Genomic DNA, 56,637 nt, shown 5'->3' with positions numbered 1-56,637 from the left:
CGCCAGCATCTCGTCCACGCGCCCAGGGTGCTCCTTGAGCAGGTTGCCGAGCGCGATGTACGCCTGCGTGTAATCCGGCTGAATCTCGATCGCGCGACGGTACGCCGCTTCGGCCTCGTCGATGCGTTCGAGCCCGACAAGAGCCGTGATCCGGTAAATGACCTGACCCAGGTTGTAATGCGCGGCGCTGGATTCGGGCAAGTGTTCGGCCAGACGGCGATACACGCTCTCCAACTCCGCGAATCGTCCGTGCGCATCGAGTATCGCCGCCAGCCCCTGATACGCGCTCGTCAGGCGTGGATTCAGTTCGATGGCCGCGCGATAAGCGCGCTCGGCTTCGTCCTCGCGCTGCAACGCGGCAAATGCGGCGCCGAGTCCGGAGTGCGCATCGGCCCAGTGCGTGCGGGCTTCTATCGCGGATCGAAAATGCGTTTGCGCTTCGTCGGCACGCGTTTGCGTCATCAGCAACTTGCCCAGGCTGTAATATGCCGAAGCGAGATCGGGCCGAAGTTCGAGCGCCCTGCGCAACGACTGCTCCGCGTCCACGATGCGTTCCTGCAGCGCCAGCACGTTCCCGAGGTTGTAGTGCGCTTCGGCGAAATCGGCGTTCAGATCGAGCGCGCGCCGATACAGCGCCTCTGCGTCAGGAAGCCGTTTGAGCTGCTCGTACAAGTTGCCGAGGTTGTTGTGGACGCCCGCGTGCCCCGGATGCCCGGCGACCGCGCGTTGCCAATACGCCTGCGCGAGATCCGCGCGATTCATCGCGTAGGCGCATGCGGCCGCGAGATTGAGCGCCTCGGCATCGGCGTCCGGGCGATCGAGCAGCGGCGACAAGACGGCCAGTGCGTCGGCATATTGATTCAGCGAGTAATGCTGCGCTGCGCGTTGATACGAGTCGACAGACATGACGGACTTCAGGAATTGAAAGGATGCTTCCGGGCCGCGATATCGCTTTTCGACGATAGCGGCGATGAAATCATGCAATTTTGAACCGCGCGCGCGCTCGCTGACGTCACAAAGCGTGACCTATGCCGGATCAGTCAGCGAAACGATCTCCTCCGCTTTGCAGCGTGGACGTGCACGAGCGCAGGAATTCGATGCGAAACGCAGCCGCATGGCATCCGATTTGCTAAACATCACCGGTTGCGGGTCGACGAACGTTCGGTTCCCTTACAGTTGCGGACGCTCACGAGCTCGCGCCTCACGCGCCGCCCGTGAACTCGAGCATCGGCGCTCCGCCCGATCCGTCGCAATCGGTCGCGAGCAGAAGCCCACGAAGATTCGAGTCCGACCGGCGCTCTTCCGAACGAGCGAGGAGAACCGATTCCCATGTCCCCAGCCGATAGCCATCCCCACGACGTCAGCGATGCGGCGCAAAAGCCGTCGCGCCGGCGTTTCCTCCAGTCGGCCGCGGCGGCAGCGGCCGTGAGCGCCGCGCCGCTCGCGCACGCGCAACAGCAGAGCGCTGCGACGCCCGCCGTAGCGCCGCCGCCCGCCAGCGTGCCGATGATGCCCGTGAAGCTCACCATCAACGGCCATCCGTATGAATTGCAGGTCGAAGCGCGCACGACGCTGCTCGACGCGCTGCGCGAATACGCGAACCTCACCGGAACGAAGAAAGGCTGCGACCGCGGACAGTGCGGCGCGTGCACGGTGATCGTGGCGGGACGGCGCATCAATTCGTGTCTCACGCTCGCGGTGATGCACGACGGCGAAACCGTCACGACCGTCGAGGGCCTCGCGCCCGATGGCGACACGCTCGCGCCCATTCAGCGCGCGTTCATCGAGAAGGACGCGTTTCAGTGCGGCTACTGTACGCCCGGGCAATTGTGCTCGGCGACGGCGCTCATCGACGAATACCGCAAGGGCGATGCGAGCGCCGTCACCGCAGACGTGCGCTTTCGCCCGGCGCAACTTTCCGACGATGAAATCCGCGAGCGCATGAGCGGCAACATCTGCCGCTGCGGCGCATATCCGAACATCGTTGCGGCGGTGAAAGCCGTCGCGACGGGCAACGCCTAAAGGAGACGCACATGGACGCGATCTCCTACCAACGCGCCGCCGACATCGGCGCGGCGCTCTCGGCGGCGAGCCAGCCGGGCGCGATGTTCATCGGCGGCGGAACGAATCTGCTCGATCTCATGAAAGGCGGCGTGATGCGGCCGATGAAGCTCGTCGACATCACGCACATCGACGCGCTCAACGGCGTCACCGCCCTGCCCGACGGCGGCCTGCGGCTCGGCGCACTCGTGCGCAACAGCGACGCGGCGAATCACGCGTGGGTGCGCGAGCGCTATCCGCTCTTGTCGCAGGCGCTGCTCGCGGGGGCGTCGGCGCAATTGCGCAACATGGCGACGGTCGGCGGCAACCTGATGCAGCGCACGCGCTGCGCGTATTTCTACGACACCGGCTTTCCCCAGTGCAACAAGCGCGCCCCCGGCAGCGGCTGCGCGGCCATCGACGGGAACAATCGCATGCACGCGATTCTCGGCGCGAGCCGTCAATGCATCGCGACGAATCCCTCCGACATGAGCGTCGCGCTCGCCGCGCTCAATGCCGTCGTGCGCGTCACCGGCCCGAACGGCGAGCGCGCGATTCCGTTCGCGGAGTTTCATCGCCTGCCGGGCGACAGGCCCGACCTCGACACCACCTTGCAGGCGGGCGAGCTGATCACATCGGTCGATCTGCCGCCGCCGCTCTTCGCGGATCACTCGAAATATCTGAAGGTGCGCGACCGCGCGAGCTATGCGTTCGCGCTCGTGTCCGTCGCGGCGGCGTTGCAGATGGACGGCGGCACCGTGAAAAGCGCGCGCATCGCGTTGGGCGGCGTCGCGCACAAACCGTGGCGCGCGAACGCGACCGAACAGGCGCTCGTCGGCAAATCGCTCGACAAGGCGACGCTGCAAACCGCCGCCGCCCTCGCCGTGCAGGGCGCGACGCCGCAGCGCGACAACGCGTTCAAGGTCGCGCTCGCGCAGCGTGCGATCGTGCGCGCGCTTCAACAGGCCGGAGGTGTCGCATGACTTTTATCGGAAAACCGCTCGATCGCACCGACGGCGTGCTGAAGGTCACCGGCCAGGCGCGCTATTCGGCCGACAACACCGACGCCAAGCTCGCGCACGCGGTGCTCGTCACGAGCACGGTCGCGAGCGGCCGCATCTCGTCGATCGACACGAGCCGCGCGCAATCGATGCCCGGCGTGCTGCTCGTGATGACCTATCAGAACGCGATGCGTCTGCCCAACGGCGGCGTCCCCGACGCGCAGCCGCCCGCCGTGCGCAAGCTCACGCTGCTGCAAACCAACCAGGTGCGTTACAGCAACGAGCCGGTGGTGGTCGTCGTCGCCGATTCGCTGGAGCACGCGCAGGACGCCGCGCGTTACGTCGATGTGCGCTACGAAGCCGCGATGCCCACAGCCGATTTCGAACGCGCGAAGGCATCCGCGTATCAGCCGGAAAAGATGATGGGCCGCGCGGTCACGACGAAGCGCGGCGACGTCGATGCGGGCTTGCGGCAAGGCCCGACGCGCCTCGACGCCGTCTACACGACGCCCTACGAGCATCACAACCCGATGGAGCCGCACGCGACGGTCGCCCGCTGGGACGGTCCGAAGCTCACGCTCTACGACGCGACTCAAGGCGTGTCCGGCGCGCGCAGCGCGGTGGCGAAGTTCTTCGGCATCTCCGATGACGACGTGCGCGTGATCTGCCCGTTCGTCGGCGGCGGCTTCGGCTGCAAGGGCTCGGTGTGGTCGCATGTCGTGCTGGCGGCGATGGCGTCGAAGCAGACCGGGCGGCCCGTCAAGCTCGCGCTCGAACGCCCGCAGATGTTCGGCATGATCGGCAACCGCCCGTACACCGAGCAGCGCATCCAGGTCAGCGCCCGCGACGACGGCATCATGACCGGCATGCGTCACGACGTCATATCGACGACATCGACATTCGAGGACTGGACCGAAACCTCGGCGATCGTCACGCGCATGCTCTACGCGGTGCCGAATCAGTCGACGTCGCACAGGCTCGTGAAGCTCGACATCGGCACGCCGACCTTCATGCGCGCGCCCGGCGAGACGAGCGGCTCGTTCGCGCTCGAATCGGCGATGGACGAGATGGCGTATCAGTTGAAGATGGACCCGCTCGCTTTTCGCCTCAAGAACTACGCGAACATGGAGCCGCAGGAGAAGAAGCCCTGGTCGAGCAAGGCGCTGATGGAGTGCTACACGCGCGGCGCGGAGAAGTTCGGCTGGGCGCGGCGCAGCGCGGCACCGCGCTCGATGCGCGAAGGCAATACGCTCATCGGCTGGGGCGTCGGCACGGCGACGTATCCGGCGAACCGCAGCGAGGCGTCGGCGGTGGCGCGCATCCTGCCCGACGGCACCGCGATGGTCGCCTCCGGCACGCAGGATCTCGGCACCGGCACCTACACGATCATGACGCAGGTCGCCGCCGACGCGCTCGGCTTTCCGCTCGATTACGTGCGCTTCGCGCTCGGCGATTCGTCGTTGCCGAAAGCGCCTGTGTCGGGCGGCTCGCAATCGGCGGCGAGCGTGTCGCCGGCGGTGCGCGCGGCGTCGATGCAGGCGCGCGATCAGCTCATCGCGATGGCGCTCGCGGATCGCGGATCGCCCGTCGCCGGTCTCGCGCGCGAGGACGTGACGGTGTCCAATGGCTGGGTCGTGAGCCTGTCGAATCCGGACAAGCGCGATCCGGCGGCGGCCGTGATCGCGCGCAACGGCGGCCGCGCGATCGAAGCCGTCGCGACGACGCGCCCCGGCGACGAGAAAAAGCAGTACGCGTTCCACTCGTTCGGCGCGGTGTTCGCGGAAGTGCATGTCGATGCCGATCTCGGGATCATCCGCGTGCCGCGCATCGTCGGGGTGTACGACGTCGGCACGCTTTTCAACGAGAAGACCGCGCACAGCCAGTTGATGGGCGGCATCGTGTGGGGCGTGGGTTCGGCGCTCTTCGAGAAAAGCGAAATGGATGCGCGCTACGGGCGCTATACGAACGCGAATCTCGCGGAGTATCACGTGCCGGTGAACGCGGATATCGGCGCGCTGGATATTTCGTTTGTCGGTCAGCCCGATCCGCATATCAATCCGCACGGCGCACGGGGTATCGGCGAGATCGGGATAACGGGCGTGGCGGGCGCGCTCGGCAACGCGGTGTATCACGCGACAGGCGTGCGCGTGCGCGATTTGCCGATCACGCTCGACAAGGTTTTGCCGCCGACGATGGTGTGACTTGAAACGAAGCACGCGGCTGGCCGTTTGAACGACCGCCGCGTGCTTTTTTATGCTCTTTTTGCGGATTTCCGGCAATCGGCGCTTGTCGACCCATCTCGGTCGGTCGACACCGACAACTCGGACGTCTCTTGATGGCGGCAACCCTGCCCGACGGCCGACAACGGTGCTTCGGCCTAAGTCAACGTTCGTCAAACCCATCAGAACCGCCGTTGCTCTACCGAAACTGTGATGGTCTTGGCAGCAACGCAGATGATGGCCATCACGGTAGCCCTGTCGCGCGTCTCTGGAACGATGACTTCAAATTATCTTCGCGCGGAAACACGAGGGACCTGATCTGTTGTTAGACTGCCGTAATCTCGTAAAAACTATCCGGAGTTGCAATAGGAATGGATTCAGAGCGCAAACCACACCGACAAAAATTCTTCGCAGAAAAAGCGGCTTCGGAAGAAAAACTAAAGGAGCAAATTGAAGCTCAGATCGACTTTGCGCAGCGCGCGATAAGTCAAACCGGGTCGCGAATCGTTGCCCATCGATTGCTGGTTCTTGTTGACCTCCAGGGAATGTACCTCGCACTGCACGAGTGGCTATCAGCGCGCAACTTCCCCATCGACGACGGACTTATTCTTAGCAGATTTGCATATCTTCAGATAAAGCGCACATTTGATGTCGTCACGAATCACGTTCTTGCTTCTCAGCCCGGTGCGTCGAGAGAATATCGAGAATTCGTGAAAAATGTAAAAATAGTCTATCAAGACGGTCGACCAGTTTCGGGAAACGCTGATGTTGTAAAAAATGGCGCCTACCTGAACGTTTCGCCAACCTTCGAACTTTTCTATGCGCCGATCGATTTAACACGCATTGAAAAGGATCTCGCTTATTATTCTAAAATAGGCAGTCCGTTCGCGAAAGATTTGCTCGAAAAGGTGCGGTCGGGGATTGTTGTCAGAGGCCCAATGACCCGTGACTATGCCTCGTATAACGATTTTATTTCCTGCCTGAAACACAATCTTGAGTTCTCAAGGTTTGACGAGGGCTTTTTCGGTCTTAACGTAGGCTGGAAAGGCTTGAATTATTTCGATGAGAAAGAAGTGGATACACGAATTGTCATGAGAGCAATGGATGCTTTCTACAATCGGGAGGCAGACTCTTTGACTATAGTCTCGTCGGATCAAGATTTTATGCCTCTCCACGAACGAGCTTCATATTTTGGAGTCGTCTCTTATCACGCTGATCTCGCCAAAATGTTAGAAAACGATCACATTGGCAGTCGTTTCAAAACCCTGGGGAATAGGTTTTTCCGGGGTGGCATTGACCCTGCATGGCCGCTAGAGATTATGACAGAAGCGATTTCTGCACCGGCGATGAATCACTTTCAGAAATATGTCTTTAGTGAACAGGAACTTCGTGCGCTTTGCGACCTTCACAATGAGATGAATGAAGTCCAGGTTCAATTGAACATCGACGATGTCGGATCCGCAACGCTCAAAATGTTTAGACCAAACTAAATCGACGGTGTAGTAATTTGCGCGCTATTGCATGCGTTGTGACCAATTTTCATAGAGGTATTTTGTATGTTGCACCGGGCAAACTCTGTCATGATGGCGGAGTTTGCATGGATGCTTCATGAGAACAACAAAAACGCTTCATCTGCTGCTAAACACTGTTTTGTTATAAGAAAGCGAGACTACAGATATTTCAAGATATTGGCCGTCTTCCGTAGGGTTCACGAATTTGAGATCGGTGCACATCTCGTGCCAATAGCTGAAACCGACCCGAAACGGACAATCACTTTGAAACTCCGAATGTCCGCACCGGATGCAAAATTGATTATTCAAGAGAATAAATTTTCTTCACGTCGTTCGTGCGGTTCATTGAACTCAATTACGAAAATATCTTTTTCCGAGTTGTTCCGCTGTCGAAATAAATATTTTTTCGTATCCGTAGTACAAAACTCTCCCCGAATTTTTTTGCTGACGCTCAAGAATACCGAGATCTTGGTCTGCTGATTCACCATTAGTCAATCTATTGATCACGAATTCAAGAAATTCCCGTATGTATTGATGAGTCTTTGTCGTATAAAAGGTAGTATAGAGATCTACGTACACAAGAGGTTTGTCGTGGACTAGATATCCAAACTTGTCGAGTATTTGTTCATCCAAGTTACGATCGTAAACTTGAAAAAGCAAAAAATCCTCATAGAGGAAGCTTTTTATACTAAAGCCACCATGCGCAATTCTATTTCTTACTGTGTTGATTGGTTGGTACCAGTCAAATACAATCTCGCGACCTGTGCTGCGACGGTAGTTATCGAACTCTATCTCAAGATGTTCGTGTTTGGATTGTTTTGCTATTTTCTTAGGATCGCAGAGTTTAACGTATATCTGATAACATATTTCAAATATTGTATTAATTTTCAGAAAAAAATATTCGACAGAATTTGTGCAAAGTGCCGCAAGATCCATATAATTCTGGCTCTTGTTGTTTAAATAGAAATTTTGAACTTGCAATAAATTTATCGTGCAGCCGTAAAGTTTTTGAAAATTCGCCGATAGATTCTTGATCGTCCAGTCTAGTTCTCGGTCATTGCATTTTTCTATCGGCAGAGACCAGACGAAGTCATTCACGGGACTCATCAAAAAACCTTCTTCAAACATAATTTTTTATAAAACGAGAATTGGATTTCGGAGTATTTTACTGAAATAAATACCACAGTGCATCATTGATGCAGAAAATAGTTTGATAGCTCGTCAACAGACATTCAGGATGTGGATCTCAAGTGCCTGCTCCTGGCCGATCACCGACTCATGCGTTTTGCATGACCGAGCCGATGGGTGAGAACAGGCGGCCGACTCTGCCCGACCCTGAGTTGCCGCTCGCGCTAGAACGTCTCAACGACTGCTGCCAACTCTGAACAGACGTATCCTCACACCACAGCTAACGTGTGTTCTTTCAATTAACGCAGCCCGAGTGATACCAACCCCAAATTCTTGGCACCTCGGTCGAATCCTCTAGTGAGCACCAATCGCACTCCGTCATGATTGGTCCGCCGGTATGTTACGCGTAGGTGCCGTAGATTGCTTCGCCAATGACACAGGCAATGGCTCCTTTCTTTGTTCTCGCTCCCCGGCCGCAACGCTTGCCGCTTTGTGGACGGGAGGTGTCGTTCCATTACCCCATGTCCACGCTGTAAACCCAAGCCGCACCCTGTCCCCGAGGGCGGTATAAAGGATCTTTTGTCCGGACCTAGTGCCGACTAAGTCCATTCGCGCGCTGTGCACATCGAGTAACTCGGATGCCAATTCTAGTGCTTTCCGAATCACCGTCATTCTGAACAAGTTGAGCTGTGAGATCAGACTGCGCAGAACAGTTGATGTCGCTTAGCACCTTGCTAAGTTGGATTCGGAAAGCTCCAATCTCGCTAATTCCCCAAATGGAATCACATTGGAACGGCGAGCCCTTACTCGGATCGTCCGTCAAGCATGACTCGAAGCGCGGCGCAGGCAAATTCCGGTTCGATAAGGCCTCCAACACTTCCGTCAGCCGCTCGCGAGTAGGAGATTCATATGCGCGGAAATATGCATTTGTGACCGTTTCCTTTGACACTCTGCCGTATGACCATGTGGCATTTCGTAAATCAACCGCCGGAGAAGCCGAGCCCACTAGAGAGGCCGCGTACATTGTCGCGCCTCTCAGGTCAGCTCCTTGTAATTTGACCGACCGCATATCGGCTCCCTCAAGATGAGTTCCTTTCAAGTTGGCCCCTCCCAAAAGCGCTCGATCCATATCGGCGCCTAGTAGATTGGCCCGTTCGAGGTTCGCCGCTTGCAAATTCGCTGCATGAAGATCTGCAAATTCCATACTCGCATTCGCGAAAGACAAGCCGATAAATGATCGGCCTGACAAGTTGGCCCCATCAAGTAACGCGTGTTCGAACACAGCACCTTCAATCAAACCTGCAGGGCGCAGATCGGCCCCTCGCAGGTCAGCTTCTCGAAAATTGGCCCCACGAAGTGTAGCGCCTTCAAAATTAGCACCCAGAAAAACCGATTTTCGGAAGGAGCGATCACTTAGATCGCATTTGGAAAGGTTCGCATTTGTCAACATCGTTCCAGTAAGCGAAACCGGAAATATCGCACCCTGCAAATTGGCGCCAGAGAGATCTGCTCCGTCAAGGTTATTGAAGTATTCGTAGCCGTTACAACTCAGCCTCACGTTCCCTCCCCAAAACCGACGCTCTTCCGTACAGCCGACAACGGCATTGCGAAGGTCGGCTCCCGAAATAGAAGCGCCGCGTAAATCGACGCTCCTAAGATCAGCGCCTACCAAATGCGATCCGGCGAGCACGGCGAATCGAAGATCCGTATTTCCCATCAGAGCGTGTTCCAATATATCGGGGCTTAGCCGAGCATGCCGAAGATTGCGATCTCGTAGATCAAATTGCCGCGTTGGAGAAGTACCTTCCATCAGTGATGCGGTTTCCGAACCCCGTTTAGATGCCGCACCTCTGGAGTATGACAGAGGTTCCGCATGTTAAAGTCGGGCGGGTTTCTGAGTGGATCAGCCATTCGAGGGGCTGACCTATAGCTCGGGCGAACGGCAGAAAGTGGCCGATAACAGCCTATTTGAACGGTCCTCTAAATCCGCAAAACACCCTCTTTACACTTGCGACGATCTTCGATGCGCCGCACAATCCCCATTCAACTCCCACACGAGCAGCTGCGATGACCTATTCGTCGAACGCGACCGGCATCCTGCTGGCGGCGGGTCTCGGCACCCGCTTCGATCCGTCCGGACGCCACAACAAGCTGCTCGCCACGCTGCCCAACGGCACGGCCGTCGTGTTCCAGTCGGCGCGCAAGCTGCTCGCGGTTTCGTCCGAAGTGATCGCCGTGATCCGGCCGGGCGCCGAAAAGCTTGCCGATGTCCTGAACGAAGCCGGTTGCAGCGTCATCTTCAGCACCGACGCCGAACGCGGCATGGGCGCGGCGCTCGCTGCGGCCGTGCGGGCGACGTCCGAAGCCGATGGCTGGCTCGTCGCGCTGGGCGACATGCCGTGGATCGAAGCCTCGACGTATGAAGCCGTCGCTCGGCAACTCGATCAAGGCGCCGAACTCGTCGCGCCGTTTTATCACGGCAAGCGCGGGCATCCGGTGGGATTCGGCATGGCGCATCGGGAGGCGCTTATCGCGCTCGACGGCGATGCGGGCGCGCGCGGCATCTTCTCGACGCACACGCCGTTCGTCATCGAAGTCGATGACCAGCACGTGCTGCTCGATGTCGATTTGCCGAGCGATCTCGGGCAGGTTTGACGATCGGCCGCCTTCACGCCGCAATCGCCACGGAATCCGCTGAATCCGCACCGTCGCTGCCAATCGGCAGATAACGCTTGCCGACTTCGAGCAGCGTCGCGCCGAATCCTTTCTTCGCCCGAAAATCCGTCCTCGCGCTCGTCACCACGCGCGGCGACGCGCTCCATTCGATATTCGCGCCGATCGCCATCAGCGCCTCGACGAGCGCCACGTCCTCGCTCGATTCCAGCGGGGCGAACCCGCCCGCCTGCACATACGCCCTCGCCGACACGCCCAGATTCGCGCCGTGAATATGCCGATGCCCGTCCGCGTCGGTGTAGGTGCGCCCGAAATGCTCGCGCACCGCGCCGAGATGCGGCGACCAGTCGTGCACGCCGATCACGCCGCACACCGCGTCCGCGCAGCAGTCGAGCTGGCGCACGAGCCAGTCTTCGGCGACGGTCGTATCGGCGTCGGTGAATGCGAGCCAGCGCGCGCCCAGCGCCAGCGCCCGCTCCGCGCCATGCGCGCGCGCGATGCCGACGTTGCGCGCATCGATGCACGACACCTCCGCGCCCATCGCCCGCGCGATGCCGGCGGTTTCGTCGGAGCAACTGTCGGCGATGACGATCACGCGCGCCGCCTCGCCGAGCAGTTGATGATGATCCGCCGCGCGACGCGCAGCCGCCACGCACGCGCCGATATGCGCGGCTTCGTTGTGAGCGGGAATGACGATGGCAAGCATGTCGGCTCCGTGTGTGTATGTGTCCGCAGGCAATCGAACGCCGCGATGGATGAATTTCAGCAATGACCGTTCCCATGTTTCTGCGCCCGCCACACCGGCCGTGAAAGGGCACGATCGTCGCCAAATAGTTGCCGGAAGGCAGTTCGCGTCGTTAGAATTACTGTATGGATATACAGTACTTTTCTGATTCCGCCCGCCGATGAAATGCGTCACCATCGATCCGTCGTTCGCTTCCTGGCGTACCGAAGCGCGCACGCTCCTCATGGAGGGCGCGCAGCCCGCGCACGTGCAGTGGCGCGAAACCGATGCCTCGGCCACGGTGTTCGGCTCCCTCTGTCCGCCCGCGCCCGGCTCGGTGGACCCGAACGCGAAGAAGCCGGTCAGGGTCGCGCGCGAATTCCTCGCGATGCTCGAAACGGCGGCGTGCTACCGCGCGCCGGACCGCTGGCCGTTTCTCTACAAGGCGCTGTGGCGCTGGACGCAGGGCGACCGCGCGATCGCATCGGCGGATGACGAGGACGGTCATCGGCTGCGGCGGATGATCGAATCGGTCGAGGCCGAGGAGCGCGAGATGCGCAACAAGCTGCGCTTCCGGCATCGCGATTCGTCGCTCGGGCCGCCCGAGTTCATCAGCTGGTTCGAGCCGGTGCACGACCTGCTGGAGCACGCCGCGATGCATTTCGCCACCCGCATGGGCAACGCCACGTGGATGATCGCCACGCCGCACGGCGCCGCCTTCTGGGACGGCGCGCTGCTGCGCGTGGACCGCACGAGCGAGCCGGAGGAAAAGCCGATGGACTTCGGCGACACCGCGATGAGCGGCGAGGCGGTGAGCGGCGACGCCATCGAGGCGCTCTGGCTCGCGTACTACGAGAGCACCTTCGCGCCCGCGCAGGCGAACGCCGCCGAAATGGCGTCGCATATGCCGGTGCGCTACTGGAAAAGCCCGGCGAACGCGCGCACCGATCCCGCGCTGATCTCCCGCGCCGATCCTTACTCGCGGCGCGACCGCCATCCGCGCAACGTGCCGCCCGAGATGGACGTGACCATCAACACGGATCTGGAGCCGATCAAGGGCACGCTGCTGACGGAGCCGCCGTCGCTCGACGCATGCAAGCGCTGTGCGCTCTGGCGCAACGCGACGCAGCCCGTGCCGGGCGTCGGTCCCGCCGATGCGCGCGTGATGCTGGTCGGCGAGCAGCCGGGCGATCAGGAAGATCGCGAGGGCCAGCCGTTCGTCGGTCCGGCGGGCAAGCTGCTCGACGAAGTGCTCGCCGAGGCCGCGCTCGCCCGCGAATCGCTCTATCTGACGAACGCGGTGAAGCACTTCAAATGGGAGGCGCACGGCGAGGAGCGCGCGCATCTCGCGCCAGCGCAGCGCGAACGCGAGGCCTGCCGCTACTGGCTGGAGGAAGAGCTGAGGCGCATCGCGCCGAAAGTTGTCGTCGCGCTCGGGGCGACGGCGCTCAAGGCGCTCACGGGACATCGCACGGCGCTGTCCGAATATCTCGGCAAGACCATCGAGCACAAGGGGCACATCATCGTGCCGACCTATCACCCGTCGTATCTGATGCGCCTAACCGACGACAAGGTGCGCGCGGAAGTTTTCGGGACGATCGTCGAAGCGCTCGTCTTCGCGCGGCAGATCGCGGACGGCACCGCGACCATCCGCACGCCGGTCGCCAACCGGACGCGCTAAATGCAACAGGAAGCAACAGGGCGAAACAAGAAGAAAGCGCCGTCAACGTTCCTGTAAGCCGCGCGTTATACCGGTGTCGCGCCGCTTTGGCGCTCACCGATGGACCGACGACAAACTCCATGGCCGCTCTCCCGCTCGAAGAACTCCGCCGTCAACAATCTCTCGTCGCGCTCGTGCCGAAAACCGCCGGGCAACTGAAGACCGAACGCGAGCGCATCGTCGCGCGTCTGCAAATCCTGCTGAACGTGACCATCGCGGTGGCGCTCGCGGGCGTCGCGCTCATCGCGTGGCTGCCGTTCTCGCCGGTGCCGCACGAATTCCGCTTCGGCGTCCAGGAAGTGCTCGGCGTCGCGGTGTTCGCGTCGTGCCTGTTCATCCTGCACGAGCGCGCCGAACTCGAACTCGGCCTGTACGACTACGAACCCGTCGAGCAGACGACGCAGGGCGAATTGCGCGCGCTGCTGCATCGGGTGCCGGAAGGCACGTCGTACCAGCAGGCGCTCGCCGCCGACCAGCGCACGTTCGTGACCGGCGAAGTCGACCATATCCGTCGCCGCGCCGAAGCGTTCACGCCGAAGACCCTGCCCGCCGACGACGGCAACGCCGAAACCTGAGCGCCGCGCTAGTCCACGAAAGCAGCACAAAAGCCGCCGCCTCGTCATCGCGAGGCGGCGGCTTTTTTACATCGACGCTGCCTACCTCGCGCCTTGACGAGCGCCGCTGCGCCTCCTTCAATACGTGACAGATGCCGCAACCGACGATCAAACTGTCACGATTGCGGACGCAATCTGTGTCCGCCGCCCGCGCTTCCCAGGCAAAACCCGCCGGACACGTCCCGGGCATGGCGGGTGCTTGCCAAGCGCCCGCCCCCGCGGATTCGCGGAAATCGAACGAGGCCCACGCCAATTGCAGGAGCCAGGATGCGAGCCAACCCCCTTTCGACGTTGAGCGACAACCTCGCGACCGCGCTCGTCCCCGACGAGCCGGGCGCGACGCCATGCGCACACGCCGAGCCGCCCGCCGCCGATCGCGACGAAACCAGCGCCTACGACGAGCTCGCCGCATTCCACGGCATCGAGCGCGAGCGCCTGGTGCTGATTCATCCGGGCAGCCACCACGCCGCGCCCGTGTGGCCCGCGCAACGTTATGCCGATGTCGCCGACCAGCTCGCCGCCGATGGCTGGCAGATCGCCATCGTCGGCGACGCGCCCGATCCCGAGCGCACCGCCGGCGTCCTCGGCGCGATGCAGACGGCCGCGCTCTTTCTCGCGGGCGCCGTCGCGCCGGCCGCGCTGCCGCGCCTGATCGCCAACGCGCGCCTGCTCGTGTCCGACGACGCCGCCGCGTCATCGCCCGTCGCCGCGGCGCGCGCGCTCGGCACGCCGCATATCGTGCTCGACGAGCATCCGCGCGACATCGGCAGCGACGCGATCGTCGCCCGCGCCCGCGCCGCGCTCTCGAACACCGGCGACGCGCATCCGGGCGAGCCGTTCACGCTGCACATGCCGGCGCCGCACGAGTCCGTGTAGCGCCGCTCCACCTTGCGGGGAACATCATGAAATTCGATATGCAGACCAGTCCCGTTCCGGATCCCATCGCGGACCCGAACCGCGATCCGGAAGCCGATCCGCTCACGCCGCCTTCGCCGGGTCATCGCCCGGACGAGCCGCAGCATCCCGACGCGCCGCCCGACAAGGACCCGATCCGCCGTTTCTAAAAGCTACGGGTATTCCCCGCCCTACATCCGCCGCCGTTGCCTGCCGTAAAGCGGGCATGCGGCGGCATGCGCCGTCGCACCAGACAACGCAAAGAGGCGACGGGGCAACATGAACAGAATGACGTTGAACAAGAAGCTCGGCTCGCTGATCGCCGTGCTGTGGATCGGCCTGATTGCGATCGGGATCATCGGGGCGTGGCAGAACCGGACGTCGATGATCGATGACCGCAAGGAGCAGTTGAAGACCCTCGTCAACGAGGCGTACGCCATCACGGCGCACTACGCCGCGCTTGCCGCCGACAAGACGCTCACCGAAGAGGAAGCGAAGAAACGCGCGCTCGACGTGGTCGGCGCGATCCGTTACGGCACGGACGGCTATCTGTCGATCAACGATTCGCATCCGACGATGGTGATGCATCCGATCAAGCCCGCCATGAACGGAAAGGATCTCTCGACCTATACCGATCCGGCGGGCAATCGCCTGTTCGTCGATATCGTGAAGGCGGGCGATCAGCAAGGCGGCGGCTTCATCAGCTATCTGTGGCCGAAGCCCGGCAGCGACAAGCCGGTCGGCAAACTCTCCTATGCGCAGCGCTTCGCGCCGTGGGACTGGTATCTCGTCACCGGTATGTACATGGACGACGTGCAGAGCGCGTTCTGGGCGAGCGCGCTGCGCTGGCTCGCGATCACGGCGGTGCTCGGCGGCATCGCGACGGCGGCGATGCTGATCGTCCTGCGCAGCATCAAACGCAATCTGGGCGGCGAGCTGGAACTGGCGGTCGGCGCGGCGCACCGCATCGCGCGTGGCGACCTGACGAGCACCGTCGACATCCATCCGAACGACACGACGAGTCTCCTGCACGCGCTCAACACGATGCAGCGCGGTCTCGTCGAGACGGTCTCGCGCGTGCGCAACGGCACCGAGAACATCAACGTGGGCGCGTCGGAGATCGCGGCGGGCAATACCGATCTGTCGCAGCGCACCGAGGAACAGGCGGCGGCGCTCGTGCAGACGGCGTCGAGCATGGACCAGATGACCGCCAACGTGAAGAACAACGCGGAAAGCGCGGCGCAGGCGGCCCGGCTCGCGGAGCAGGCGGCGGATGTGGCGACGCGCGGCAGCGGCGTCGTCGATGACGTGATCGACACGATGACGCGCATCACAGCGAGTTCGCAGCAGATCGGCGACATCATCGGCGTGATCGACGGCATCGCGTTCCAGACGAACATCCTCGCGCTCAACGCGGCCGTCGAAGCGGCGCGCGCGGGCGAACAGGGACGCGGCTTCGCGGTCGTGGCGGCCGAAGTGCGCAGCCTCGCGCAACGTTCGGCGACGGCGGCAAAGGAGATCAAGGCGCTCATCGAGACATCGACGCAGACGGTGCAGCAAGGCGCGTCGCTCGTGACGAACGCGGGCGCGACGATGACCGAGATCGTGCAATCGGTGCGTCGCGTGAACGAGATTCTCGACGAGATCAGCCATGCGTCGCACGAGCAGAGCGCGGGCATCGAGCAGGTGAACCGCGCGGTCGTCGAGATGGATCAGGTGACGCAGCAGAACGCCGCGCTCGTCGAAGAGGCGGCGGCTGCCGCGCATTCGCTGAAGGATCAGGTGGATGTGCTGCGCGAGGCGATCGGGAGTTTCAGGCTGCCGGCGTAAGGCTTTCGATCACGCGAGGAAACGTTCGACGAGCCTCGCCCAGTACGCCGCGCCGACCGGCAGATTCTTGTCGTTGAAATCGTAGTGCGGGTTGTGGACCATGCAGCCGTCCTCGCCCGCACCGTTGCCCAGACGCAGGAACGAGCCCGGCCGTTGCTGCAGCATGAACGCGAAATCCTCGCTGCCCATCAGCAGATCCGCGTGCGCGACGACGTTCTGCTCGCCGACCAGTTCGCGCGCGACCTGAATCGCGAACTCCGTTTCCGCGTCCGAATTGACGACGACCGGATAGCCTTCCAGATACTTCACGGTCGCCGTCGCGCCGTAGCTCGCGGCCTGCGACTCGACCAGTTCCTTGATGCGCCGCTTAAGCAGTTCGCGCACTTTCGGATCGAACGAGCGCACCGAGAGTTCGAGCGTCGCGCGACTGGGGATGACGTTGTTCACCGTGCCGGCGTGCATCGAACCGACGGTGACGACGGCGGCCTGCGCCGGATCGACATTGCGCGCGACGATCGTCTGCAGCGCCATCACGATGCTCGCCGTCACGACGACCGGATCGACGGAAAGATGCGGCCGCGCCGCGTGCCCGCCGACGCCTTCGATCGCGATCGACACCTGATCGCCCGCCGCCATGAACGGCCCCTTGCGGAACAGGAACGTGCCGGGCTGCGCGCCGGGATGGTTGTGCACGCCGAACACGGCGTCGCAGTGAAAGCGTTCGAACAGGCCTTCCGCGATCATCTTCTGCGCGCCGCTTGGCACGCCGTGCTCTTCCGCCGGCTGAAAATACAGATGCACCGTGCCGTTGAAGCGTCGCGTGCGCGCGAGATGACGTGCGGCGCCGAGCAGCATCGTCGTGTGGCCGTCGTGGCCGCACGCGTGCATCTTGCCGTGCGTTTCGCTCGCGTAGGGCTTGCCGGTCTGTTCGATGATCGGCAGCGCGTCCATGTCGGCGCGCAGGCCGATGCTCTTCGCGCCGTCGCCCGCTTTCAACGTACCGACGACGCCCGTGCCGCCGATACCGCGCGTCACCTGCCAGCCCCACTCTTCCAGCCGATCCGCGACGAGCGCCGCGGTGCGCGTCTCCTCGTAGGACAGCTCCGGATGACGGTGGATGTCGTGGCGAATGTCGCGCAGCGAGGGCGCGTCGTCGGAGAGGTCGGCGATGACGGTGAAGTGGTGGTTGGAGGGAGTCGTCATGGGGGAGCCTTTGCTGAGGTGATGCGGATACGTGGAAAACGGCGCACATGATCCTCCACATGGGCCGCGCTTTCCAGTTCCCTGAGCGTTTTTTTTGGGTGGACGAAAGCCAATCGTGAAGTTTCGACCGGCTTCTAGCGCAAAAACCGGTCGATCACCCCCGCCAGTTTCGCAAACGCCGGCCCAATCTCCTCATCCGGCACACACGCATAACCGATCAGCAACCCCGATTCCGAATCCGGCCGACGCGCGTAATACCCCGACAGCGGCCGCACCACGATATCCTCCGCAAGCGCCGCCGCAGCAACCGCGCGATCATCGACATGCTGAGGCAGCTTCAATACGAGATGCAGCCCCGCATCGCCACCGGCGATCGCCAGCGCGTTACCGTAGCGCCCGGCGATCGTCGCGAGCATCACATCGCGGCGCTGGCCGTAAAGCGCGCGCATCCGCCGGATATGCGAAGTGAAATGGCCCTGCTCGATGAATTCAGCGAGCACCGCCTGCTGCAATAGCTGCCCTTCACGATAAAGCTCGGCGCTCGCCGTCGCGAAACTGTCCGCCAGCGCTTCCGGCACGACGACATAGCCGATGCGCAGCCCCGGAAACAGCGTCTTGCCGAAGCTCCCCACATAGATCACCTGCCCCGCCGGGTCCATCCCCTGCAGCGACGCGAGCGGCCGGCTGCCGTAGCGGAACTCGCTGTCGTAATCGTCCTCGATGATCCAGCAGCGGTGCTGGCGCGCGTATTCGAGCAGCATGCGGCGGCGCGCGAGGCTCATCACCATGCCGAGCGGATACTGGTGCGACGGCGTGACGAGCATCAGCCTCGGCGGCGACGCGAGATCGTCGGGCGTCGGCGCGATGCCCTCGGCATCGACGGGAATTGCCTTCAGATCGAGCCCCGACACCTGCAACACGCTGCGCACGCCCCAGTAGCACGGATCTTCGGTCCAGATCGTGTCGCCCGAATCGGCGAGCAGGCGCGCGGCGAGGTCGATCGACTGATGAATGCCCGTCGTCACGACGATCTGCTCCGGCGTGCAGCGCACCGAGCGCGACGTGCGCAGATAGTGCGCGAGCGCGTGGCGGAAGCCCGTGTGACCGCCGCCGGGCGCGTAAGTGAGCAGATCGGGCAGCGGCTTGCGCCAGTATTTCGCGTGCAGCCGATTCCACACGCGCGACGGAAAGCGCGACACGTCCGGCACGCCTGGCATGAACGCCCCGCCCTGGCGCTTCGACACGCCCGCGCCCGAAATCAGCCGCGCGCCGCGCGTGGAGAGCGTCGATTGCGTATCGGCGGGAACGATGGCCGCGGGCGGCGCGTCGTCGAAGAGGATTTCATCGGGCGCGCTGTCCGCGACGAACGTGCCGCGCCCCGTTGCCGACGAAACGTAGCCTTCGAGCGCGAGCTGCTCGTAGACCTGCGTCACGGTATTGCGCCCGACGCCCAGTTCGGTCGCGAGCAGCCTCGACGACGGCACTTTCGCGCCCGCCGCGAGCTCGCGCGTCAGGATCGCCTGCTGCAGGAGCCGATGCAGTTGCCGGTAGATCGGCTGGCCGTTCGAGCGGTCGATGCGCTGCGCCAGCCAGTCGGAGAGCACGCTCGCGCGGATGGACATCGGATTGGCTCCTATAGATTTATTGAAATGGCTCTGAACTTAAGGGCCAAATCTTACTATAGTCGTCTATAAATTCAGTCGGCCGATACGGCCACCATCGACATGCGCCCTCGCGCGAAGGAGATTTCCCTGTGAGCACCAACCTCAAGAACGCCGATCTGCACGCCCGCAAGAATGCCGCGACCCCGCGCGGCGTGGGCGTGATGTGCGATTTCTACGCGGCGCGCGCCGAGAATGCGGAACTGTGGGATGTCGAGGGCCGTCGTTTCATCGATTTCGCGGCGGGCATTGCAGTGTGCAACACGGGGCATCGTCATCCGAAGATCGTCGAGGCGATCCGCGCGCAGCTCGACTGCTTCACGCACACCGCGTATCAGATCGTGCCGTACGAATCGTATGTGTCGCTCGCAGAGAAGATCAGCGCGCGCGCGCCGGGCTCGCACGCGAAGAAGACGGCGTTTTTCACGACGGGCGCGGAAGCCGTCGAGAACGCGGTGAAAATCGCGCGCGCGGCGACGGGCCGTCCCGGCGTGATCGCCTTCACGGGCGGCTTCCACGGCCGCACGCTGATGGGCATGGCGCTCACCGGCAAGGTCGCGCCGTACAAGATCGGCTTCGGGCCGTTCCCGTCGGACGTCTATCACGCGCCGTTCCCGAATGCGCTGCACGGCGTGTCGGTCGCGGATTCGCTGCGCGCGATCGAGCATCTGTTCAAGGCGGATATCGAGGCGACGCGCGTCGCCGCGATCATCTTCGAGCCGGTGCAGGGCGAAGGCGGCTTCAATGCGGCGCCGGCGGATTTCGTGCGCGGCCTGCGCAAGATCTGCGACGAGCACGGCATTCTGCTCATCGCCGATGAAGTGCAGACCGGTTTTGCGCGCACCGGCAGGCTCTTCGCGATGGAGCATCACGGCGTCGTGCCGGACCTGATGACGATCGCGAAGTCGCTCGCGGGCGGCATGCCGCTGTCGGGCGTCGTCGGACGCGCGGAGATCATGGATGCGGCCGCGCCCGGCGGGCTGGGCGGCACGTATGCGGGCAATCCGCTCGCGGTGGCGGCGGCGCACGCGGTGCTCGATATCATCGACGATGAAAAGCTCTGCGAGCGCGCTGTTGTTTTGGGCGACAAGCTTAAGGCAAAGCTCGAAGCGCTCAAGGCCGATGTGCCGCAAATCGCCGATGTGCGCGGGCCGGGCGCGATGATCGCCGTCGAGTTCTGCAAGCCCGGTTCGCATGATGCGGATGCGGCTTTCGCCAAGCTCGTGCAGACGCGCGCGTTGGAGCGCGGGTTGTTGCTGCTCGTTTGCGGGGTTTATTCGAACGTCGTTCGCTTCCTGTTTCCGCTCACCATTCAGGAACAGGTTTTCGATGAGGCTATCGGGATTCTCGAAGAGGTACTTGTCGAGACGGTTGGTGTTGCTGTTTGATTTCTGCTGACTTTGATGCGCGAGGCGCGGGTTGTTTGGGTGCCTCGCGGTGTATATTTTTCGTTTGTTTGTTGCTTTGGGTTTCGTGGAGTCCTGATTTCGTGTCGGTCTATTGGCGCTGCCCCTCCCCGGGGCGGGGGTCACTTTCTTTGCTGCTGCAAAGAAAGTAACCAAAGAAAGCAGCTCGTCACCGCCCGCGGTCACACGCAGTTTGGCCATGCTTGCCAGCCTCAAGCGGCACTCGCCTAAGTGTCGCCCTCAAAGGCCCATTTGGGCTTGGCTCGCGCACGGTCTGCCGCCCGAGACGATTCAGCGCGCTGGTTCAGCACGAAAGAGCTTCGGCACAGCGCTACGCGCTGCCGTTGGGTATGCGAGGGAAACCGACGAAGAAGGAGCGCGCGCAAACCCGCTTGACCCATCGGCCGCGAAGCGGGCCGGAGCCATTTGGTGCTGAACCAGTGACGCAAGCGGCGCGGCGCGACAGACCGTGCGCGAGCCAAGCCCGGTAAGTCCTCTGAGGGCGACACTTAGGCGAGTGCCGCCTGCGGCTGGCAAGCATGGTCAAACTGCGTGTGACCGCGGGCGGTGAGAAGCTGTTTCTTTGGTTACTTTCTTTGCAGCAGCAAAGAAAGTGACTGCCGCCCCGCACAGGGGCAACGCTAATAGACCGACACGCCCACGGGATCCAGCAACAACAAAAAGAAGCCCCAAAAAGGAATCGCAAAGACATGAGCCTGAAAGACCAACTGAAAGACCCGACGCTGCTGCGTCACACCGCCTACATCGACGGTGAATGGCAACAATCCGACACCGGCGAAACGTTCGAAGTCACGAACCCCGCCAACGGCGAATCCCTCGGCACAGTACCGAAGATGGGCGCGAACGAAACGCGCCGCGCCATCGATGCGGCAAACGCCGCGTGGCCCGCATGGCGCAAGAAGACCGCAAAAGAACGCGCAATCATCCTGCGCCGCTGGTTCGACCTGATGATGGCAAACGCCGACGATCTCGCCCTCATCCTCACGACCGAGCAAGGCAAGCCGCTCGCCGAGGCAAAAGGCGAAATCACCTATGCTGCCTCGTTCATTGAATGGTTCGCGGAAGAAGGCAAGCGCGTCGCCGGCGATACGCTCGCGACACCCGCCGCCGACAAGCGCATCGTCGTGACGAAGGAACCGATCGGCGTTTGCGCCGCCATCACGCCGTGGAACTTCCCGGCCGCGATGATCACCCGCAAGGTCGGCCCGGCGCTCGCGGCTGGCTGCCCGATCGTCGTGAAGCCCGCCGAAGCGACGCCCTTCTCCGCGTTCGCGATGGCCGTGCTCGCCGAGCGCGCAGGCCTGCCGAAGGGTGTGCTCAACATCCTCACCGGCGATCCGAAAGCGATCGGCGGTGAAATGACCAGCAACCCGATCGTGCGCAAGCTCTCCTTCACCGGTTCGACCGGCGTGGGCCGCTTGCTGATGGCGCAAAGCGCGCCGACGGTCAAGAAAGTGACGCTGGAACTCGGCGGCAACGCACCGTTCATCGTGTTCGACGACGCCGATCTCGACGCCGCCGTGGAAGGCGCGATTGCATCGAAATATCGCAACAGCGGGCAGACCTGCGTGTGCACGAATCGCTTCTACGTGCACGAGCGCGTCTACGATGCGTTCGCGCAAAAGCTGGCGGCGGCGGTCGGCGGCCTCAAGGTCGGGCTCGGCACCGAGAGCGGCGTGGCGCTCGGTCCGCTCATCAACGAAGCGGCCGTGCAGAAAGTGGAATCGCATATCGACGATGCGCTCGCGAAAGGCGCCGCGCTCGCCACGGGCGGCAAGCGTCACGCGCTCGGTCACGGTTTCTTCGAGCCGACCGTGCTGACCGGCGTCACGACCGACATGAAAGTCGCGAAAGAGGAAACCTTCGGCCCGCTCGCGCCGATCTTCAAATTCTCGTCCGACGATGAAGTCGTGCGCCTCGCCAACGACACCGAGTTCGGTCTCGCGGCGTACTTCTACAGCCGCGATATCGGCCGCATCTGGCGCGTGGCAGAAGCGCTCGAATACGGCATGGTGGGCATCAACACCGGCCTGATCTCGAACGAAGTGGCGCCGTTCGGCGGCGTCAAGCAGTCGGGACTCGGGCGCGAAGGCTCGCATTACGGTATCGACGATTACGTCGTCATCAAGTATCTCTGCATGGCGGTCTGATCGCGCGTCGCGCCGGTTAGATAAGAGAAGCCCCGACACTCGTGTGTCGGGGCTTTTTGTTTCCGCTCCGCCGAAAGATCGAATCGTCAAAGGCATGCGCGGCGTCGAACCGTTAGAATCGGCTCCATATCCCGCACGGGCGTGCAGCGCCCGTCTTTCTGCCGCTTCTTCGATCCCCCCAGGAGCGCTATGCGACGCTCGGCATTCTTTCTCCGCTTCATCGGCATCGGCGTTCTGTTTCATATCTATGTCGGCGTGCGGCTCATCCCGGACGCGCCCGTCGGTATGCCGCTCAAGGTGCTGGCGGCGATACTGCTCGCGGTATCGGTCGTCGTCATACCGCTCGGCATGGCGGCGCGGCAGATCGAACCGCAGTCGCTCGCGGATCGCCTCGCATGGCTCGGGCTGACCGCGCTGGGCTTCTTCTCGTCGCTGCTTTTATTGACTTTCGCGCGCGACGTGATTCTGTTCTTCGTGCATCTCGTCGACTGGCTGCGCGGCGTGCCCGTCGGCTCGCCGGTGTTCGTCGCCTATAGCGCGATCGTCGTGCCGTGCCTGGCCGTGCTCTTTTCGGCGATCGGTTTTTACAACGCGCGGCGACGCGCGCCGGTCGTGAGTGTGGATGTGCCCATCGATAATCTGCCGGCCGCGCTCGACGGTTTCACGATCGCGCAGATCAGCGACATTCACGTCGGACCGACGATCAAGCGTCACTATGTGGAACGCATCGTCGCGGCCGTGAACGGGCTCGAACCGGATGTGATCGCCGTGACGGGCGATGTCGTCGACGGCACCGTGCCGAATCTCGCCGATCACACGCGCCCGCTCGCGGGGCTCAGTGCCCGGCACGGGACCTTTCTCGTGACCGGGAATCACGAGTACTACTCGGGCGCGGACAAGTGGATTGCGGAATTCCGGCGTCTGGGTTTGACGGTGCTGCTGAATCAGCATGTCGTGCTGAATCACGACGGCGCACAAGCTGTGGTCGCGGGCGTCACGGATTATGGCGCGGGCAGTTTCGATCCGGCGCATCGCAGCGATCCCGCGAAGGCGATCAGCGGCGCACCTGACGATGCAACCGTGCGCGTGCTGCTCGCGCATCAGCCGCGCAGCGCTACGGCGGCGGCTGAAGCGGGTTTTACGCTGCAGTTGTCGGGGCACACGCATGGGGGGCAGTTCCTGCCGTGGAATTTTTTTGTGCGATTGCAGCAGCCGTTTGTTTCCGGACTTGTGAAGTTCAACGGGCTTTGGGTTTATACGAGCCGGGGTACGGGGTATTGGGGGCCGCCGAAAAGGCTGGGGGCGCCGTCGGAGATTACGTTGGTGCGGCTGGTGGCGGCGAGGGCTGCATAACAGCGGCGGGATAAAAAAGCTTCTTCGCGGATTTTCGGGAACGGCGCTTCTTGACCGTTGCGGCCGGTCAACCAAAGGTTTCCTGCACTCCTCAGCAGCCTAGCCATTCGGACTAACCTTGCCACGGATGACCCTTTGTTTCTGAGTTATGGCAGCCTCCTTGCTGTTCGCGCCGCGCATTGCCGCCATGAGCTACGCCCTCCGCGGCACTGCGCGCCAGCATGAGAAGCCAACCACTGTAAGATTTAGTCTAGTTCATTGCTATCGCATCGACCGGTTGAATCCGCCGCCGAAGTGCGGCTGCGATCTCTTCACTGGACGAATGCAGCATCCCGAACCACACCATCGTTGTCATACATCAATGCTAGGCTCACTTCACCGTCGCCGTGCGTGAGCTGCCGTGTGCTTTGATCCAGTTCCTGCATGAGCCCGACAAAGTTCGATGTCTGAAGTCTTGCCTCCACCACCCATTCATTTACGAGACGATGAATTTCCGTCCTGCGATAGTCCAGTAGCTCGTCGCTCGTAAAGCGAGACTTCCGAAGTAGCGCATCGGCCTTCTCAATGGCTTCGCTGCGAAATATATCGACCAGTTTGATCCACTCCTCGACTTGAGGGCGCATACGCGTATATTTGCGTCCTGCAGGATCAAGGTAGGTAACAATCATGTTCGTCACTGCGACCAGTTGCAATAGAAGGCCATAACGCACAAGCAGCGGCTGGATTTTCTGCACCAGATCCAGAAGTTCCTTGTGCGTGTTCCCTGTGCCGAACGTATCCTTGTCCGTAAGCCCTCTGATCCGCCGCGTCAAATCGGCGAGGTCGCCCTGAACTTTGTCTCGCCACTCAAATCCCATGTGATTGATGCTTTCAATCTTATGAGACTTTTCGCTCGATATTTCGATGGGTCGCCGCAGACCCTTCATGTGTTGTGCGATTTCGCTCAAATAAGCAATGGTGCCAGAAATGCTGGTTCGATCCGTGGTTTCAAGCTTGTCGATAACCTCCGATATGCCGCTCTTGATTTTTCCAAGGCTGCGCTCGATATCCGCAAGATGGGCCTGCGCTACCGCGATACTGACGAGCTGGAATGCCCCTACGGCCAGTTGACGGGCCGAGCCCGCCTGCACAACCCGTCCTTTCCCCGCCACCTGCCCGGTCTTATTGACGGCGTCAGCTAGAACCTCTCCGGACGTTGTCCGCATGAGCGTATAGGTTCCGTCTTTCAGGCCTTGCGCAATTTCAGGCTTGAAGACCAATCGTATGGTCTTGCCTGGGATGCTGACTCCCGCTTCCAGAAAATCGGACGCAAGCTGGCCCAGTCTGTTGACTTCGTCGCTCGACGAATCGAGACGTCGTGCGGTAAATGGTATGCCCGGCATTTGCTCGACGTCCATCACGACGGCGCCCTCTGAATCAACGAGTTCGACGTTGTGAAAAACCTCGTGCATCGGCTGCACAGAGATTGGATCAGCTTCAAATGGCGCGGGCTCGACAGGAGCAGATGCAATGGTGGAAGACTTACTACGTTGAGTAGCTCGCGTCTGTCCAGCCTTGTAAGCAAGAAAAACAGCGGCGAGGGCGATCAGCACGATCGCGACGATTACAGTGATCACAGCGACATCCCCGAAGACTTAATGTGTATCCGTTCTTTTATGATCGTTCTGGATCACACGATACCCACGTTTTGATTAAATTTACAGCTTGCCAGAAGATTCTATTCGTCCGCCAGGGGACCTTTATCACCTCCATCTCGGCGAACGTCCGATATGGCCGAAAAGCTGTCATCATCTCTCCTCGCGCGTTTAATATCCCGTTCAGGCTAGTTTCCGACCCGCGAACATCCAACACTGCTTAGCGGCAACGATCTCCCGTCGACCAACTGAAAACCTATCCAAAATCGCTCCCCTCAAGACTCTGCAAAGCCCCCCAAAAAAAACGCGCGGCCCAACCGCACCGCGCGTCCACCGCTCAGAGACGAGCGCCGCGCCCGAACACGGGGATGAACGGACACTCTCGAACTGGCAGGCGGGGCCCCGCCAGCGAGTGCCTACAAAATAAGAGAACACCGACGCAATAACCACAAGACTTCTCTTAATCACCGCAATCTCACGGACTGCGAACGTTCATCTCCCCTTCACCGACACCGCCGCCGGCGTCGTCGCATAGACGCTCTTGTGCGGAGCCGTACCCTCCCTCGGCCAGTCGGAGCGTTCATCGAAAAACCATTCCGCGCGCTCACGTCCCTTGCGGATCAGCGCATGAATCAGCGCCGGATTTCGATCGAGCTTCGATGCATAATCGAGCGGCCCCGGATAATCCCGGGCGTCGAGATGCATCTGCACGACGCGAACCTTGATCGGCTTGTAACGCTTCTCCAGCGATTTATCGGCTTTCAGCAGTTCGTTCACGCGCGTCGTGAAATAAAGCTCCTGCCCCAGCGCGAGATTGCCGGACAGTTCATTGCGCCGGTCGATGATCTCGTTCGTCGATTCAGGCAACTCGCGACGATATTGCGGATTGATCTGCACGACCCAGATCTCGTCGGGCCGCATATCGAGCGCGAAATCGGTGAACTCGCGCACCGGCGGATTGCTGCTGAAAAGGCCGTCCCAGCACATGCGTCCGTCGGCCTCGACCGCGCGATACAACGGCGGCACCGCGGCCGATGCAACGAGTTGATCCTGATCGAGCTTGTCGCCGGGAAAGATCACGCGATCGCCGGTGCGCACGTCGGTCGCGCCGACGAGAAGCGTGGGCTGTGCGCGTCGCTTCGGGTCCGCCGGCAGCGACGCGAACGGCAGATGCTTGTCGAGCAGCTCGCGCAGGCGCTCCTCCGCGACCGGCGGATAGAGATACGGGCTGATTTCCGCGTTGACGGGCAGCCGCGCGTACCAGGTCCCGACCGCATTCGCGACGATATCCGGCCCGTCGCGCGCCTCCAAATCCTTCCAGAAACCGGCAAGGCGCCGCCTCGCGTCAGGAGGTCCGCCGAGCAAGAGCCCTGCCCACACGAGCGCGCTGCACATCGCGCCGCCCGACGTGCCGGACAGCGCGACGAGTTCGAACTTGTTGAGAAACTCGCCGCTCAACAACCGGTCGAGCACGCCCGCGGCGAACGCCGCATGGCTGCCGCCGCCCTGGCACGCGATCGCTACTTTCGGAATGGCCGCCATCACCGCACCCCTCTCGCGTCCGTCGACATCGGACGTACGCTACAGGATAGGCGACGCGCGCCGCTATGCCAGCGCCGCCAGCACCTGCTGCGTCGAACGAATGCGGCCGATGCGCGGAAAGATGTAGCGGCAGGTCGATTCGTGCGTGTCGGCGTGCAAGTCGCTCATCGCGTCCTCGACGAATATCTGCTGATAGCCGCGCTCGTGCGCGCCGCGTGCGGTCGAATCCACGCCGATGGCCGTCGCGATGCCGCCCAGCACGATCGTCCCGATGCCGCGCCGGCGCAGATGCGAGTCGAGATCCGTGTTGTAGAACGCGCCCCACTGCCGCTTGGTGACGACGATATCGGACGCCTGCACGCCCAGTTCCGCGCTGAGCTCGCTCCAGCCCGCAGGCTCCGGCGCTTCCTGCGCCTGTCCCGCGTCGGTGACCGGACGCAGGCCGCCCGGTCCGTTCGGAAACGCCACCTTGACCAGCACGACCGGTGCGCCGAGCGCGCGGAAGCGATCGGCGAGCGCACGCGCGTTGGCGAGCACGCTCGCGGCGTCGTGAGGTTGCACGGGCAAGGCGGCGATGCCCGCCTGCAGATCGATCAGCACGAGCGCGGTTGTCGCGGGATCGAGCTTGAGTTCGGGAGCGTTCATTTCGAAAGTCGCGAGTAAGGTGGATGAGTGCGCGATCTCAGGCTTCTTGTTGCCGGAATTCGAGCGCCGCGCCGTTCATGCAGTAGCGCAGGCCCGTGGGCTTCGGTCCGTCGTCGAAGACATGGCCGAGATGTCCGCCGCAACGCCGGCAATGCACCTCGTTGCGCATGTGGCCCGTCGCGTCCGCGTGGGTCGCGACCGCGCCATCGACGGGCTTCCAGAAACTCGGCCAGCCTGTCCCGCTGTCGAACTTCGTCCCCGACGAGAACAGTGCGAGCCCGCATCCCGCGCACGCATACGTGCCCTCGCGACGCTCCTTGAGCAGCGGGCTCGCGAACGGCGGCTCGGTGCCGCCGCGCCGGAGCACTCGGAATTGCTCGGACGAGAGTCGGCGGCGCCAGTCCGCGCTGCTGTGATCGATCTCGTACGATCGGGCGGGCGCCGAAGAGCCCGCGCCGCCGGCGAAGGCGGCGGCCATCACACCGAGAAAATTGCGCTTCGTGCGTCTCATGATTTTCATCCGATGACCGCTCTCATGCTTTTATCCGCCACCCGGCGCCGCGCTACGATTTGAGCCGGTATCCCGTCCTGAAGATCCACGCGACGATCGCGATGAATACCGCTAGGAACACCAGCGTCATGCCGAAACTCACGCCGACTTGGACATCGGCGAGACCGTAAAAGCTCCAGCGAAAGCCGCTGATCAGATAGACGACCGGATTGAAGAGCGCCACGGCCTTCCAGAACGGCGGCAGGATATTGATCGAATAGAAGCTGCCGCCGAGAAACGTGAGCGGCGTCACGATCAGGAGTGGAATGATCTGCAACTTCTCGAAGCCGTCCGCCCAGATGCCGATGATGAACCCGAGCAGGCTGAACGTCACGGAGGTGAGCAGCAAAAATACGATCATCCAGACAGGATGATCGATTCTGAGCGGCACGAATAATCGTGCGGTAAGAAGAATGATCAGTCCGAGGATGACGGATTTGGTCGCGGCCGCGCCCACGTAGCTCAGGACGAGCTCGAAGTGCGAAACCGGCGCGGACAGCAGTTCGTAGATCGTGCCCGTGAACTTCGGAAAATAGATGCCGAAGGACGCGTTGGCGATGCTCTGCGTAAGCAGCGACAGCATCACGAGCCCCGGCACGATGAACGCGCCGTAGCTGATGCCGTCGACTTCCGGAATGCGCGAGCCGATGGCCGCCCCGAAAACGACGAAGTAAAGCGATGTCGAAATGACGGGCGACACGATGCTCTGCATCAGCGTACGCCCGGCGCGCGCCATCTCGAAACGGTAGATCGCGCGAACGGCGTATAGATTCATTTGGTTTCCCTGACGAGACTCACGAAGATGTCTTCGAGCGAGCTTTGCGTCGTTTGCAGATCCTTGAAACGCACGCCGGCTTCGTCGACGTGGCGCAACAGCGCGATGATGCGCCCCGGCTCGTCATGCGCGTCATATGTGTAGGTGAGCTCGCCGCCGTCCGCCGAGCGCGTGAGGCCGTAAGGCTCGAGCGGCGCGGGTATTTGCGCGAGCGGCTGTTCGAGCTGCAGCGTGAGTTTCTTCTGCCCGAGCTTGCGCATGAGTTCGCGCTTCTCCTCGACCAGCACGATCTCGCCGCGATTGATCACGCCGATGCGGTCGGCCATCTCCTCCGCTTCCTCGATGTAATGCGTCGTGAGGATGATGGTCACGCCGTTGCTCTGCAGCTCGCGCACGAGGTCCCACATGTCGCGGCGCAACTCGACATCGACGCCGGCCGTGGGTTCGTCGAGAAAGAGAATCTCGGGCTCGTGCGCGAGCGCCTTCGCGATCAGCACGCGCCGCTTCATGCCGCCCGAAAGCGTCATGATCTTGTTGTCCTTCTTCGCCCATAGAGAGAGCGATTTCAACACCTTCTCGACATGCGCCGGATTCTTCGGGCGGCCAAAGAGGCCCCGGCTGAACGACACGGTCGCCCAGACGGTCTCGAACGCGTCGGTGGTGAGTTCCTGCGGCACGAGGCCGATCATCGCGCGGGCGGCGCGATAGTCCGTGACGATATCGTGGCCGGCGACGGTGACCTTGCCCTCGCTCGGATTGACGATGCCGCAGATGGTGCTGATGAGCGTCGTCTTGCCCGCCCCGTTCGGGCCGAGCAGCGCAAAAATTTCGCCGCGACGGATCTCCAGATTCACGTCCTGGAGCGCGCGGAAGCCCGACCCGTAGGTCTTGGACAGATCGGAAACGGTGATGATGGTTGGCATGGCGTGGACGATAGCAGATACCGCGCGATCCGGCTTGGACGAAAGGGGTCGTCCGTTCGGCCGATGTTCGCCGGGCCCGGCGCTGCCTACAATGCACTGCTGAATACCAGGAGCCGACATCATGCTGTTCGAACAGATTCAGACCACATGCCTCAACGACGCGGACCTGCCGTGGGTGCCGTTCACGCCGTACAGCGCGCGCGTGCTCGTCAAGTATTTCAAGCTGGATCCGATTCGCGGCGAGGTCATCGCACTCATGAAGGCGCCGGCGAAAGGCCAGATGCCGCGGCATCGGCATACGGGAACCGTGATCGTCTATACGGTCGAGGGGCGCTGGAAGTATCGCGAGCACGACTGGATCGCGGGGCCGGGAAGCATCGTGTACGAGACGGCGGGGTCGAGCCACACGCCGGAAGCGCTTGCCGCGGATTCGGGCGGCGCGGACATCGTCACGCTCAACATCATTCAGGGCGAACTGCTCTTCGTGAATGACGACGGACAGGTCCTCGCCGCCGAAAACTGGAAGAGCGGCTGGGACCGTTACGCTGCCTTCTGTCATGCAAACGGCATCGCTCCGAGAGATTTGACGGCTTTCGGGTAACGTCGGGGTCGCGGCCACTGGTTAGAATCGATGTCTGGACGCGCCTCGTGCGCTTTCGACCCTTTCCAGTTTGCCGGCCGCTCTCGGCCGGCGCAGATCGAGGAGAAGCAAAAGCATGAAGATTCAGACCGTCGGCATCGTCGGTGCGGGAACCATGGGCAACGGCATCGCGCAGGTCGCGGCCGTCGCGGGCTTCAAGGTCGTGCTGATCGACGTCACCGACGCCGCACTCGCGAAGGGCGTCGCCGCGCTCACGGGCAGCTTGGAGCGGCTCGTGTCGAAGGACAAGCTGGAAGCCTCCGCGCGCGACGCGGCGTTGCAGCGCATCGAAACCTCCACCGATTACGCGCGCCTCTCCGAAGCCGATATCGTGATCGAAGCCGCGACGGAGAACGTCGAGCTCAAGAACCGCATCCTGAAGCAGATCGAAGGGGCGGCCCGTGCGGACGCGATCATCGCGTCGAACACGTCGTCGATCTCGATCACCTCGCTCGCCGCCACGCTCGCCACGCCCGAGCGCTTCATCGGCATGCACTTCTTCAATCCGGTGCCGCTGCTGCAACTCGTCGAAGTGATTCGCGGCGTGCAGACGAGCGATGAAACCGCCGCCGCCGTGCGCGAACTCACCGAGAAGCTCGACAAATCGCCGATCGGCGTGCGCAACTCGCCGGGCTTTGTCGTCAACCGCATTCTCGTGCCGATGATCAACGAAGCGTTCTTCGTGCTCTATGAAGGCGTCGCGAGCGCGGAGGAAATCGACGCGGGCATGAAGCTCGGCGCGAATCATCCGATCGGCCCGCTCGCGCTCGCGGACCTGATCGGCCTCGACGTGTGCCTGTCGGTGATGGACGTTTTCCTCAAGGACTTCGGCGATTCGAAATACCGCGCGTGCCCGCTCTTGCGCGAACTCGTCTCGGCGGGTCGTCTCGGGCGCAAGACGAAACGCGGCGTGTATCGGTACGACTAGGCCGCGTCGAAATCGAGCACCGGTCCGGCGGGCACGACGCCCGTCGGATTGATCGTCCGATGGCTCTCGTAGTAATGCCGCTTGATGTGCTCGAAGTTCACCGTCGCCGCAACACCCGGCATCCGGTAGATCTCGCGTGCGTACTTCGAGAGATGCGGATAATCCGCGATGCGCCGCAGATTGCATTTGAAGTGGCCGACGTACACCGCGTCGAAGCGCACGAGCGTCGTGAAAAGGCGAATGTCCGCTTCGGTGAAGCGCTCGCCCGTCAGATAGCGGCGCGTGCTCAGCCGCTCTTCGAGAAAATCGAGCGTGTCGAAGAGCGGCGTCACCGCTTCCTCGTATGCGGCCTGCGTCGTCGCGAAGCCCGCCTTGTAGACGCCGTTATTGACCGTGTCGTAGATGCGCGCGTTGAGCGCATCGATCTCTTCCCGCAACTCGCGCGGATAGTAATCGCCCGGTTTCGCGCCGATGCCATCGAACGCGGAGTTCAGCATCCGGATGATCTCCGACGACTCGTTGTTGACGATCGTCCCGCGCGCCTTGTCCCACAGGATCGGCACGGTCACGCGGCCGCTGTAACGCGGATCGGCCGCCGTGTAGACCTGATGCAGATAGCGCGCGCCGTTGATCCTGTCGGGCACGACGCCCTGAGCGTCGTCGAAAGTCCAGCCGTTTTCCAGCATCAGCCAGTTCACGACCGATACGTCGATCATCCCTTCCAGCCCCTTCAGCGCGCGCACGATGAGCGTGCGATGCGCCCACGGGCACGCGAGGCTCACATACAGGTGATAGCGCCCGGCTTCGGCCTTGAAGCCGCCCTCGCCGCTCGGCCCCGGCGCGCCATCGGCCGTCACCCAGTTGCGAAACGCCGCGTCCTTGCGCACGAAGCGCCCGCCCGTGGACGCCGTTTCGTACCATTTGTCCTGCCACTTTCCGTCGACGAGAAGGCCCATTTCATTTCTCCTTGAATGCCGCGGCGCAAGACACGCGCCGCGGCGTCGATGCATCTCAGTTGGACGAAGGCGCGTCGATGAAGCGCACGAGTTGCATCATCGTCGCGTCCGGCGCTTCTTCCATCAGCCAGTGGCCCGCGCCCGGCACGACCACGCCCTGCACGTTCGTCGCGACGAGCTTCGCCTGATCGATCAGGAACGTGCCCGACGCGCGTTCGCCGGTGAGCACGAGCATCGGCATCGCGAGCGGCGTTTTGGCGAAGGCGGCGAAATCGTTCGCGTCCTGCGGAAACGCATGGAAATACTCGAAGCCCGCGCGCATACGGCCGTTGCGCGCGTACTGGGCCGAATAGTAACGGCGATCCGCCTCGCTCACCGAATGCGCGGCATCGGCGGCAAAGTCGTTCCAGAAGTGCTCGAAATAGACGCGCTCGCGGCCGCGCACGAGTTTCTCCGGCGTGTCGCCATAGAAGTTGAAGTGCCATTTGTCGCGCAGGAGCCAGACTTTCTGCCAGTCGCCGACGCCGGGCAGGAACGCGTCCATCAGCACGATGCTGTCCACTTCGTCGGGATATTGCGCCGCGTACGCATACGCGACCATCAGCCCGATATCGTGCCCGACGAGCTTCACCTTGCGATAGCCGAGCTTTTGGACCATCGCGTGGATGTCTTGCGCGAGCGTTTTCTTGTCGTAGCCGGACGACGGCATCGCCGAGCCGCCCGCACCCGGCAGATCAGGCGCGATCACGACGCGCTCGCCCGCGAGACGCGTCATCAGCGGCTGCCACATGCGGCTCGTTTCCGTATAGCCGTGCAGCAGCACGACGGGCGTCGCGTCGCCCTGTCCGGCTTGCAGATAGTGAATGTCGACGCCGTTCGCATCGATCGTGCGGGACTGGATCGCGCTCGCGGCGGCGACCGGCTGGGGTGCGCGCGGCGTGTTCGCGGCATGCGCGGCCGGTTGCAGGGCGGCGGCGGCCAGAAGCACGCCGGCGGCGCGGCGCATCGTGTGAAGGAAGGCATTCATCGTTCAGCTCCATCGAAGGTTGGGTTTATCCCGATGACGCTCATGTTGATCCGCCACGCCGCTTTTGCCGTACGATCCGGACGATGAACTCGTTCGATGGAGTCGAACATGTTGTCAGAGGAAGAACTCTCGCTGCTCGACGCGATCCGCGAAACCGGCAGTCTCTCGCGCGCGGCGGCGCGCCTCGGCAAGGCGCCGTCGACGGTATCGCATGCCGCGCGTCAACTGGAAACGCGCTTCGACGCGCTGCTCTTCGACCGGCGCCGCTATCGCCTGCAACTGACGCCCGCCGGCCATCTTCTCGCCGACGAAGCGTCGCGCCTGATGCTCGACGTGTCGCGTCTCGCGCAGCGCGTGAAGCAGATCGCGAGCGGCTGGGAGGACCGGCTGTGGATCGTCTGCGACGAAATCCTCGAATTCGAGACGCTGCTGCCGGTCGTGCAGGCATTCGATGCGCTCGATTCCGGCGTTGCGCTGCGCATCACCCACGAAGTGCTGAGCGGCACCTGGGAAGCATTGCGCGACGGGCGCGCGGATCTGATCGTCGGCGCGACCAACGAGCCGCCGGCGATTCCCGGCCTGCGCTGGTTCGAGCTCGGCGTGATGCAATGGGTGTTCGCGGTGTCGCCACGTCATCCGCTCGCGACGATGAACGGGCCGCTCAAGCGCGATCAGATCGCGGCGCATCGGGCGGTCGTCGTCGCGGATTCGTCGCGCTCGGCGGGGCGCGCGTACGGCGTGCTCGGCGGACAGGCCGCGTTTGCCGTGCCGACGATGCGCGCGAAAATCCTCGCGCAGCGACAAGGGCTCGGCACGGGCTGGGTGCCGCGGCATCGCGTGCAATCGCTGCTTGCGCGCGGCGAACTCGTCGAGAAGGAAACCGCCGATCCGCGCGAGCCGAACGTGCTGTACGTCGCGTGGCGCGGCGATCACGAAGGCCGCGCGCTGCAATGGTGGAACGAGCAATTGCGCCAGCCGCGCCTTGCCGAACGCCTGGTCGTCGGCATCGACGCGTTTGCGTAAAACCCGGTTACAAATTCGCCGTCAAACGCGCGACGGAAATCGCTCCGTCGCGCCGTTCAAGTTCTCGTCGCAACCTGAAACGACGGGACACGTCATGAAAAAAACACCTTCGCCGCTGCGCGCGGCGCTTTCGGCCGCCGTGCTCGCGCCGGTCATCGCGGTTTCGTTTGCTGCCCTGCACAGCACGCCTGCCGATGCGCAGGCCATCATCGTCGCGCCCGCCGCGCCGCCCGCGCCGCGCGTCGAAGCGCCGCCGCCGCCGCGCGCGGGTTATGCATGGGATCCGGGTCACTGGCGCTGGGCGCATGGCGGCTACGTCTGGGCGCCGGGACATTGGCGGCCGGTGCGCGCGGGCTATCGCTGGATACCGGGACACTGGGTGCAGCACGGTCCGAACTGGCGCTGGGTCGAAGGGCATTGGGCATGAGCCGCACCACGTTCGCATCGAGGTAGCCCATCATGATGAAAGCATTGATCGCAGCGGGGCTCGTCGCCGTGATGCTCGCCGGATGCGTCGTGTATCCGGCGCACCCTGTCTACTATCGCGGGCCGGTCGTCGTTTACTGAGCATGCGTACCAACGCGATAACCCGCCCAGCGTCCGGGCAATCCGACACCCGACAACACATTGAAAGAAGAAGATCCGGACACCGCGCTCATTGCCCGCGTCGGCAATCGGGAACCGGGAGCCATCCGCGAGATCGTCGCGAGGAAGCTCCCGCGCATCGTCGCGCTCGCGGCCCGGATGCTCGGCGACCGTGACGAGGCCGACGACGTGGCTCAGGAAGCGTTCCTGCGCATCTGGAATATCGCGCCGAAGTGGCGGCGCGGCGAGGCGCGCTTCGATACATGGCTGCATCGCGTGACGCTCAATCTGTGTTACGACCGCCTGCGCCGTCATCGCGAGACGACAATGTCGGACGATCTGCCCGAACAGGCCGATGTCGCGCCGCTGCCCGACGAGCGGATCGAGGCCGCGCACGCGAACGGGCGCATCGCGGCGGCGCTCGCGAAGCTGCCCGCGCGCCAGCGCGAGGCGCTCGTGCTGCAGTACTACCAGGAATTGCCGAACGCGGACGCGGCGGCGCTGATGGGCGTGAGCGTCGATGCGCTGGAAAGCCTGCTCGCCCGCGCGCGCCGCAATCTCAGGGCCGCGCTCGCGGATCTCGCACAGTCAGGCGGCGACGCCCCGAAGGAACATCGATGACACCCGAACGATTCCGCCACATCACCGAGGCTTACGGCGCGTCGCCGGAACGCTGGCCCGCCCGCGAACGCGACGCGGCGCTCGCGCTCGTGAAGGCCGGAGACGCCGAAGGGCTCGCCGCGCTCGCCGAAGCCCGCGCGCTCGACGGCATGCTCGACGCTCACGCGGTCGCGGCGCCCGGTCCGGAGTTCGTGCGGCGCATCGTCGATTCGGCGCCCACGCGGCCCGCGCGCGCCTTCTGGCGCCGCCCGCGCATCTGGTTCTCGGGCGTGGGCTTCGTCGGCGCGGGCGCGGCGGGCGTCGCGGCGGGCGCGCTGCTGGTTTCGCTGCTGGCGCCCGCGCCCGCGCCGGGCGAGCCCGCGCACGGCGGATGGTTCGAGCAATCCTATTCGGGCACGGCCTTCGGCGGCGCCCCTTACGACTGGAGCGATCAATGAGCCTGCGCACGCTGAAGACGCTCGCGGCGGTATCGCTCGTGCTGAACGTGTTTTTGCTCGGATCGATCGCGGGCGGCGCTTACTGGCTGTCCGGGCCGCTCGCGCAGAAACGCACGGAAGCCGCGCAGCAACGCGGCATCCGTTTCGCCGCCGCCGATCTGTCGGCGGAGCGCCAGAAGGAACTGCGCGACGCCTTGCGCAAGACGCGCCGTGAAAGCCTGCCGCTGATTCGCGATGCGCGCGACGGGCGCATCGATCTCGCGCATGTCCTCGCGGCGCCAGATTTCGATCGCCATGCACTCGACGATGCCCTCGCCCGCACGCGCGAAGCCGACGTCGCGTTGCGCGCGCGCATCGAAGGCACGGTCGCGGATTTCGCATCGACACTCACGCCCGACGAACGGCTGAAGCTCGTCGGCGCGATGGAGCGCTACGGTCCATTGCGCGCCGTTCCGCCCGACGAGCGTCCGCAGCAATGACGCAAAGCGACGGGTTTTCCTCGCGCACACGTTTAACCGGCATCGAGCACTTCGGAGCACGTCATGGCCATCGCGCCGCAACTTTCGCCTGCCGCCATCGCGGTGAATCGTTTCGGGCTCGGCGCGCGTCCGGGCGAGCCGCTGCCCGCCGATCCGCGCGGCTGGCTCATCGAACAGGCCGATCCGCGCGCAAGTGCGTATCAGGCGATGCCGCCCGCGCTGAACGGCCAGCCGTCGAGCGCCGCGCTAGCCGCGCAGTTCGCCGATCGCCAGCGCGCGCTGCGTGATGCAAGCGACGCCGACAAGCCCGCCGTGCGCAAGCAATACGGCGAGCAGATCCGCGACATCTACCGCAATGCCGTCGATGCGCGCGTGACGAGCGCGCTCACGACCAACGCGCCGTTCATCGAACGCCTCGTGCATTTCTGGGCGAACCACTTCGCCGTGTCGATCGAAAAGCCGCCCGTCGCGATGCTCGCCGGATCCTTCGAGAACGAGGCGATCCGCCCGCACGTGCTCGGCCGCTTCGAGGACATGCTGATCGCGGCCGAGCGGCATCCGGCGATGCAGATCTTTCTGGATCAGGCGCGCTCGGTCGGCCCGGACAGTCCCGCCGCCGCGCGCGCCGCGATGCGCAATCCCGACAACAAGCGCGGCCTCAACGAAAACCTCGCGCGCGAGATCATGGAGCTTCATACGCTCGGCGTGCGCAGCGGCTACACGCAGGCCGACGTGACCGAGTTCGCGCGCGCGCTGACCGGCTGGAGCCTCGGCGCGATGACGGCGAACGCCGCGGGCAATCCCAACGATCCGACGCCACCCGGCGCGTTCGTGTTTCGCCCGCGGGTGCACGAGCCGGGCGTGCGCACCGTGATGGGCAAGCAGTACGCGCAGACCGACGAAGCGCAGCCGCTCGCCGTGCTGCACGATCTCGCGAATTCGCCCGCGACCGCGCATCACGTCGCGGAAAAGCTCGCGCGCCACTTCGTCGCGGATACGCCGCCGCCCGCGCTCGTCGACAGGCTCGCGCGCGTCTTCAGCGATACGGGCGGCGATCTGCCGTCGGTGTATCGCGCGCTGGCCGATGCGCCCGAAGCATGGCCAAGCGCGCCCGCCAAGTTCAAGACGCCGTGGGATTGGACGGTGTCGTCGCTGCGCGGGCTCGGCCGTATCGACATGCAAGGCGTGCGCGCCGCGCCGCTTCTGACGCAGCTCGGCCAGCAGGTATGGCGTCCCGGCTCGCCCGCCGGTTACGACGATATCGCCGCGAGCTGGGCCGCGCCCGATGCGCTGGTGCGCCGCGTCGAGCTCGCGCAACGTTTCGCGGCGCGCGCGGGCGACCGGCTCGACGCCCGGACGCTCGGTCCGCAACTGCTTCCCGGTGCGCTGTCCGATGCGACCGCGAGCGCCGTGTCACGCGCCGAGAGCGCGCCGACCGCGCTCGCGCTCCTGCTCGTGTCGCCCGATTTTCTGAGGAGATGAAGCCATGCTGACGCGTCGCCAATTCCTGTGGTGCGCAAGCGCGAGCGCCGGCGCGATGCTCGTCGCGCCGCAACTCGTGTTCGCCTCCGCCGAGACCGACCGGCGTTTCGTCTTCGTGATCCAGCGCGGCGCGGCGGACGGCCTGAACATCGTCGTGCCTTATGGCGATCCCGCGTACGCGACGCTGCGCGGGCCGCTCGCGATCGACGCATCGAGCGCGACGAAGCTCGACGGCACGTTCGCGCTGCATCCGTCGATGAAGCAGGTCGCGCAGATGTATCGCGACAGGCAGGCGCTCTTCGTGCACGCGGTGGCGTCGCCGTATCGCGAGCGCTCGCATTTCGACGGCCAGAACGTGCTCGAAACGGGCGGCAACGCGCCTTATCAAATGAAAGACGGCTGGATGAACCGCCTGCTGTCGATGCTGCCCGCGCCGCGCGCCGATGCCGTCGCGTTTGCGCCGACCGTGCCGCTCGCGCTGCGCGGACGCGCCGAGGTGACGTCCTATGCGCCGTCGTCGTTGCCGCAGGCGCCCGACGATCTCCTCACGCGCGTCTCGCAACTCTATGCGGGCGATGCGCAGCTTCATCCGCTTTGGGATGCCGCGATGCAGGCGCGCGGTCTCGCCGCCGACGCGGGCGCGCGTCAGGATCCGGCGAGCCTCGGCAAGCTCGCGGCGAGCTTTCTCGGCAAGCCCGACGGCCCGCGTATCGCGATGATCGAGACCGGCGGCTGGGACACGCACAGCGCGCAGAACCCGCGCCTCGCCGCGCAACTGAAAGCGCTCGACACGATGCTTGCCGCGCTGCGCGATGGACTCGGAGAGCACTGGGCGAACACGACGGTGCTCGTCGCGACCGAGTTCGGCCGCACGGCGGCGGCGAACGGCACGGGCGGCACGGATCACGGAACGGCGTCGGCGGCGATGATCGTCGGTGGCGCGGTGGCGGGCGGGCGCGTGCTCGCGGACTGGCCGGGGCTTGCGAATGCGTCGCTGTATCAGGCGCGTGATTTGAAGCCGACGATCGGGCTCGATGCGGTTATTGCGAGCGCGGCGGGGGAGACTTTCGGCATCGATCCGCAGCGCGTTGGTGGGACGCTGTTTCCGGATTCTGGCAGTCAGGCATTCGGGCGGCGGATTTTGATCGGTTGAGGCGGTTGTTTTTTCGCCGGATCCCGGTTTCGTGTCGGTTTATTAGCACTGCCCCTCCCCGGGGCGGGGGTCACTTTCTTTGCTGCTGCAAAGAAAGTAACCAAAGAAACAGCTTCTCATCGCCCGCGGTCACACGCACGTTAGCTATGCTTGCCAGCCGCCCGTGGCCCTCGCCTAAGTGTCGCCCTCACAGGCCCACTCGGGCTTGGCTCGCGCACGGTCTGCCACCCCAAATGTTTTGGTGCGCTGGTTCAGCACCGGCACAGCGCTACGCGCTGCCGTTGGGTATGCGAGGGAAACCGTCGAAGAAGAAGCCCACGCGCACCCGATTGACCCATCGGCCGCGAAGCGGGCCGGAGCTATTTGGTGCTGAACCAGTGAAGCAAGCGCCGCGATGTGTCAGACCGTGCGCGGTCCAAGCCCCGCGAGACCTTCGAGGGCACTCGCTATTGCCGGGCCATTCAGCCAATCGTCTGTGCCGCGGCCGGCGTGAAGTGCTTAGGCTGGGGATAGCTGTTTCTTTGGTTACTTTCTTTGCAGCAGCAAAGAAAGTGACTGCCGCCCCGCACAGGGGCAGTGCTAATAGACCGACACGAATACGGGATCCGGCAACAAACCCGACTGCGCCCTCAACCCTTCGAAAGCAGAGCCGCGACATGCGTCGAATGAGTCTGCTCGGCGATATCCCTCGCAGTCATGCCACGATCGTCACGCAGATCGCGTTTCGCGCCGCGCGCGAGCAGCATCGACGCTGTCTCTTCCTGATCGTAGCCCGCCGCCCACATCAGCGCCGTGAGGTGATTACGATAAGCAGCGTTCACATCGACGCCCGCATCGAGCAAACGCTGCACGATAGCCGTATGCCCGCGCCCGGCCGCATATTCGATCGCGGTCTTGCCGACGCGATCGGTCGCGGCGGCATCCGCATGATGCGCGATGAGCAGCGCCGCGATTTCCTCGTTGCCGTCGAAGGCCGCGGCCATCAATGGCGTGATGCCCTGAACGTCCGCCTGGCTCACGTTCGCGCCGCGCTCGATCAGCATGCGCGCCATCGGCGTCAGACCTTTCTTGCACGCGCTGATGAGCGGCGTGTCGCCGATGCGGTTGCGTGAATCGATCGCCGCGCCTTCGTCAATGAGACGCGCGACTGCCGCCTGATCGCCGTCGCGGGTCGCGGCAAGCAGACGCTCGTTGAGCGTGTAGGCGTCCTGCTGCGCGTAAGCCAACGCGCACGTCATCGACAGAACGAGTGTCAGCAAGCGAAGGGGTTTTGTCATCGTTATAAGGGCCTTCGTAAAGCGTCATTGCAGATTCGCGATGTAGTTCGCCAGGTTCTCGATGTCCGCGTCCGTCAGATTCTTCGACACGCTCGTCATGTTGCCCGCGTCGTTGGTGCGCTTCCTGTCGCGGAAGTCCTGCAACTGCTTCACGATGTACGGATACTGCTGCCCCGCGACGCGCGGAATCTCGTTTTGCCCCGAAAAGCCGCCGAGGTGGCACATCGTGCAGAGAATCTCTTCGGACTTCTTCCTGCCCGCCTCCACCTTCACCGCGTCCGCCTTGAAGTCGGTGGCGATCGGCTTTTGCGCGGCGAAGTAATCGGCGAGATCGTGCATGTCGTCGGTTGTGAGGTTCGCGGCCATCGGCGACATGCGCGGATCGCTGCGTCGGCCCGCCTTGAAGTCACGCAATTGCAGATAGAGATAGCGCGATGTCTGCCCCGCGAGCGAGGGATAATCGCCCGTCGTCGAGTTGCCGCCGAGCCCGTGGCACGACGTGCAGACGGCAGCCTTGGCGGCCGCCGTCTGCGCATTCGCGCGGGACAGGGAAGGCAGCGACAGCAGCACGCACGCGACAATCCACAGCACGTAGACGAGCCAGACCCGCATACGTTTCGCGCGCGTCATCATCAAGGCAGCGCGAACACGAGCAGACTGTTGCCGCGCTTGAAGTCGAGCTGCGTGTTGCCGCCCGCCGCGACCGCGATGTATTGCTTGCCGTTCACCATGTACGACACCGCCGGCGCATTGACGCCCGCGCCGCACTGGAACTCCCAGAGCTTGCGGCCGGTGGCGGCGTCGAAGGCGCGGAAGAGCCCGTTGCCTTCGCCGTTGAACACGAGACCGCCCGCGGTCGCGAGCACGCCGCCGATCAATGGCTGATCGGTCTTGTAACCCCACGCGATCTTGCCGGTATCGACATTCACCGCGACGAGCCTGCCCCATTGCTGCTCGGACGGAATCGTCTTGAACGCGCCGCCGAGCCACAGCTTGCCGCCGGGATACGCCGCTTCCTCGACCTGATACGTCATCGGCTGATGCAGGTTCGCCGCGTAAGCCATGCGCGTCTTCGGGCTGAACGCCATCGGCGACCATTCGACGCCGCCGTTCGCGCCGGGCAGCATGCGCGCGCCGGTCGGTGTCGGCAGGGTCCACACGCCTTCCTGCGGAATCATCGCCTCGGAAATGCGGATGAGCTTGCCGTCGCGGCGATCGTGCACGTAGACGAAGCCGGTCTTGCCGCCGTGGAGTATCCCCGGAACCATCTGTCCGTTCTTGTCCTTCACGTCGACGAGGATCGGCGGGCTCACCGCGTCGAGATCCCATACGTCATGCGCGATGTACTGGAAGTGCCACTTGTACTTGCCGGTATCGAGATCGACGGCGACGAGCGAATCCGTATAGAGATTGTCGCCGGGGCGAATCGCGCCATACAGGTCCGGCGACGGATTGCCGACCACGAAGTACACCGTGCGCGTCTTGCGATCGATCGCGGGCGCCATCCACACGCCGCCGCCGAGCGTCTTGTTGAAGTCGCCGCCCTTCTCCGCGAGCGTCTTCTTCTCGGCCGCGATGTCGCGCTTCATGTTGCGGCCGACCGCGTCGTTCTCCGCCCACACGCCTTCGCTGCCCGTGTCGGGAATCGTGTAGAAGGTCCACAGCAACTGCCCGGAGTTCGCATCGAACGCCTTCACGAAGCCGCGTATGCCGTACTCGCCGCCGTTCGTGCCGATCAGCACCTTGTCGTCGACGACCACAGGCGCCATCGTCTCCGAATAGCCCTCTTCCGGATCGGCGATCTGCGTCGACCACAGCACGTTGCCGGTCTTCGCGTCGAGCGCGACGAGCTTCGCATCGAGCGTGCCCATGAAGAGCCGGTCGCCCGAGATCGCCACGCCGCGATTGTTCGGACCGCAGCAGAAGGTCGTGACCGGTCCCATCTTGTGCTTGTAATGCCAGAACTCCTTGCCCGTCACCGCGTCGATCGCATAGACGTGGTTATACGACGTGGTGAGGAACATCACGCCGTTCGAGACGATCGGCGCGGTTTCCATCGACTCCATCACCGCCGTCTGGAAGATGAACGCGGGCTTGAGCTTCGCCACATTCGACGTATTGATCTGCGTCGCGGGCGCATAGCGCGTTTCGGCATACGATCCGTTCGAATGCAGCCAGGACGCACTGTCGCCCGCGGCGCCGTCGAGTTGTTGCTGCGAGATGGGTCGCAGCGAACTCGGAACCGGCGCGGCTTGCGTCGTGTTGGTGTTCTGGATTTCGTCGGCGCCCGAGGCTTCGTGCGATGTCACGATTCCGAAAGCACCGAAGGCAACAATGAGCGGAACGAGCGAGGTACGGGAAAAACCGGCCATGTCAGTCTCCCAAATAGTTTTTGTGTCGTCCTCGTGGTGCGCGGCGGAGCATGACTTGCCCTCTTCTGCGCCCGCAAAAAAGAATAGGCAATTTAAAAAGGCATTTCCAGATTTCGTGCAAAGACTGCGTTCGACGCGTCACGCATCGGACGAAGGGTATTTCAGGGGCAGGCACGCCGCGATTTTTAGTAGTATGGATTGGCGTGCCGTTGTGTTGCGGCCCTCACGCCGGGAACAGCTTGCCGGATCGCCGGCTTTCGCTTATCGCTTGTTCATCTCTCGCTGCGCGCCACGCCCGTACCCGAGCGCCGCATCGACCATCACCATTCATCCGGACGCACCATGCCAATCCCTTACAACGGGCAGCCGAATCCGAATCCACGCCAGCCGGTGGACATCGCGCGCATCCTGCTCGTCATCACGATCCTGACCGCGCTCACGGTCGGCAGCCTCTACGTCCTGCGCCCGTTTCTGCCGGGCCTCATCTGGGCCACGACGATCGTCGTCGCGACCTGGCCGCTCATGGTCGGCGTGCAGCGTCGCGTCGGCAACCGCCGCTGGCTCGCGACGACCGTGATGCTGCTGATCCTGCTGATCGTCATCGTCCTGCCGCTCTACGAAGCGATCTCCACGCTCGCGCTGCACGGCGGCGAGATCATGGCGGCCATCAAGAGCCTGCCTTCCTATGCGCTGCCGCCGCCGCCGGGCTGGGTGCACGACATTCCGCTCGCGGGCGCGCGCGTCGCGACCGAATGGCAGTCGCTCTCCGACGCCGGTCCCGGCGGCCTGCTCGCGAAGCTCGAACCGTACGTGACGATCGCCGCGCGCTGGATGCTGTCGCATGCCGCGGTCGTCGGCGTGTTCGTGATGCACATGGTCATCACCGTCATCATCTCCGGCATTCTGTACATGAACGGCGAGGCGGCCGGACGCTTCGTCACGCGCTTCGCGACGCGCATCGCAGCGCGCCGTGGCGCGGAAGCCGTCAAGCTCGCCGGCCTCGCGATCCGCGCGGTGGCGCTCGGCATCGTCGTGACGGCGGTCACGCAGTCGGCGCTCGGCGGCATCGGGCTCGCGCTCGCGGGCGTGCCGGCCGCGGGCATCATCACGGCCATCATGCTGATGCTGTGCCTCGCGCAGATCGGCCCGCTGCTGCCGCTACTGGGCGGCGTCGCATTTCTTTACTGGCACGGCTCGAACGTCGCCGCGTCGCTGCTGCTCGTGTGGTCGATCATGATCGCGATGCTCGACAATTTCCTGCGGCCCATTCTCATCAAGCGCGGCGTGAATCTCTCGATGTTGCTGATTCTTTCCGGCGTGCTCGGTGGCATGTTTGCATTCGGAATTGTCGGATTATTCATCGGTCCCGTCATTCTCGCGGTGACGTCGACGATTCTTAATGCGTGGATCAACGAGCAGCCGCCGCTGCCGCAAGTCGAAGCGACGAGCAACGAAGAAATCGCGCAAGCCGCGTCCACACGGGATCTCGCGGATGCATCGAGGAGACAGACCTGATTGATAAATATATTCGTATTTTGTTGATTTTATTCCCGCCAATCAGATTGCGCTTAAATCGAGAATTCGGACTCTTACGAAAATGAGATTCTCTCCGAGTTAATGCGCTGTTTTACGATTATTCGACGGTGTGAATCCGTTACAATGCATTCCGTTGCTATTTGCCCGGTTGAGGGCGTAGGGGATTGACCATGTCTTTACGTGACGTGGAAGCCATCGATTACATCGGAGTGAATATCCTTTTCAAGCGCGTATACGTCGGACTCTTCGATGATCTCGACTGGCGCAATGAAAAGGAGCATCAGGATTTGCTCACGAAAAAGATCGACCGATACATCCGTTACATTCGTTCGGGACAATTGCTGCTGAGCTATCCGAAAGTTCGCGGCTATGAGATCGTGATCCAGTATGTGTCGATGCATCCCATGACGCCGTCCGGGGTCGAGTTCTGGAAATCGCGCGAGCGCGTGCTGACCGACGCCGGCTACAAGGCGCACATCCGTGGCGTGGATGTGCGTCGTTCGCTCGGCATCGAGGTCGACAAACCGGAGCACGTACGTACGGAACCCGTCGAGCCGCCCGCGCTCGAAGTGCTCGACGCGGACCCGCGCACGAAGCAACTCGCGGATGTCGCCGATATTTCATATCTTCCGCCCCTGACGCCCAAAACGCGCCGGCAGCAAGCGCTGCCCGTGCTCAGGCGGCTCGTGATGCGACAGGCCGCCAGTCACTGAAGCGAATCATCCTGCGCAATCGAACAAAAAGCGGCGTGGCTCAACTCTGAGCCCGCCGCTTTTCTCTTGCGCGCTGCCGATTACCTCACGCCGCTCAATGCCGACGAAGCGACGGACGGCACCGAGATGCCGTTGGTCTTCGCGTACTGCACCGCCTGCGTGAGCGTCTGCACCAGCGACTGCAACTGTCCCGGCGCGGATTGCGCGATATAGCTCGCAGCCTGCGCGGTCGCCGGATTCGAGCCGGCCTGCAGGAGCGACGACATGTTCATCGAATTGGTCACCGAGCCGAGATTCGACTGCAATCCGGCGTACTGTTTCACGCCCTGCCCGAGCGAGGCGAGGCCGTCGCTGAAGCTTTGCTTGCTCGCGGCCGTCGGCGGCGGCGTCGAGCCGCTCGTGAACGCCTGCATCAACGATTGCGATACGCTCTGCTGCGTGCCGCCGAGTTGCGACAGCACGCTCGTGCTCGGCACGCCGCTCCCGCCCGATGCGCCCGACAACACACCCGCCGCCGATTGCGCCTGACTCGCGACGCTCGACATGCCCATCGCCGATGCGAGATTCGATTGTCCCGAGAGCACTTGCTGGTTTGCGCCGAGATAGCCCTGCACGAGCGAATTCAGCGCGGAAGGCTGCGCCGCGCCGTTCGCGCCGCCCGCCACCTCGGAACTGCCGCTGCCGAAGCCGAATTGCTGGAGATTGAGTTGTGCATACGATGCGGCCGGCGCGATCAACGCGAATGCGATGCCGGCCGACAAAACTGCGAGCCGTGACGTACGGTTCGGCATGGTCGGTTCCCCTCTTGAATTGTCCGATGATCGATAAGCCCCGTTCGACCATCGGTCATTTCGCCGGTTCGCCGCAGAAACATTTGCTTGCGATTTCCGTCAGGAGATTACGCGCCTAGGTCCGCGAGCGGATGCATCTCCCGGCGCCACGGCGACGAGAGAAAGTGCTGCACGCGCTCGGCCCGCACCTGCGCGAGCGTGGTAGGCGCGAAACGCGGCCGCTCGTCCTTGTCGATGATGAGCGCGCGCACGCCTTCGACGAAATCGCCGTCGTCGATTGCGCGGTACACGACGCCCAACTCCATGCGAAAGCAATCCGCGAGCGTCATCTGGCGGCCGCGCAGGAGCGCGTGGTACGTCACTTCGAGCATCGTCGGCGAGTGGCTCTCGAGCGTGGCGAGCGTCGTGCGCGCCCAGTCCGATTCGTCCATCGCCAGCGACGCGGTGATGCGCTCCGCGCCGCCCGTCGCGCAGACGCTGAAATGGCGTTTGATCTGCGCGCGGATATCGTCGAGCGGCGCGTGACGTTCGATGTTCGCGGCCGGCACGAACACGCGCTTCAGTTGCGTCATCGCGTCCTGCGCATCGTCCCAGCGCAGATTGTCGAGTCGCTCGATGAAGCCGCGCAGCCATGTCGACGGCACGCATTCGTCCGCGAGCCCGACGCGCTTCGCATCCGCGCCCGAAAGACGCGCGCCCGTCAGGCCGACATACAGCGCGAGATCGCGCGGCAGCACGCGCAGAAAGTGCGTCGCGCCGACATCGGGCAACAGGCCGATGCGCGTCTCGGGCATTGCCATACGTGTGCGCTCGGTCGCGATGCGCAGCGCCGCGCCCTGCGCGAGCCCCATGCCGCCGCCCATCACGATGCCGTCCATCAGCGCGATCACGGGCTTCGCGAAACGATGCACCGTGAAATCGAGCCGATATTCGTCGATGAAGAATTTCAGCCACGGCGTCTCGTGATGCGGATCGTTGCGCGCCGCGTGGTAGAGCTTGCGCACGTCGCCGCCCGCGCAGAACGCCTTGTCGCCCGCGCCGCGCAGCACGACCGCCGCGATGGCGTCGTCCGCGGCGCATTGCGCGAAGCGTTCGGTGAGAAGCGCGATCATGTCGTGCGACAGCGCGTTCAGTGCGTGCGGCCGGTCGAGCGTGACGATCGCCACGCGGTTGACGATCTCGAAGCCGACCGCCGGCGCGTCGCGCAACAATCCCTGCGTGCTCATGACACGCTCCACTTCGGCTTGCGCTTGTCGAGAAACGCGGCGACGCCTTCGCGCTGATTCGCGCCATCGAAAAGATCGACGAAGCGCTCGCGCTCCAGCGCCAATGCCGCGCGGCGCGGCACGCCTTCGCGCGCGGCGTGAATCAACGGCTTCGAATATGCGACAGCATCCGGGCTCATCGATGCGACGCGAGCCGCGATCGTCAACGCGGCTTCATAAGCGCCGCCGCTCGCGACCACTTCCTCGACGAGACCGATGCGCAATGCGGTCTGCGCATCCACGCGCTCGCCCGTCAGGATGATGCGCTTCGCCCAGCCTTCGCCGACGAGCCACGGCAGCGTCTGCGTACCGCATCCGCACGGCAAGAGCCCGACCGACGCCTCCGGCAGCGCCATCTGCGCATGTTCCTCGGCGATGCGGATATCGCAGGCGAGCGCGCATTCGAGTCCGCCGCCCATCGCATAGCCGTTGATCGCGGCGATGGTCACCGCGCGTGCGTTCTGCAACGCCTCGAATGCCGCGCCGAAGCGCTGCGCGGCGACGCGTGCGTGCGCCTTGTCGCCATCGGCGAACTGATTGAGGTCCGCGCCCGCGCTGAAGAACTTCGGGCCGGCGCCCGTCACGACGATCGCGCGCACGTGCGCATCGCGGTTCAGGCCGTCGATGGTTTCCTGCAGCGTCGCGAGGCCATCGGCCGTGAACGCGTTGGCCGGCGGACGGGCGAGACGTATCGTGACGGTTGCACCGTCGCGCGTGACTTCGATCATCGTGGGGATTCCTTTTTAGTCGGCTTTGCTGGTCTGGCGCAGCTCCGGGAAATCCTCTTCCCAGAACTCGAATTCGCCGCGCGCGCCGTCCTGCGTGCGCGCGATTTCCTGTCTGCGCAGATCGACGCGGCGGATCTTGCCGGAGATCGTCTTCGGCAATTCCGCGAATTCCAGACGGCGAATGCGCTTGTAGGGCGCGAGCCGCTCGCGTGAGAACGCGAACACGCTTTTCGCGAGTTCCGGTCCGATGGCATAGCCGTGGCGCAGCGTGACGAACGCCTTCGGCACCGACAGGCGCAGCGGATCGGGGCTCGGCACGACGGCCGCTTCCGCGATCGCCTCGTGTTCGATCAGCACGCTCTCCAGCTCGAACGGGCTCAATCGATAATCCGACGACTTGAACACGTCGTCCGCGCGGCCGACATAGACGAAATAGCCATCCGCGCCACGCGCCGCGACATCGGACGTGCGATAGAAGCCGCCGCGCATCGCGTTTTCGGTGGCTTTGGGATTGTCGGCGTAACCGGTCATCAGGCCGAGCGGCGGCGGATCGAGCACGAGCGCGATCTCGCCTTCCTCCGCCGCGTTGCCGTCGGGATCGAGCAGCGCCACGCGATAACCCGGCAGCGGACGGCCCATCGAGCCGGGCACGAGCCGCTGACCCGGCGTGTTCGCGATCTGCGCGGTGGTTTCGGTCTGTCCGTAGCCGTCGCGGATCGGCACGCCCCAGGCCGCCTGCACGCGCTCGACGACTTCGGGATTGAGCGGTTCGCCCGCGCCGACGATCTCGCGCAGCTTCACCTCGTACGACGCGAGCGGCTCCTGCACGAGCATGCGCCACACGGTCGGCGGCGCGCAGAGCGTCGTGACTTCGTGCCGGACGAGCACGTCGAGCGCGCGGGTCGCATCGAAACGGCTGAAGTTGTAGATGAACACGCACGCCTGCGCATTCCACGGCGCAAAGAAGCAGCTCCACGCGTGCTTCGCCCAGCCGGGCGAACTGATGTTCCAGTGCACGTCGCCGGGTTGCAGGCCGATCCAGTACATCGTCGACAGATGGCCGACCGGATAGCTCTGATGCGTATGCGCGACGAGCTTCGGCTTCGACGTCGTGCCCGACGTGAAATACAGCAGATAGGGATCGTTCGCGTTCGTTACGGCATCCGAAACGAATTCAGGCGAGGCATCGTAAGCGGCTTCATACGCGAGCCAGCCCTCCTTCGCGCCGCCCACGGCGATGCGCAGGCCAGGCACCTCGATGTCGTGAAACTTTTGCGTCTCCGCCGCATCGACGATCACGTGCTGCACGCCGCCCAACGCGATGCGGTCGCGCAGGTCGGCGGGTGCGAGCTGCGTGGTCGCGGGCAGCACGATCGCGCCGAGCTTCATCGCGGCGAGCATCGTTTCCCATAGCTCGACGCGGTTCGGCAGCATCAGCAGGATGCGCTCGCCGCGCTTCACATCCAGCTCGCGCAAATGATTCGCGACGCGCGCCGAACGCTCGCTCATCTGCGCGAAGGAGAGACGCGTCTCGCCACCGCCTTCATCGACGATATGCAGCGCGGGCGCATCGTTGCCTCGTGCCATCGGGTCGAAATAATCGAGCGCCCAGTTGAAGCGATCGAGCGACGGCCATCTGAAGTCGCGATACGCGGTGTCGTAATCGGTGCGATGAGCAAACAGAAAGTCTCGTGCTTCGATGAAAGCGTGGGCGTCGTTCATTGCGTCTCCTGTCGTTTTTTTAAGCGCGAGTCAAACGTTGCGTGCGATTACCATCCGCTGCACTTCGCTCGTGCCTTCGTAGATCTGCGTGATGCGCGCATCGCGATAATGACGCTCCACCGGATAGTCCTGCAGATAGCCGTATCCGCCGTGAATCTGAATCGCATCGGAGCACACGCGCTCGGCCATTTCCGACGCATACAGCTTCGCCTGCGATGCCTCCGACAGGCAGGCAATGCCTTCCGTGCGCATACGCGCCGCGTGATGGATCAAAAGACGCGCGGCGTTGATCTGCGTCTGCATGTCGGCGAGCATGTTCGCGACCGACTGATGCTCGTGGATCGGCTTGCCGAACTGCACACGTTCCTTCGCGTAGGCGCGCGCCGCATCGAAGGCCGCGCGCGCGATGCCGAGCGCCTGCGCCGCGATGCCGATGCGCCCGCCCTCCAGATTCGACAACGCGATCTTCAAACCCTCGCCGCGTTTGCCGAGCAGATTGGCGGCGGGAATCGCGCAATCGTCGAAGGTGATCGGACAGGTATCGGACGCGCGGATGCCGAGCTTGTGCTCCGGTGCGCCGACGTTGAAGCCTGGCGTGTCCGTCGGCACGATGAAGGCCGAGATGCCGCGCTTGCCCTGATCGGGATCGGTGACGGCGAAGACGATCGCCACGCCCGCGCGCTTGCCGTTCGTGACGAACTGCTTGCTGCCGGAGAGCACCCACTTGCCGTCCTTTTCGACGGCGCGCACGCGCAGGTTGTTCGCTTCCGAGCCGGCCTGCGGCTCCGTCAAACAGAACGCGCCGATGATCTCGCCGCTCGCCAGCTTCGGCAGCCATTCGGCCTTTTGCGCGTCGGTGCCGTAGGCGAGGATCGGGCCGCAGCCGACGGAGTTGTGCACGCTCATCATCGTCGCGCAGGACGCGCAGCCGGCCGCGATCTCTTCCATCGCGAGCGCGTAGGCGGTGTAGTCGCTGAAGGTGCCGCCGAGTTCGGCGGGCACGACCATGCCGAGCAGGCCGAGTTCGCCCAACTGGCGCACGACGGCGTCGGGAATGGCGCCGTCCTTGTCCCACTGGCCCGCGTTCGGCGCGAGCACTTCGGTGGCGAACTGGCGAGCCGCGTCGCGGATCATGCGCTGCTCTTCGGTGAGGAATGCGTCGATCATGTTTCGTCTTCGGTGAATGAGGCTGGGGCGGCGGGTCGTATCGATCGTATACACTTTCTGGCCGCCGCCGGGTCGGTCGATGAAGGGCGGATGGGCCGTCTGAGCACGAGTCTAGGCAATCGCCGGACGTTAGCCGATGCCCAAAACGATCACGCTAACTGAGCGCTTTGGCCACCTAGTGACAACCCCAAGTCCCAAAAAGAAGATCGAGCGCGATTCGATTTCCGTGAGTCTCGTCGAAGCGGCATTGCGATGCGCCGAGGCGCGCGGCGTCACGCGCGAGCATTTGCTGGCCGCAGCGGGCATCGCGCCGGCGACGCTCGAATCGCCGCGCGCGCGCGTGTCGCCGATGCAGTACGGCAAGCTGTGGAACGCCACCGCCGACGCGCTCGACGACGAGTTTTTCGGCCAGGACGCGCATCCGATGCGGCGCGGCAGCTTCGTGCTCCTGTGCCACGCCGCGTTATCGTCGCGCGACGGCGCGCAGGCGCTCGCGCGCATCGCGAACTTCATGCGCCTCGTGCTCGACGAGCTGACTTTCGAGCTCGATCTCGACAAAACGCGCGTGCGCATCTGGCTCGATGACAAAGGCCCGCCCAAGACGATGTTCGCCTACGCGACGGGCTTCATCCTCGTGTATGGGCTGCTGTGCTGGCTGGTCGGGCGGCGCATTCCGGTGCTGGCGGCGCATATGCGCTGTCCCGAGCCCGCCGACAGCGACGAATACCGGCTGATGTTCTGCAACGATCTTCGATTCGACGAGACGCGCTCGTTCGTCGATCTGTCGGCGGAATGCGCGGCGCTGCCGGTCGTGCAGACGCCCGCGACGCTCAAGCGCTTCCTGCGCGACGCGCCGGCGAACTTCATCGTGAAATATCGCAATCCGGATTCGCTCGCGGCGCGCATCAGAACGCGCCTCAGGCAAACCGCGCCGACGGACTGGCCCGAAGCCGAGAGCATCGCTTCGGCGCTCCACATGGCCGAAGCGACGCTGCGTCGCCGCCTGAAGCAGGAAGGACTCACCTATCAGACGATCAAGGACGCGTTGCGGCGCGATCTCGCGATCGCGCGTCTCGCGCACACGCAGCAGACGATCCCGCAGATCTCCGATGCGCTCGGCTTCGCGGAACCGAGCGCGTTCCGGCGCGCGTTCAGAAAGTGGACGGGCGTGCGGCCCGCGGATTATCGCCGGGAGGGCTGACTGCGGGCGCGCTTTCGGGCTGCTATATTGAATCGACGATGACCTCGCATCACGGAGCGCGCCATGAAGAAAGCCAGCCGAGATGAACGTTCGAAGCAGGATCGGCCGGACCCGGCCAACGAAGAGGACTTGCTCGACGAAGCGCTGGAAGAAACCTTTCCCGCCAGCGATCCGATCGCCGTGCATCCGGAGCCGGACACCCCGAAGGACGGCAAAAAGAAGTAGTTATTCGCCCGCTTCGGGCTCGTCCGGGCTCGACAGCAGCACCACGAGCTTTTCCACATGCTGGTGCAGAAGCTTCACGTGCTTGTCGATCTGTTCGAGACGCCCGGTCAGGTCGGCCTTCGCCGATTCGCTCATGCGATCCGACGCGATGAGTTCGTCGACCTTAGGCTGCATGCCTTCGACCTGAAGCAGCCCGAGCTGGCGCTCCAGACGGCGCAAATCCTGTGACAGTAGTTCGCGATTCTTGCGAAAGAGCAGATCGCGTCGGTTCGTCTCGGCCTGTTGCTGGGCGAGATCGGCGACGCGGCGCGTCGCTTCGGTCTGGGAAAGCAGCGGTTCGGGGCCGCGCAGCACGGAGCGCTTCGGCGCGGGATGGGCCGTGCCGCGAAACACGGCCATCGGCGTTTCCTCGTCAATCGCGCGCAGGACGTCCGCCGGAACCTCCTCCAACGTGCGGCGCTCGTCCATCCAGTGCGGCGGCAGGCCGGTCACGAGCTCGATGCCGCGCACGAATTCCTCGTTGAAATCGCGCTGACCGGCGACGATCAGCTTCATGAACGTCGGCGAGAAGCTCATCATGCGCGCGAGGCGCGCAGCGCCGCCCGGCGTCCCAACCAGCACGTTCAGATTGGACCGCCAGACAAGGAACAGCGTTTCGTCGAAATCTTCCATGAACAGGCTCCAGGCAGACCGACGCGCCCGATCGTGCGCATCAGCGTTGCGCGCGCGAGATCCGCGCGCATGCATATCCGGTTCCCGAATATCGCTGCGCACCTCGACCGGTGCGCCGTCCACATACCGCATAAAACACCATACTAACGTCATCGGCAAGCGTGGCGGATATGGCACGCGCGCGACGCGACAGTTGTGTCGTCGCCACACGCGTGCCGCCGGCCCGCTTACGGCTCGTTGCGCAGATAACCTTCCTTGCTCGGATCGAGCATGCGCCAGGAAACGATGAGCGAAATCGCGCACATCACGGTGACGTACCAGAAGAAGGTCGATTCGCTGCCCACCGATTTCAGCCACAGCGCGACGTATTCCGCCGAGCCGCCGAACACCGCGTTGGCGACCGCATACGACAGGCCGACGCCCAGCGCGCGCACTTCCGGCGGGAACATTTCGGCCTTGATAAGACCGCTGATCGACGTATAAAAGCTCACGATCGCGAGCGCGATCACGACCAGCACGAACGCCATGACCGGGCTCGCCACGGTGGAAAGCGCGTGCAGCAGCGGCACCGTGCCGATGGTCGCGAGCGCGCCGAACCACAGCATCGACGCGCGGCGGCCGATACGATCCGACAGCGCGCCGAAAACCGGCTGCAGCAGCATATAGACGAAGAGCGCGGCGGTCATCACGTTGCTGGCGGTTTTGGCATGCATGCCCGCCGTGTTGACCAGATACTTCTGCATGTAGGTCGTGAACGTGTAGAAAATCAGCGAGCCGCCCGCCGTGAAGCCCACGACGGTCATGAACGCGGCCTTGTGCTTCATCAGCCCGGCGAGCGTGCCCGCTTCCTTGCGATCGCGCGTTTCGGCGGTCGAGGTTTCGTCGAGCGAGCGTCGCAGGTAAAGCGAAACCAGCGCCGCGCACGCGCCGATGAAGAACGGCACGCGCCAGCCCCACGCCTTCAGCTCTTCCGTCGACAGAAACTGTTGCAGAACGACCAGCACGAGCAGTGCGGCAAGCTGCCCGCCGATCAGCGTCACATACTGGAACGACGCGAAGAAACCGCGCCGGCCGCGCAGCGCCACTTCACTCATGTAGGTCGCGCTCGTGCCGTACTCGCCGCCGACCGACAATCCCTGGAACAGGCGCGCGATCAGAAGCAGAAACGGCGCCCACGCGCCGATCGATGCGTAGGTCGGCAGGAAGGTGATGACGAGCGAGCCGCCGCACATCATCAGCACGGAGATCATCATCGCGTTGCGGCGGCCGTGCTTGTCGGCGATACGTCCGAACAGCCAGCCGCCGATCGGGCGCATCAGGAACCCCGCCGCGAACACGCCCGCGGTGTTCAGCAACTGAACCGTCGGATTGCCGCCCGGAAAGAACGCCGACGAAAAATACAGCGCGAGGAACGAGTAGATATAAAAGTCGAACCACTCGACGAGGTTGCCCGACGAGGCCCCGACGATTGCGAAAACGCGGCGCCGGGTGTCCTCTGCGGTATAAGCGGGAAGGTCGGTCATGTTGTTTCTGATCTCTTGGTCACTGTCTGGATGGCGTTTGCCGGGGCTCGTGACCCCGGTCCGGGCGCTCTTGCGGCGTTCGGGCGCAAGTTTATACGACGGTTCGGGCGAAAGCGCGCTCACGTGGCGCGCCGAACACGGCCGGACGACATAGGCGAATTCGCGCAGTCGCGCGGTTGCGCCGTGTCCGACGATCACGTCAGGCGTCCGCCGAGGCTTGCCGCAAAAGCATTCGCCGCCCTTGCGACCGGTTTATGCGACGCTTTCGACGCGATCCGCCGATGCCTCGGTCGTCCACGTTAGGTAATTACCCTGATCGAAGATTTTGCTGACTATTTATCGATAAAGTCTCGGAATCACGATTCGCATCGACGAGGACCGCATGAAACCGCATCAACCGATCACCCTCGACGCCGCGCTGGCGTCGAAGTTCGCCCAGGTCGCGCTCGGCCATCTGACGCGCGAATATCCGAACAAGCTCGATCACGTGATGGCGAGCGAGGCCGATGTCCAGAGCCCGCGCGCGCTCCATCCGATCTTCTACGGCAGCTTCGACTGGCATTCGTGCGTGCACGGCTACTGGCTGATCGCGCGGCTCTACGACCGCTTTCCCGGATTGCCGGAGGCGCCGCGCATCCGTGCGGTGATCGACGGACATTTCACCGATGCCAACGTCGCGGCCGAAGTCGCGTATCTGCAACGCCCGGCTGCGCGCGGTTTCGAGCGGCCCTACGGCTGGGCGTGGCTGCTCGCGCTCGCCGCACAACTCCACTCGATGCCTTCCGACGACGGCGCGCGCTGGGCCCGCACGCTTGTCCCGCTCGCCGACGCGTTCGTTGCGCGCTTCGAGGAATTTCTGCCGAAATCGACGTATCCGCTTCGGGTCGGCACGCACTTCAACATGGCGTTCGCGCTGACGCTCGCGATCGGCTACGCGCGCGCCACGCGCAACGCGGGCTTCGAACGCCTGCTGAGCGATACGGCCTTGCGCTGGTTCGAGACGGACGAAGGCTGCCAGGCGTGGGAGCCGGCGGGCGACGAGTTCCTGTCGCCGTCGCTGATGGAAGCCGTGCTGATGCGCCATGTGCTGCCGGGCGATGGCTTCGTCGGCTGGTTCGAGCGGTTTCTGCCGCGCATTGCCGCGCGAGAGCCGGCGACGCTCTTCACGCCCGCCACGGTCACCGATCGCAGCGACGGCAAGCTCGCGCACCTCGACGGCCTGAACCTCTCCCGCGCGTGGTGCCAGCGCACGATCGCCCGCGCATTGCCTGCTGGCGACGCGCGCATCGCGGTGCTCGAAACGGCCGCGAACGAACATCTCGCGTCGGGCATCGCGCACGTCGCGGGCGATTACATGGGCGAGCACTGGCTCGCGACCTTCGCGCTGCTGGCGCTCGAAGCCTGATCCGCCTCAGACGCGCGGCTGAAACGCGATCACGCCCATGCCGATGAGCGCGATCGCCGCGCCCGCGATGTCCCACGCCGTCGGCCGGATGCGATCGACGGCCCACAGCCAAGCGATCGCCACGCCGATATACACGCCGCCGTACGCGGCATAGATGCGCCCAGCGGCGGCGTCGTGGAGCGTCAGAAGCCAAGCGAACAGCGCGAGCGACAGCGCGCCGGGCACGACGAGCCACGGCGAGCCGCCCTCCCTGAGCCATCGATACGGAAAATAGCAGCCGGCGATCTCGGCGACGGCAGTGACGACATAGAGCGCGAATGTATTCATGACGCGCATTATCGACGTCCGCCCGAAGTTGCGTCGCCATCGCCGCGCCCGGACAATGACGCGCTTGTCACGAACCGCCGGCCCGAACACCTTGCAGACGCCCCCACAAAACGATTCGACCGAAACCGCCGCGCTGCCCGTGCATTGGCACAAGCGCGTGTTGAC

General features: G+C 63.6%; 53 protein-coding genes (2 of these 53 only partly in view). 28 read left to right on the top strand and 25 right to left on the bottom strand.

The window, feature by feature from the left end; translation table 11 throughout:
* On the bottom strand, positions 1–906 hold the start of the coding sequence (locus QCE73_RS27700; protein ID WP_309884465.1) for a tetratricopeptide repeat protein. The gene continues 987 nt to the left of window position 1, outside the view; 906 of the gene's 1,893 nt are visible here — the first part of the coding sequence; its start codon is at positions 904–906; its stop codon lies beyond the left edge, outside the window.
* Positions 907–1,329: 423 nt separating this feature from the next.
* Between QCE73_RS27700 and QCE73_RS27695 the strand changes: the two genes are divergently transcribed.
* The 4 genes from QCE73_RS27695 to QCE73_RS27680 all read left to right on the top strand — a co-directional run bounded on the left by QCE73_RS27695 (position 1,330) and on the right by QCE73_RS27680 (position 6,750).
* The gene (locus tag QCE73_RS27695) at positions 1,330–2,022 is read left to right on the top strand and encodes a 2Fe-2S iron-sulfur cluster-binding protein (RefSeq protein ID WP_309884464.1); all 693 of its coding nucleotides are present in this window, start codon (positions 1,330–1,332) and stop codon (positions 2,020–2,022) included.
* A gap of 11 nt (positions 2,023–2,033) precedes the next feature.
* Positions 2,034–3,023: a xanthine dehydrogenase family protein subunit M gene (locus QCE73_RS27690; RefSeq protein WP_309884463.1), complete on the top strand. Its 990-nt coding sequence runs from the start codon at positions 2,034–2,036 to the stop codon at positions 3,021–3,023.
* The gene (locus tag QCE73_RS27685; protein ID WP_309884461.1) at positions 3,020–5,242 is read left to right on the top strand and encodes a xanthine dehydrogenase family protein molybdopterin-binding subunit; all 2,223 of its coding nucleotides are present in this window, start codon (positions 3,020–3,022) and stop codon (positions 5,240–5,242) included. The genes QCE73_RS27690 and QCE73_RS27685 overlap by 4 nt, the downstream gene beginning before the upstream one ends.
* Before the next feature lie 389 nt (positions 5,243–5,631).
* Complete coding sequence (locus QCE73_RS27680; RefSeq protein WP_309884460.1) at positions 5,632–6,750, top strand: NYN domain-containing protein; 1,119 nt, start codon at positions 5,632–5,634, stop codon at positions 6,748–6,750.
* A 372-nt stretch (positions 6,751–7,122) separates the two neighbouring features.
* Here the strand turns inward: QCE73_RS27680 and QCE73_RS27675 are convergent, their stop codons facing one another.
* Positions 7,123–7,869, bottom strand: coding sequence for a hypothetical protein (locus QCE73_RS27675; protein ID WP_309884459.1), 747 nt, complete (start codon positions 7,867–7,869; stop codon positions 7,123–7,125).
* Between the two features lie 619 nt (positions 7,870–8,488).
* Positions 8,489–9,616 carry a pentapeptide repeat-containing protein gene (locus QCE73_RS27670; RefSeq protein ID WP_309884458.1) on the bottom strand — a complete coding sequence of 376 codons (1,128 nt, stop codon included), beginning with the start codon at positions 9,614–9,616 and terminating at the stop codon, positions 8,489–8,491.
* 350 nt (positions 9,617–9,966) lie between these two features.
* Between QCE73_RS27670 and QCE73_RS27665 the strand changes: the two genes are divergently transcribed.
* Positions 9,967–10,554 (top strand): nucleotidyltransferase family protein, encoded by a 588-nt coding sequence (locus QCE73_RS27665; RefSeq protein ID WP_309884457.1) that lies wholly within the window; start codon positions 9,967–9,969, stop codon positions 10,552–10,554.
* Positions 10,555–10,567: 13 nt separating this feature from the next.
* Here the strand turns inward: QCE73_RS27665 and QCE73_RS27660 are convergent, their stop codons facing one another.
* A complete protein-coding gene (locus QCE73_RS27660; RefSeq protein ID WP_309884456.1) occupies positions 10,568–11,278 on the bottom strand; it encodes a glycosyltransferase in 711 nt (236 codons plus the stop codon).
* 199 nt (positions 11,279–11,477) lie between these two features.
* On the opposite strand from QCE73_RS27660, the gene QCE73_RS27655 reads away from it, so the two are divergent.
* The 5 genes from QCE73_RS27655 (at position 11,478) to QCE73_RS27635 (ending at position 16,354) form a co-directional block, all read left to right on the top strand.
* A complete protein-coding gene (locus tag QCE73_RS27655; RefSeq protein ID WP_309884455.1) occupies positions 11,478–12,977 on the top strand; it encodes a UdgX family uracil-DNA binding protein in 1,500 nt (499 codons plus the stop codon).
* 119 nt (positions 12,978–13,096) lie between these two features.
* On the top strand, positions 13,097–13,591 hold the full coding sequence (locus tag QCE73_RS27650) for a hypothetical protein (RefSeq protein ID WP_309884454.1): 495 nt from the start codon (positions 13,097–13,099) through the stop codon (positions 13,589–13,591).
* A 306-nt stretch (positions 13,592–13,897) separates the two neighbouring features.
* Positions 13,898–14,506 carry a glycosyltransferase family 9 protein gene (locus tag QCE73_RS27645; RefSeq protein WP_309884453.1) on the top strand — a complete coding sequence of 203 codons (609 nt, stop codon included), beginning with the start codon at positions 13,898–13,900 and terminating at the stop codon, positions 14,504–14,506.
* A 26-nt stretch (positions 14,507–14,532) separates the two neighbouring features.
* The gene (locus QCE73_RS27640) at positions 14,533–14,694 is read left to right on the top strand and encodes a hypothetical protein (RefSeq protein WP_187605169.1); all 162 of its coding nucleotides are present in this window, start codon (positions 14,533–14,535) and stop codon (positions 14,692–14,694) included.
* 118 nt (positions 14,695–14,812) lie between these two features.
* Positions 14,813–16,354 (top strand): methyl-accepting chemotaxis protein, encoded by a 1,542-nt coding sequence (locus QCE73_RS27635; RefSeq protein WP_309885268.1) that lies wholly within the window; start codon positions 14,813–14,815, stop codon positions 16,352–16,354.
* A gap of 9 nt (positions 16,355–16,363) precedes the next feature.
* Here the strand turns inward: QCE73_RS27635 and QCE73_RS27630 are convergent, their stop codons facing one another.
* Both QCE73_RS27630 and QCE73_RS27625 read right to left on the bottom strand, forming a co-directional pair.
* Positions 16,364–17,557: a M20 aminoacylase family protein gene (locus QCE73_RS27630; protein ID WP_309884452.1), complete on the bottom strand. Its 1,194-nt coding sequence runs from the start codon at positions 17,555–17,557 to the stop codon at positions 16,364–16,366.
* Positions 17,558–17,691: 134 nt separating this feature from the next.
* Entirely contained in the window at positions 17,692–19,173 is a 1,482-nt protein-coding gene (locus QCE73_RS27625; protein WP_309885267.1) for a PLP-dependent aminotransferase family protein, read from the bottom strand.
* Positions 19,174–19,310: 137 nt separating this feature from the next.
* On the opposite strand from QCE73_RS27625, the gene gabT reads away from it, so the two are divergent.
* From gabT to QCE73_RS27610, 3 genes are all read left to right on the top strand, one after another.
* Entirely contained in the window at positions 19,311–20,606 is a 1,296-nt protein-coding gene (gabT, locus tag QCE73_RS27620; RefSeq protein ID WP_309884451.1) for a 4-aminobutyrate--2-oxoglutarate transaminase, read from the top strand.
* A gap of 728 nt (positions 20,607–21,334) precedes the next feature.
* Positions 21,335–22,795 (top strand): NAD-dependent succinate-semialdehyde dehydrogenase, encoded by a 1,461-nt coding sequence (locus tag QCE73_RS27615; protein WP_309884450.1) that lies wholly within the window; start codon positions 21,335–21,337, stop codon positions 22,793–22,795.
* 189 nt (positions 22,796–22,984) lie between these two features.
* Positions 22,985–24,148: a metallophosphoesterase gene (locus tag QCE73_RS27610; RefSeq protein ID WP_309884449.1), complete on the top strand. Its 1,164-nt coding sequence runs from the start codon at positions 22,985–22,987 to the stop codon at positions 24,146–24,148.
* 311 nt (positions 24,149–24,459) lie between these two features.
* Here the strand turns inward: QCE73_RS27610 and QCE73_RS27605 are convergent, their stop codons facing one another.
* From QCE73_RS27605 to QCE73_RS27580, 6 genes are all read right to left on the bottom strand, one after another.
* Positions 24,460–25,764 carry a hypothetical protein gene (locus tag QCE73_RS27605; RefSeq protein ID WP_309884448.1) on the bottom strand — a complete coding sequence of 435 codons (1,305 nt, stop codon included), beginning with the start codon at positions 25,762–25,764 and terminating at the stop codon, positions 24,460–24,462.
* A gap of 510 nt (positions 25,765–26,274) precedes the next feature.
* The gene (locus QCE73_RS27600) at positions 26,275–27,324 is read right to left on the bottom strand and encodes a patatin-like phospholipase family protein (protein ID WP_309884447.1); all 1,050 of its coding nucleotides are present in this window, start codon (positions 27,322–27,324) and stop codon (positions 26,275–26,277) included.
* Positions 27,325–27,387: 63 nt separating this feature from the next.
* Positions 27,388–27,969, bottom strand: a complete 582-nt coding sequence (locus QCE73_RS27595) for a hydrolase (RefSeq protein ID WP_035510891.1) — start codon at positions 27,967–27,969, stop codon at positions 27,388–27,390.
* Positions 27,970–28,006: 37 nt separating this feature from the next.
* The gene (msrB, locus tag QCE73_RS27590; RefSeq protein ID WP_309884446.1) at positions 28,007–28,489 is read right to left on the bottom strand and encodes a peptide-methionine (R)-S-oxide reductase MsrB; all 483 of its coding nucleotides are present in this window, start codon (positions 28,487–28,489) and stop codon (positions 28,007–28,009) included.
* Between the two features lie 43 nt (positions 28,490–28,532).
* Entirely contained in the window at positions 28,533–29,294 is a 762-nt protein-coding gene (locus QCE73_RS27585; protein ID WP_029672399.1) for an ABC transporter permease, read from the bottom strand.
* Positions 29,291–30,217: an ABC transporter ATP-binding protein gene (locus QCE73_RS27580; RefSeq protein WP_309884445.1), complete on the bottom strand. Its 927-nt coding sequence runs from the start codon at positions 30,215–30,217 to the stop codon at positions 29,291–29,293. The genes QCE73_RS27585 and QCE73_RS27580 overlap by 4 nt, the downstream gene beginning before the upstream one ends.
* Before the next feature lie 121 nt (positions 30,218–30,338).
* Between QCE73_RS27580 and QCE73_RS27575 the strand changes: the two genes are divergently transcribed.
* On the top strand, positions 30,339–30,818 hold the full coding sequence (locus QCE73_RS27575; RefSeq protein WP_309884444.1) for a 2,4'-dihydroxyacetophenone dioxygenase family protein: 480 nt from the start codon (positions 30,339–30,341) through the stop codon (positions 30,816–30,818).
* A gap of 115 nt (positions 30,819–30,933) precedes the next feature.
* A complete protein-coding gene (locus QCE73_RS27570; RefSeq protein WP_029672402.1) occupies positions 30,934–31,785 on the top strand; it encodes a 3-hydroxybutyryl-CoA dehydrogenase in 852 nt (283 codons plus the stop codon).
* Here QCE73_RS27570 and QCE73_RS27565 read toward each other — a convergent pair.
* Together QCE73_RS27565 and QCE73_RS27560 are read right to left on the bottom strand one after the other, a co-directional pair.
* Positions 31,782–32,741, bottom strand: coding sequence for a glutathione S-transferase family protein (locus tag QCE73_RS27565; RefSeq protein WP_309884443.1), 960 nt, complete (start codon positions 32,739–32,741; stop codon positions 31,782–31,784). The two genes, QCE73_RS27570 and QCE73_RS27565, sit on opposite strands and share 4 nt — an antisense overlap.
* 55 nt (positions 32,742–32,796) lie before the next feature.
* The gene (locus QCE73_RS27560; protein WP_309884442.1) at positions 32,797–33,768 is read right to left on the bottom strand and encodes an alpha/beta hydrolase; all 972 of its coding nucleotides are present in this window, start codon (positions 33,766–33,768) and stop codon (positions 32,797–32,799) included.
* A 108-nt stretch (positions 33,769–33,876) separates the two neighbouring features.
* Here QCE73_RS27560 and QCE73_RS27555 point away from each other — a divergent pair, with 108 nt between their 5' ends.
* The 7 genes from QCE73_RS27555 (at position 33,877) to QCE73_RS27525 (ending at position 39,548) form a co-directional block, all read left to right on the top strand.
* A complete protein-coding gene (locus tag QCE73_RS27555; protein ID WP_035510915.1) occupies positions 33,877–34,791 on the top strand; it encodes a LysR family transcriptional regulator in 915 nt (304 codons plus the stop codon).
* 94 nt (positions 34,792–34,885) lie between these two features.
* The gene (locus QCE73_RS27550; protein ID WP_309884441.1) at positions 34,886–35,218 is read left to right on the top strand and encodes a YXWGXW repeat-containing protein; all 333 of its coding nucleotides are present in this window, start codon (positions 34,886–34,888) and stop codon (positions 35,216–35,218) included.
* A 200-nt stretch (positions 35,219–35,418) separates the two neighbouring features.
* Positions 35,419–35,997, top strand: a complete 579-nt coding sequence (locus tag QCE73_RS27545) for an RNA polymerase sigma factor (RefSeq protein WP_035510902.1) — start codon at positions 35,419–35,421, stop codon at positions 35,995–35,997.
* Positions 35,994–36,434 carry a hypothetical protein gene (locus tag QCE73_RS27540; protein WP_309884440.1) on the top strand — a complete coding sequence of 147 codons (441 nt, stop codon included), beginning with the start codon at positions 35,994–35,996 and terminating at the stop codon, positions 36,432–36,434. The genes QCE73_RS27545 and QCE73_RS27540 overlap by 4 nt, the downstream gene beginning before the upstream one ends.
* On the top strand, positions 36,431–36,913 hold the full coding sequence (locus tag QCE73_RS27535) for a periplasmic heavy metal sensor (protein ID WP_309884439.1): 483 nt from the start codon (positions 36,431–36,433) through the stop codon (positions 36,911–36,913). The genes QCE73_RS27540 and QCE73_RS27535 overlap by 4 nt, the downstream gene beginning before the upstream one ends.
* A gap of 63 nt (positions 36,914–36,976) precedes the next feature.
* A complete protein-coding gene (locus tag QCE73_RS27530) occupies positions 36,977–38,395 on the top strand; it encodes a DUF1800 domain-containing protein (protein WP_309884437.1) in 1,419 nt (472 codons plus the stop codon).
* Positions 38,396–38,399: 4 nt separating this feature from the next.
* Entirely contained in the window at positions 38,400–39,548 is a 1,149-nt protein-coding gene (locus QCE73_RS27525) for a DUF1501 domain-containing protein (protein ID WP_309884436.1), read from the top strand.
* A gap of 629 nt (positions 39,549–40,177) precedes the next feature.
* On the opposite strand, the gene QCE73_RS27520 is transcribed toward QCE73_RS27525, so the two are convergent.
* From QCE73_RS27520 to QCE73_RS27510, 3 genes are read right to left on the bottom strand one after another with little or no spacing between them, the layout of a single operon-like run.
* On the bottom strand, positions 40,178–40,825 hold the full coding sequence (locus QCE73_RS27520) for an ankyrin repeat domain-containing protein (protein WP_309884435.1): 648 nt from the start codon (positions 40,823–40,825) through the stop codon (positions 40,178–40,180).
* A gap of 24 nt (positions 40,826–40,849) precedes the next feature.
* Positions 40,850–41,437, bottom strand: coding sequence for a c-type cytochrome (locus QCE73_RS27515; RefSeq protein WP_309884434.1), 588 nt, complete (start codon positions 41,435–41,437; stop codon positions 40,850–40,852).
* Between the two features lie 20 nt (positions 41,438–41,457).
* Positions 41,458–43,197: a PQQ-binding-like beta-propeller repeat protein gene (locus QCE73_RS27510; RefSeq protein ID WP_238292806.1), complete on the bottom strand. Its 1,740-nt coding sequence runs from the start codon at positions 43,195–43,197 to the stop codon at positions 41,458–41,460.
* A gap of 342 nt (positions 43,198–43,539) precedes the next feature.
* On the opposite strand from QCE73_RS27510, the gene ydiK reads away from it, so the two are divergent.
* A complete protein-coding gene (gene ydiK / locus QCE73_RS27505) occupies positions 43,540–44,712 on the top strand; it encodes an AI-2E family transporter YdiK (RefSeq protein WP_075583862.1) in 1,173 nt (390 codons plus the stop codon).
* Positions 44,713–44,903: 191 nt separating this feature from the next.
* Positions 44,904–45,446, top strand: coding sequence for a DUF6572 domain-containing protein (locus QCE73_RS27500; protein ID WP_309884433.1), 543 nt, complete (start codon positions 44,904–44,906; stop codon positions 45,444–45,446).
* A gap of 80 nt (positions 45,447–45,526) precedes the next feature.
* Here the strand turns inward: QCE73_RS27500 and QCE73_RS27495 are convergent, their stop codons facing one another.
* The 5 genes from QCE73_RS27495 to QCE73_RS27475 all read right to left on the bottom strand — a co-directional run bounded on the left by QCE73_RS27495 (position 45,527) and on the right by QCE73_RS27475 (position 51,116).
* The gene (locus QCE73_RS27495; RefSeq protein ID WP_238214672.1) at positions 45,527–46,237 is read right to left on the bottom strand and encodes a hypothetical protein; all 711 of its coding nucleotides are present in this window, start codon (positions 46,235–46,237) and stop codon (positions 45,527–45,529) included.
* A 107-nt stretch (positions 46,238–46,344) separates the two neighbouring features.
* Positions 46,345–47,463, bottom strand: coding sequence for an enoyl-CoA hydratase/isomerase family protein (locus QCE73_RS27490; RefSeq protein WP_309884432.1), 1,119 nt, complete (start codon positions 47,461–47,463; stop codon positions 46,345–46,347).
* A complete protein-coding gene (locus QCE73_RS27485; protein WP_309884431.1) occupies positions 47,460–48,230 on the bottom strand; it encodes an enoyl-CoA hydratase in 771 nt (256 codons plus the stop codon). The genes QCE73_RS27490 and QCE73_RS27485 overlap by 4 nt, the downstream gene beginning before the upstream one ends.
* 15 nt (positions 48,231–48,245) lie before the next feature.
* Positions 48,246–49,952, bottom strand: coding sequence for an AMP-binding protein (locus QCE73_RS27480; protein ID WP_309884430.1), 1,707 nt, complete (start codon positions 49,950–49,952; stop codon positions 48,246–48,248).
* A gap of 30 nt (positions 49,953–49,982) precedes the next feature.
* The gene (locus QCE73_RS27475) at positions 49,983–51,116 is read right to left on the bottom strand and encodes an acyl-CoA dehydrogenase family protein (RefSeq protein WP_187605608.1); all 1,134 of its coding nucleotides are present in this window, start codon (positions 51,114–51,116) and stop codon (positions 49,983–49,985) included.
* Between the two features lie 181 nt (positions 51,117–51,297).
* On the opposite strand from QCE73_RS27475, the gene QCE73_RS27470 reads away from it, so the two are divergent.
* Entirely contained in the window at positions 51,298–52,320 is a 1,023-nt protein-coding gene (locus QCE73_RS27470) for an AraC family transcriptional regulator (protein ID WP_309884429.1), read from the top strand.
* A gap of 63 nt (positions 52,321–52,383) precedes the next feature.
* Positions 52,384–52,545, top strand: a complete 162-nt coding sequence (locus QCE73_RS27465; protein WP_187605201.1) for a hypothetical protein — start codon at positions 52,384–52,386, stop codon at positions 52,543–52,545.
* Here QCE73_RS27465 and QCE73_RS27460 read toward each other — a convergent pair whose 3' ends face one another.
* Entirely contained in the window at positions 52,546–53,217 is a 672-nt protein-coding gene (locus QCE73_RS27460) for a hypothetical protein (protein WP_035502568.1), read from the bottom strand.
* Between the two features lie 227 nt (positions 53,218–53,444).
* A complete protein-coding gene (locus QCE73_RS27455) occupies positions 53,445–54,740 on the bottom strand; it encodes an MFS family transporter (protein WP_035502514.1) in 1,296 nt (431 codons plus the stop codon).
* A gap of 382 nt (positions 54,741–55,122) precedes the next feature.
* Here QCE73_RS27455 and QCE73_RS27450 point away from each other — a divergent pair, with 382 nt between their 5' ends.
* Positions 55,123–56,145, top strand: a complete 1,023-nt coding sequence (locus QCE73_RS27450; protein ID WP_309884428.1) for a DUF2891 domain-containing protein — start codon at positions 55,123–55,125, stop codon at positions 56,143–56,145.
* 6 nt (positions 56,146–56,151) lie between these two features.
* On the opposite strand, the gene QCE73_RS27445 is transcribed toward QCE73_RS27450, so the two are convergent.
* Positions 56,152–56,472 (bottom strand): YnfA family protein, encoded by a 321-nt coding sequence (locus tag QCE73_RS27445; protein WP_035502565.1) that lies wholly within the window; start codon positions 56,470–56,472, stop codon positions 56,152–56,154.
* Between the two features lie 91 nt (positions 56,473–56,563).
* Here QCE73_RS27445 and QCE73_RS27440 point away from each other — a divergent pair, with 91 nt between their 5' ends.
* Positions 56,564–56,637, top strand: partial view of an MATE family efflux transporter gene (locus QCE73_RS27440; protein ID WP_309885266.1) — the beginning only. It continues 1,291 nt past the right edge of the window; only the first 74 of its 1,365 coding nucleotides appear in the window; its start codon is at positions 56,564–56,566; its stop codon lies off the right edge, out of view.

Origin of the sequence: Caballeronia sp. LZ029 (genome assembly GCF_031451275.1) — a bacterium.
GTDB lineage: Bacteria > Pseudomonadota > Gammaproteobacteria > Burkholderiales > Burkholderiaceae > Caballeronia > Caballeronia jiangsuensis.
This window is presented reverse-complemented; position numbering and strand designations above follow the sequence as displayed.

What these genes read in the sequence shown, in the direction of transcription:
- QCE73_RS27585 (WP_029672399.1), bottom strand. Translation starts at nt 29,294, where the DNA reads ATGAATCTATACGCCGTTCGCGCGATCTACCGTTTCGAGATGGCGCGC.
- QCE73_RS27520 (WP_309884435.1), bottom strand. Translation starts at nt 40,825, where the DNA reads ATGACAAAACCCCTTCGCTTGCTGACACTCGTTCTGTCGATGACGTGC.
- QCE73_RS27485 (WP_309884431.1), bottom strand. Translation starts at nt 48,230, where the DNA reads ATGATCGAAGTCACGCGCGACGGTGCAACCGTCACGATACGTCTCGCC.
- QCE73_RS27445 (WP_035502565.1), bottom strand. Translation starts at nt 56,472, where the DNA reads ATGAATACATTCGCGCTCTATGTCGTCACTGCCGTCGCCGAGATCGCC.
- QCE73_RS27645 (WP_309884453.1), top strand. Translation starts at nt 13,898, where the DNA reads ATGCGAGCCAACCCCCTTTCGACGTTGAGCGACAACCTCGCGACCGCG.
- QCE73_RS27495 (WP_238214672.1), bottom strand. Translation starts at nt 46,237, where the DNA reads ATGCCGAACCGTACGTCACGGCTCGCAGTTTTGTCGGCCGGCATCGCA.
- QCE73_RS27450 (WP_309884428.1), top strand. Translation starts at nt 55,123, where the DNA reads ATGAAACCGCATCAACCGATCACCCTCGACGCCGCGCTGGCGTCGAAG.
- QCE73_RS27540 (WP_309884440.1), top strand. Translation starts at nt 35,994, where the DNA reads ATGACACCCGAACGATTCCGCCACATCACCGAGGCTTACGGCGCGTCG.
- QCE73_RS27500 (WP_309884433.1), top strand. Translation starts at nt 44,904, where the DNA reads ATGTCTTTACGTGACGTGGAAGCCATCGATTACATCGGAGTGAATATC.
- QCE73_RS27655 (WP_309884455.1), top strand. Translation starts at nt 11,478, where the DNA reads ATGAAATGCGTCACCATCGATCCGTCGTTCGCTTCCTGGCGTACCGAA.
- QCE73_RS27455 (WP_035502514.1), bottom strand. Translation starts at nt 54,740, where the DNA reads ATGACCGACCTTCCCGCTTATACCGCAGAGGACACCCGGCGCCGCGTT.
- msrB (WP_309884446.1), bottom strand. Translation starts at nt 28,489, where the DNA reads ATGAAAATCATGAGACGCACGAAGCGCAATTTTCTCGGTGTGATGGCC.
- QCE73_RS27580 (WP_309884445.1), bottom strand. Translation starts at nt 30,217, where the DNA reads ATGCCAACCATCATCACCGTTTCCGATCTGTCCAAGACCTACGGGTCG.
- QCE73_RS27630 (WP_309884452.1), bottom strand. Translation starts at nt 17,557, where the DNA reads ATGACGACTCCCTCCAACCACCACTTCACCGTCATCGCCGACCTCTCC.
- QCE73_RS27600 (WP_309884447.1), bottom strand. Translation starts at nt 27,324, where the DNA reads ATGGCGGCCATTCCGAAAGTAGCGATCGCGTGCCAGGGCGGCGGCAGC.
- QCE73_RS27515 (WP_309884434.1), bottom strand. Translation starts at nt 41,437, where the DNA reads ATGCGGGTCTGGCTCGTCTACGTGCTGTGGATTGTCGCGTGCGTGCTG.
- QCE73_RS27550 (WP_309884441.1), top strand. Translation starts at nt 34,886, where the DNA reads ATGAAAAAAACACCTTCGCCGCTGCGCGCGGCGCTTTCGGCCGCCGTG.
- QCE73_RS27465 (WP_187605201.1), top strand. Translation starts at nt 52,384, where the DNA reads ATGAAGAAAGCCAGCCGAGATGAACGTTCGAAGCAGGATCGGCCGGAC.
- QCE73_RS27690 (WP_309884463.1), top strand. Translation starts at nt 2,034, where the DNA reads ATGGACGCGATCTCCTACCAACGCGCCGCCGACATCGGCGCGGCGCTC.
- QCE73_RS27490 (WP_309884432.1), bottom strand. Translation starts at nt 47,463, where the DNA reads ATGAGCACGCAGGGATTGTTGCGCGACGCGCCGGCGGTCGGCTTCGAG.
- QCE73_RS27650 (WP_309884454.1), top strand. Translation starts at nt 13,097, where the DNA reads ATGGCCGCTCTCCCGCTCGAAGAACTCCGCCGTCAACAATCTCTCGTC.
- QCE73_RS27480 (WP_309884430.1), bottom strand. Translation starts at nt 49,952, where the DNA reads ATGAACGACGCCCACGCTTTCATCGAAGCACGAGACTTTCTGTTTGCT.
- QCE73_RS27525 (WP_309884436.1), top strand. Translation starts at nt 38,400, where the DNA reads ATGCTGACGCGTCGCCAATTCCTGTGGTGCGCAAGCGCGAGCGCCGGC.
- QCE73_RS27610 (WP_309884449.1), top strand. Translation starts at nt 22,985, where the DNA reads ATGCGACGCTCGGCATTCTTTCTCCGCTTCATCGGCATCGGCGTTCTG.
- QCE73_RS27555 (WP_035510915.1), top strand. Translation starts at nt 33,877, where the DNA reads ATGTTGTCAGAGGAAGAACTCTCGCTGCTCGACGCGATCCGCGAAACC.
- QCE73_RS27660 (WP_309884456.1), bottom strand. Translation starts at nt 11,278, where the DNA reads ATGCTTGCCATCGTCATTCCCGCTCACAACGAAGCCGCGCATATCGGC.
- QCE73_RS27510 (WP_238292806.1), bottom strand. Translation starts at nt 43,197, where the DNA reads ATGGCCGGTTTTTCCCGTACCTCGCTCGTTCCGCTCATTGTTGCCTTC.
- QCE73_RS27670 (WP_309884458.1), bottom strand. Translation starts at nt 9,616, where the DNA reads ATGGGAAATACGGATCTTCGATTCGCCGTGCTCGCCGGATCGCATTTG.
- QCE73_RS27560 (WP_309884442.1), bottom strand. Translation starts at nt 33,768, where the DNA reads ATGAATGCCTTCCTTCACACGATGCGCCGCGCCGCCGGCGTGCTTCTG.
- QCE73_RS27635 (WP_309885268.1), top strand. Translation starts at nt 14,813, where the DNA reads ATGACGTTGAACAAGAAGCTCGGCTCGCTGATCGCCGTGCTGTGGATC.
- QCE73_RS27530 (WP_309884437.1), top strand. Translation starts at nt 36,977, where the DNA reads ATGGCCATCGCGCCGCAACTTTCGCCTGCCGCCATCGCGGTGAATCGT.
- QCE73_RS27575 (WP_309884444.1), top strand. Translation starts at nt 30,339, where the DNA reads ATGCTGTTCGAACAGATTCAGACCACATGCCTCAACGACGCGGACCTG.
- QCE73_RS27535 (WP_309884439.1), top strand. Translation starts at nt 36,431, where the DNA reads ATGAGCCTGCGCACGCTGAAGACGCTCGCGGCGGTATCGCTCGTGCTG.
- QCE73_RS27695 (WP_309884464.1), top strand. Translation starts at nt 1,330, where the DNA reads ATGTCCCCAGCCGATAGCCATCCCCACGACGTCAGCGATGCGGCGCAA.
- QCE73_RS27640 (WP_187605169.1), top strand. Translation starts at nt 14,533, where the DNA reads ATGAAATTCGATATGCAGACCAGTCCCGTTCCGGATCCCATCGCGGAC.
- QCE73_RS27460 (WP_035502568.1), bottom strand. Translation starts at nt 53,217, where the DNA reads ATGGAAGATTTCGACGAAACGCTGTTCCTTGTCTGGCGGTCCAATCTG.
- QCE73_RS27570 (WP_029672402.1), top strand. Translation starts at nt 30,934, where the DNA reads ATGAAGATTCAGACCGTCGGCATCGTCGGTGCGGGAACCATGGGCAAC.
- QCE73_RS27665 (WP_309884457.1), top strand. Translation starts at nt 9,967, where the DNA reads ATGACCTATTCGTCGAACGCGACCGGCATCCTGCTGGCGGCGGGTCTC.
- QCE73_RS27595 (WP_035510891.1), bottom strand. Translation starts at nt 27,969, where the DNA reads ATGAACGCTCCCGAACTCAAGCTCGATCCCGCGACAACCGCGCTCGTG.
- QCE73_RS27615 (WP_309884450.1), top strand. Translation starts at nt 21,335, where the DNA reads ATGAGCCTGAAAGACCAACTGAAAGACCCGACGCTGCTGCGTCACACC.
- QCE73_RS27685 (WP_309884461.1), top strand. Translation starts at nt 3,020, where the DNA reads ATGACTTTTATCGGAAAACCGCTCGATCGCACCGACGGCGTGCTGAAG.
- ydiK (WP_075583862.1), top strand. Translation starts at nt 43,540, where the DNA reads ATGCCAATCCCTTACAACGGGCAGCCGAATCCGAATCCACGCCAGCCG.
- QCE73_RS27680 (WP_309884460.1), top strand. Translation starts at nt 5,632, where the DNA reads ATGGATTCAGAGCGCAAACCACACCGACAAAAATTCTTCGCAGAAAAA.
- QCE73_RS27565 (WP_309884443.1), bottom strand. Translation starts at nt 32,741, where the DNA reads ATGGGCCTTCTCGTCGACGGAAAGTGGCAGGACAAATGGTACGAAACG.